The sequence below is a fragment of the Micromonospora sp. NPDC003944 genome (assembly GCF_053605225.1).
This window is the reverse complement of the sequence record NZ_JBSGIV010000023.1, coordinates 1-57671: the sequence shown is the minus strand read 5'-3', so window position 1 is coordinate 57671 and position 57671 is coordinate 1. Positions and strand designations below refer to the sequence as shown.

The window sequence follows — 57671 nt, the reverse complement described above, 5'->3', positions numbered from 1 at the left end:
TTGGGGAGTCGAGCAGGCCCAGGGCCGGCCCGACCCGGTGGTGGTGGACCTGTGCAGCGGCTCCGGCGCGATCGCCCTGGCGGTCGCCCAGGAGCTGCCGGAGGCGCGGGTGATCGCGGTGGAGCGGTCCCCGGCGGCGCTGGTCTGGCTGCGGCGCAACGCGGCCGAGCGGGCGGCTGCGGGGGACCGGCCGATCGAGGTGGTCCAGGCCGACGTGACCGCGCCGGACCTGCTGGCGGAGTTGGTGGGCCGGGTGGACGTGCTGCTCTGCAACCCGCCGTACGTGCCGGACGACGTGGTGGTCCCGCCGGAGGTGGCCGGGCACGACCCGGCGGAGGCGGTCTTCGGCGGTGCCGACGGCCTGGTGGTGATCCGACCGGTCGTCGCCCGTGCGGCCGTGCTGTTGCGCCCGGGGGGCGTGGTCGGCGTCGAGCACGACGACACCCACGGTGCTGCGGTGCCCGGCCTGCTCACCGGGGACGGCGGCTTCACCGCTGTCGCGGAGCATCTGGACCTCACCGGGCGCCCCCGCTACGCGACCGCGTCCCGACGGGCGGACGGCCAGCACGCCCCGATCGAGGCGGCGTGGCAGACTGACTCCTCGTGATGCTCTACGACTGCCGATCGCCCGCCGATCGGGACCGCGGCATCGCTGCGGCGATCGAGGCGGTCAAGAACGGCGAGCTGGTCGTTCTCCCGACGGACACGGTGTATGGGATCGGCGCTGACGCGTTCACCCCGTACGCGGTGAAGGCGCTGCTCGATGCCAAGGGCCGGGGCCGGCAGATGCCGCCTCCGGTGCTGATCGGCTCGCGGCACACCCTGGACGGGCTGGTCTTCTCGCTGCCCACCGCCGCACGGGATCTGGTGGAGGCGTTCTGGCCGGGTGCGCTGACGATCGTGGTCGAGCACTCGCCGAGCCTGCAGTGGGACCTGGGCGACAAGACCGGCACGGTGGCGGTGCGGATGCCGCTGCACCCGGTGGCCCTGGAGGTGCTGCGCGAGACCGGCCCGATGGCGGTCTCGTCGGCGAACAAGACCGGCCAGCCGGCCGCGGTCACCGCCGATGAGGCGCGTGACCAGCTCAGCTACTCGGTGCGGGCCTATCTGGAGGCCGGGCCCTGCCCGGACCCGGTGCCCAGCACGATCGTGGATCTGACCGGTGAGGTGCCGCAGCTGCTGCGGGCCGGGGCGATCCCACTGGAGAAGCTGCGCGACGTTGTTCCGGATCTCGTCGACGGCCGGGCGGTCTGAGTGCCCCCGTTCACGGTTCTGCACGTCTGCATGGGCAACACCTGCCGCTCGCCGATGGCGGAACGGCTGCTCGCCCTCGCGGTGCGGGAGCGGCTGACCCGGCGTACGGAGGACCCGGCCCAGGCCGAGGAGCTGGTGCACAGCCACAGCGCCGGCACGGGCGGCTGGCACGCGGGCGAGGAGATGAACCCGCCGGCGGCGCGGCAGGTCACCGGCCGTGGTGGGGACGTGGAGGGGTTCGCCGCGCGCAAGCTGCGCTCGGACCACATCGACGCCGCCGACCTGGTCCTGACCGCCACCGCCGACCAGCAGGAGTACGTGGTGGCGCTTCGTCCGGACGCGGCGGCCCGCACGTTCGTGCTCGGCGAGTTCGGCCGGCTGCTCGCCGCGGTGGACGCTGCCGCGCTGCCGCCCGGTGACGCCACCCCGGAGGCCGTGTACGCCCGGGGGGTGGCCCTGGTGGCGGCGGCTCACGACGCGCGGCTGGGCACCTCGGCGCTGCCCACCGATGATCTGGACGACCCCTGGGGTCGTGGCGACCAGTGCTTCAGCCGGGTCGCCGACGAGATCGAGGAGACGGTCCACCCGCTGGCCGGCGCGCTGCTGCCCTGAGCGCGGTGCGAGTTTCCTCCGGGTTTGGGGAAAACCCAGGGCTAAAGGGGCGTTCCGGGTCATTCTGAACGGGTCCTAGCGTGACCGGCTCCTGCGGGGAGAGCTGATGATCCGGGCCCAACTCGAGAAACTGCTCACCGTGGTGATCGCCGGAGTGCTGGCCGGGCTGGTGCTGGCCGCCGCCGCCCTGCCCGCGGCCCTGGTCTTCGGGATCGGCTTCAGCGCCCTGTCGACGCCGTACTCGGAGCTGCCGAACACACTCCGTACGCCGCCCACCGCGCAGCGCTCCAACCTCTACGCCAACGACGGCACCACCCTGATCACCTCCTTCTACCAGGAGGACCGGGTGGACGTGCCGCTGCGCGAGGTGGCCCCGGTGATGCGCCGCGCGATCGTGGCTGCCGAGGACGTCCGGTTCTACCAGCACAGCGGGGTCGACCTGCGCGGCGTGGTGCGCGCGTTCACCGTCAACAAGCGCGACGGCCACACCCGGCAGGGCGCCTCCACGCTGACCATGCAGTACGTCCGCAACGTGCTCAGCAACGACCCTCGACTGACCGAGGCGCAGCGGGACGCCGCCACCGAACTCACCACCGTCCGCAAGCTCCAGGAGATGCGGTACGCCCTGGCCTTGGAGCGGGAACTCGACAAGGACGAGATCCTGACGCGCTACCTCAACATCGCCTACTTCGGTGCCGGGGCGTACGGCATCGCGGCGGCCAGCAAGCGGTACTTCTCCCGGTCGCCGGCCGAGTTGACCCTGGCCCAGGCGGCACTGCTCGCCGGCCTGGTGCGTTCGCCGGACAGCGACGACCCGATCAACGGTGACGCCGACAGCGCGGTGGCCCGGCGGTCGTACGTGTTGGAGCGGCTTGTGGAGTCCGGGCAGGTGCCGGCGGACGCGGCGGCGGCGGCGCGCGCCGAACCCCTGCAACTGCGGCCCAGCGAGACCCCGAACGACTGCACCGGCGTGCCCGACGCGCACAACGACTGGGGCTTCTTCTGCGACTGGTTCACCCGCTGGTGGAGCGGTCAGTCAGCGTTCGGGGCGACCGCCGACGAGCGGCAGCGCGCGCTGCGCCGGGGTGGCTTCTCCATCGTGTCGTCGCTCGACCCGGGGGTGCAGCGGGCCACCACCGAGCAGGTGTTGCGGATCTACCCCAAGAACACGGCCGAGGCGGTGCCCACCGCGGTGGTGCAACCGGGCACCGGGCGGGTGCTTGCGATGTCGGTGAACCGCGCCTACAGCGTGGCGGACAACCCGGTCGGGCAGAAGAACCGTCCGAACACCGTCAACCAGTTGGTCGCCGGCGGCGGCGCCATCGAGGGTTACCAGGGCGGCTCCACGTTCAAGCTCTTCACCCTGCTGGCCGCGCTGGAGTCCGGCCTGCCGCTCTCCACCGACTTCGTGGCACCGACCCAGTTGCTCACCCGCTTCCCGGTGACCGGGCAGGCGAGCTGCGACGGACGGTGGTGCCCGGCGAACGCCAGCCCGTCGTCGATGGACGGCCCCCGCACCATGTGGAGCGCGTTCGGCCGCTCGGTGAACACGTACTTCGCCTGGCTCACCGAGAAGGTCGGCGCCGACCGGGTGGTCGAGATGGCCGAGCGGCTCGGCATCGTCCTACGGGCCGAGTCCGACGCCAAGCTGGCCCGCTACGGGGCGAAGGACTGGGGCCCCTTCACGCTCGGCGTTGCGGCCACCACCCCGCTGGACCTCGCCACCGCGTACGCCACGGTGGCGGCCGAGGGGACCTGGTGCGCGCCGCTGCCGGTGGTCTCGATCACCGACTCGGGGGGCCGACCTGTCGACGCCGCCAAGCCGGACTGCCGACAGGTGCTCGACGCCGACGTGGCGCGGGCGGCCACCGACGCGGCCCGCTGCCCGGTCGGCGACCAGTCCATGTACGGGCGCTGCGACGGTGCCACCGCCCCCGGGCTGCGGGCGAAGCTCGGCCGTCCGGTGGCGGGCAAGACGGGCAGCTCGGAGCGGTACGAGACGGAGACGGTGGTGGCGTTCACCCCGCAGCTGGCGGTCGCCTCGATGGCCGCGAACCCGGACGATCCCCGGGACGCGGTCGGTCAGGCGGTGCAGGCGCAGATGGTGAACGCGGTCGGCGAGGTGCTCGCGTTCGCCCTACGCGACCAACCGGTCCGCGACTTCGTCCCGCCAAGCGAACGAACAGCCTTCCAACCCCAACCCCAAGCAGGCAACTAACCCCCTCCCGACGCTGCCCCGCCCGCCCCTCGGCCCCGCCGATCTTGCACTTACTGTCGGGATAAATAGTGCAGAAGTCGACTAAACGGCAACACAAAGTGCAAGATCGGCGAGGGAGGTGGGGGGTGCCGCGCGGACCTCGTCGATCAAGGAGTTGTGGTGGGTGATTTGTCCTTGGAAACCCCTTTTGTGGGGCACCACAACTCCATGATCGGCGCGGGCAGGGCAGGGCAGGGCAGGGGCAGGGCATCGGCGTGGGCGGGGCGGGTTGTTAGTGGGGGTGTTGGGCGTTGCGGGCTATGTTGCGGGCCATTCCGCCGAAGACCACCGCGTGGAAGGGTGCCACCGACCCCCAGTAGGCGTGCCCGGCCAGGCCGCGCGGCAGGAAGACCGCGCGCTGCTGGTAACGGCTGCGGCCGCCGTCGGTCGGGAGGACCCGCATCTCCAGCCAGGCCCGGCCGGGCAGTCGCATCTCGGCGCGTAGTCGCAGCAACTCACCCGGGACGATCTCTTCGACGCGCCAGAAGTCCAGCGCCTCACCGACCTGGAGTCGGTGCGGGTCGCGTCGACCCCGTCGTAGCCCGACCCCGCCGACCAGCCGGTCCAACCAGCCGCGGATGGACCAGGCCAGCGGGAACGAGTACCAGCCGTGTTCGCCGCCGACGCCTTCGACGACCCGCCAGAGCGCTGCGGGTGGGGCGTCGACCGTTCGCTCCCGCACATCGGTGTAGACGGTGCCGCCGGACCAGTCCGGGTCGCTGGGCAGCGGCTCGGCGGGAGCGTCCGGGCCGCTCGCGGTGGACCAGCGGGTCTCCACCTGCGCGTCGCGCACCTTGGCCAGTGCCAGCGCCACCGCCTCGTCGAAGCCGGTCAGCCCGCCGGGCGGGTCCGGGACGTAGCGGGCGATGTCGTGTTCGTGGGCGACCGCTTCGTGGATCAGGCTCTCCACGAGAGGACGGGCGATCTTGTTCGGCACCGGGGTGATCAGGCCGACCCAGTGCGAGGAGAGCGACGGGGTGAGCGGGCGGACCGGCACGATGATCCGTCGCCGCAGCCCGGCCACCCGCGCGTAGCGCTGCATCATCTCGAGGAAGGTCAGCACGTCCGGCCCGCCGACGTCGAAGCCCCGGTTGACCTCGGCCGGCAGGTGGGCGCAACCGGCCAGGTAGTGCAGGACGTCGCGGACCGCGATCGGCTGGATCCGGTTGCGGACCCAACGCGGTGTGATCATGGCGGGCAAGCGCTCGGTCAGGTACCGCAGCATCTCGAACGACGCCGAGCCGGACCCGATGATCACCGCGGCGCGGAGCACCGCCGTGGGCACCTCGCTGGCCAGCAGGATCCGGCCCACCTCGGCGCGGGACCGGAGGTGCGGGGAGGGGACCTCGGCGTCGGACGCCGGCTCCGGCCCGCCCAGGTAGACGATCCGACGTACGCCGGCCGCGCGGGCCGCCGCCGCGAAGTTGGTCGCCGCCGCCCGGTCGGCCGCCTCGAAGTCGGACCGGCCCAGCGAGTGGACCATGAAGTACGCGACGTCCACGTCGGCGAACGCGTCGGCAAGCGTCTCCGGTCGGCTCAGATCCCCCTCGACGATCTCGGCCGCCGAGGCCCACGGCACGTCACGCAGCCGTACCGCCTTGCGGGCGAGGCAGCGCACGGTGTGCCCGTCAGCGAGCAGCAGCGGCGTCAGCCGCCCGCCGATGTAGCCGGTCGCTCCGGTGACGAGGCATCTCACAGGTCCCAGTGTGCGGCCCCCTAGACTCGTTCGCTGTGGAGACCGAGACGAGCACCTTCTGGGGGCCGGATTTCGCGCAGCTCAGGGCCGTTGACCCGGAGATCGCCGGGGTGGTCCTCGGTGAGTTGGACCGGTTGCGGAGCGGCCTGCAGCTCATCGCCAGCGAGAACCTGACCTCGCCGGCGGTGCTGGCGGCGCTCGGTTCGACGCTCACCAACAAGTACGCCGAGGGTTACCCGGGCCGGCGCTACTACGGCGGTTGTGCCGAGGTGGACCGGGCCGAGGAGATCGGCGTCGAGCGCGCCAAGGAGCTCTTCGGGGCGGAGCACGCCAACCTCCAGCCGCACTCCGGGGCAAGCGCCAACCTGGCCGCGTACGCCGCCCTGGTGCAGCCGGGCGACACCGTGCTGGCGATGGACCTGCCGCACGGCGGGCACCTCACCCACGGCAGCCGGGTGAACTTCTCCGGCAAGTGGTTCCACCCGGTCGGCTACCCGGTCCGGCCGGACACCGAGCTGATCGACTACGACGAGGTCCGGGACCTGGCGCGGGCGCACCGACCCAAGCTGATCATCTGTGGGGCGACCGCCTACCCGCGCCTGATCGACTTCGCGCGGTTCCGGGAGATCGCCGACGAGGTCGGCGCGTACCTGATGGTGGACGCCGCCCACTTCATCGGCCTGGTCGCCGGCCGGGCCATCCCGTCCCCGGTGCCGTACGCCGACGTCGTCTGCGCCACGACCCACAAGGTGCTGCGCGGGCCGCGTGGCGGCATGATCCTGTGCCGCGAGTCGCTGGCCCAGCGGATCGACAAGGCCGTCTTCCCGTTCACCCAGGGCGGCCCGCTGATGCACGCGGTCGCGGCCAAGGCGGTCGCGCTGCGCGAGGCCGCCCAGCCGGAGTTCCAGACGTACGCCCGGCAGGTGGTCAGCAACGCCCAGGCGCTCGCCGCCGGGCTCGCCGACGAGGGGATGCGCCCGGTCTCCGGTGGCACCGACACCCACCTCGCCCTGATCGACCTGCGGGAGCTGGGGGTGACCGGCACCGAGGCCGAGCGCCGCTGCGACGCCGCGTCAATCACCCTCAACAAGAACGCCATTCCGTACGACCCACAGCCCCCGATGGTGGCCTCCGGCATCCGGGTGGGCACCCCCAGCGTCACCACGCAGGGGATGCGCGAGGGGGAGTTGCGCCAGGTGGCCACCCTGATCGCCCGTGCGGTGCGCACCGATCCGGGGGCCCCGGGCGGGGCCGACGAGCTGACCCGGCTCGGTGCCGAGGTCTCCGAGCTGGTCGCGGCGTTCCCGGCGTACCCCCGTGGCTGAGCCCGGGGTGGTCGAGCCGGACAGTGACCGGCGGTGGCGGCTGCGGCACCTGCCGGTGCTGTTGGCCGCGTCGGCGGCGCTCGCCGTGGTCGCCGCGGTGGTGGGCGCGGTGACCGGCGGCGCGACGGCTGCGCTCGGCGCGGCGGCCGGCGTGGGCGTCACGGTGCTCAGCTACACCCTCACCACCGTGGTCCTGGCCCGGGCCGACCAGGTGAACCCGCAGTTGCTGCTGCCGCTCGGGGTGGGCCTGTACGTGCTGAAGTTCAGCGTGCTGGGTGGGGTGCTGGTGGCGGTCGCGTCGACCGGCTGGCCCGGATTGATCCCTCTCTGCCTCGGCATCGTCGCCGGGGTGGCAGTGTGGACGGCGGTGCACCTCTGGTGGCTGACCACGGTGCACGCCCGTCGGACGCACGACTGACCTGGCGGGTCGTCCCATCTTTCGGACGCGCGGCAATGTGTCGGCCTCCGGTCATTTTCCGACGGGCGGAAGGGGAGTAGCGTGCCCACAGACGACGGCGCCCACGAGAAGCCCACACAACGACGGTTGTGCGGGGGGTGAGGCACAGCCTCGTCTTCCCGGCTGATATCGTTCGCCCCGTCATGGCTGGTGACCAAACCCCCCGTCCCGCCGGTGAACCGGACGATTATCCGTCCGGCGCCGGTCAGGGTTGGACCGCGCTCAGCTACCTCGTCGGAGGCATGCTCGTGTGGGGTTTCATCGGCTGGCTGGTCGACCAGTGGCTCGATACAGGTGGCGTCGCCACCGGGATCGGCGTCGTGCTCGGCGTGACCGGGGGGATCATCCTCGTCGTCCGTCGGCTCGGCACGCCTACTTAGGAAGGGACACGGTGTTCGGACAGGCGAACGTTCTGGCAGCGGGCCAGGCGGCATTCCCACCCAGCGTGGACGACTTCTACCTGCCCGCGATCGTGCCCTGGGGCGCGGAGAACGCCCCGTGGTTCACCAAGTTCACGCTGATGATCTGGATCGCGGTCGGCTTTCTGATCATCTTCTTCCTGGCGACCTATCGGAACCCTCAGTTGGTGCCGACCAAGAAGCAGTGGTTCGCCGAGTCGATCTACGGCTTCGTGCGCAACAACATCGCGGTCGACATGATCGGTCACCAGGGCGTGCGGTTCGCCCCCTACTTCACGACGCTGTTCTGCTTCGTGCTGGTGACGAACGCGTTCGCGATCATTCCGTTCTTCCAGATCTCGCCGAACTCGCACATCGCCTTCCCGGCGATCCTCGCGGTGATCAGCTACGTGCTGTTCAACTACATCGGCATCCGGCACCACGGTTTTGGCAAATACTTCAAGCACGCCCTGATCCCGCCGGCACCGTGGTACATCCTGCCGCTGCTGATCCCGATCGAGGCGTTCTCGACCTTCATCATCCGGCCGTTCTCGCTTGCCGTCCGTCTCTTCGCGAACATGTTCGCCGGCCACATGCTCCTGCTGGTCTTCACGCTCGGCGGCTTCGCGATGCTCAACGCCAACGTCTGGCTGGCGCCGATCTCGGTGGTCTCCTGGGTGATGACAGTGGCGCTGACCCTCCTCGAGGCGCTTGTCATCGTGTTGCAGGCCTACGTCTTCACCGTGCTGAGCGCCAGCTACATCCAGGGTGCGCTCGCCGAAGAGCACTGATCCACGCACCAACCGTTGTCGTCCCGCGTGAGAGTCACGCGTGATAACCAGGAGGAACCACTAATGGATTACGTCGCCGCGGTAGAGGGCAGCACCGCCGCCATCGGCTACGGCCTCGCGGCCATCGGCCCGGGCATCGGCGTTGGCCTGGTCTTCGCCGCCTACATCCAGTCGACCGCCCGGCAGCCCGAGTCGTCGCGCATGACCCTGCCGTACGTCTGGATCGGCTTCGCCGTCATCGAGGCGCTCGCGCTGTTCGGCATCGCCTTCGGCTTCATCTGGGCCGGCTGATTCCGCCCCTTCCGACCGGGAGGTCACCCATGTTGTTCCTCCTCGCCGCCGAGGGTGGTGAGTCAGAGCACAACCCGATCATTCCGATCCCGCAGGAGATCGCGGTCGGCATCGTCGCCTTCGCCGTGCTCTGCTTCGTGCTGATGAAGTTCGTCTTCCCGCGCATGGAGCAGACCTTCCAGGCTCGGGTCGACGCGATCGAGGGCGGCATCAAGCGCGCCGAGGCCGCCCAGGCCGAGGCGAACCAGCTGCTCGAGCAGTACCGTGCCCAGCTCGCCGAGGCCCGGACCGACGCCGCCAAGATCCGTGACGACGCTCGGGCCGACGCCGAGGGCATCCGGCAGGACATCCTCGCCAAGGCGCGGGAGGAGTCCGACCGGGTCATCCAGGCGGGCAAGGACGCGCTCGCCGCCGAGCGGGCCACCATCGTGCGCGAGCTGCGCGCGGAGGTCGGCACGATCGCGGTGGACCTGGCCAGCAAGATCGTTGGCGAGTCGCTTGCCGACGAGGCGCGGCGCAAGGGCACCGTCGACCGGTTCCTGAGCGGTCTCGAGAGCACGGGGGCCCGCTGATGCAGGCCGCCAGCCGGGAGTCGTACAAGGTCGCGGCCGAGCGCCTCGACGCGTACGTCCGCGGCGCGGAGCCGTCGGCGGTGGCCTCCACCGCCGACGCCATCCTCTCCGTGGCGACCCTGCTGCGGCGTGAGCCGCGGCTGCGCCGGGCGCTCTCCGAGCCGGCCCGCTCCGGCGAGGACCGCGGCGCGCTGCTCGGCGACATGCTTGGCGGGCGGATCGGCGCGGACGCGCTCGACCTGCTCGTGACGCTGGTCTCCGGCCGCTGGTCGGCACCGTCGGAGTTGCTCGACGGCACCGAGCGGCTGGGCGTGGAGGCGCTGCTGGCCAGCGCCGACTCCGCCGGTGAGCTGGGCGAGGTCGAGGACGAGCTGTTCCGCTTCGGTCAGGTCGTCTCCGGTCAGTCGGCACTGAGCAACGCGCTCGCCGACCCGGTCGCCCCGGTCGAGCAGCGGGCCACCCTGGCCCGCGAGCTGCTCGCCGACAAGGCCCGCCCGGTCACCGTCCGCCTCGTCGAGGCAGCGCTCGGCGGGTTCGGGGGACGTTCCTTCAGCGGAGCGCTCACCCGACTGGTCGAGCTCGCCGCCGACCGGCGTGACCGGCAGGTGGCGTACGTGACCGTCGCGGCCCCGTTGAGTGACGAGGACGAGCGTCGGCTGGGTGCGAGCCTCACCGCGATATACGGTCGAGAGGTGTCCGTCAAGCAGACGGTCGACCCCGCCGTTCTCGGTGGCGTGAGCGTCCGGGTCGGTTCCGACCTGTACGACGGCACCATCCTGCGCCGCCTCAACGAGACCCGCAACGCTCTCGCGAAGCGCTGAACGGCTTCGCCGCCCAGCAATGCGGTGGTTCCGCCGCCGCACCGTTGGGGCGGCTCCGCCGCCGCAGCGCCCGGATTGACAGACGCCATTCGGACCGGTTGGTACTAGGTATCCCGGGCCCCTGAATTTTAAGGAAGCAGAGGATGGCCGAGCTGACCATCTCGACGGAGGAGATCCGCGGCGCCCTGGAGCGCTACGTCTCCTCCTACTCGTCCGACGTCTCCCGCGAGGAGGTCGGCACCGTCGCCGACACCGGCGACGGTATCGCCCACGTCGAGGGCCTGCCCTCGACCAAGACCAACGAGCTCTTGGAGTTCGAGGACGGCACGCTCGGCGTGGCACTGAACCTCGACGTCCGGGAGATCGGCGTCGTCGTGCTCGGTGACTCCGCCAAGCTGGAGGAGGGGCAGCGGGTCAAGCGCACCGACCGCGTCCTCTCGGTTCCGGTGGGCGACGCCTTCCTCGGCCGCGTGGTCAACGCGCTCGGCCAGCCGATCGACGGGCTCGGCGACATCGCCGACGAGGGCTACCGCGAGCTGGAGCTGCAGGCTCCGAACGTGATGTCCCGGCAGTCGGTGTTCGAGCCGCTGCAGACCGGCATCAAGGCCATCGACGCGATGACCCCGGTCGGTCGCGGTCAGCGGCAGCTGATCATCGGTGACCGGAAGACCGGTAAGACCACGGTCGCCCTGGACGCCATCCTCAACCAGCGGGACAACTGGCGCACCGGCGACCCGAAGAAGCAGGTCCGCTGCATCTACGTCGCCATCGGCCAGAAGGCCTCCACCATCGCCTCGATCAAGGGGCAGCTGGAGGAGGCGGGCGCGATGGAGTACACCACCATCGTCGCCTCGCCGGCGTCCGACCCGGCCGGCTTCAAGTACCTGGCCCCGTACACCGGCTCGTCCATCGGGCAGCACTGGATGTACGGCGGCAAGCACGTCCTGATCGTCTTCGACGACCTGAGCAAGCAGGCCGAGGCGTACCGCGCCGTGTCCCTGCTGCTGCGTCGCCCGCCGGGCCGTGAGGCGTACCCGGGTGACGTCTTCTACCTGCACTCCCGCCTGCTGGAGCGCTGCGCGAAGCTCTCCGACGAGTTGGGTGGCGGCTCGATGACCGGTCTGCCGATCATCGAGACGAAGGCCAACGACATCTCGGCGTTCATCCCGACCAACGTCATCTCGATCACCGACGGCCAGATCTTCCTGGAGACCGACCTGTTCAACCAGGGCGTCCGTCCGGCGATCAACGTCGGCACCTCGGTCTCCCGGGTTGGCGGCGCGGCGCAGGTGAAGCCGATGAAGAAGGTCGCCGGCTCGCTGCGGCTCAATCTGGCCCAGTACCGCGAGCTGGAGGCGTTCGCCGCCTTCGCCTCCGACCTGGACCGGGCCTCCCGGGCCCAGCTGGACCGCGGTTCGCGCCTGGTCGAGCTGCTCAAGCAGCCGAACTACTCCCCGTACCCGGTGCAGGAGCAGGTCGTCTCGGTCTGGGCCGGCACCGAGGGCAAGCTGGACGACATCCCGGTGGGTGAGGTTCGGCGCTTCGAGTCGGAGTTCCTCCAGTACCTGCGTCACAAGCACCAGGGTGTGCTGGCCGGCATCGCCGACAACCAGTGGAACGACGAGATCATCGGCTCCCTGGACAGCGCCATCGCCGAGTTCAAGCAGGTCTTCCTCGGCAAGGAGGACGAGCGCAAGATCAACGACGCGCCGGCCGCTCCGCTCGAGGGCGACGAGAACCGCGAGACGGTGACCCGCTTCCGCGACGGCGCGACCGACCGCCCGGCCGAGAGCTGATCCCATGGCGGCCCAGGTACGCGTTCTTCGTCAACGAATCCGCTCGGCGAAGTCGATGAAGAAGATCACCAAGGCGATGGAGCTCGTGGCGACGAGCCGGATCGCCAAGGCCCAGGCCCGGGTGCAGGCGTCCCTGCCGTACGCCCAGGCCATCACCGGCGTGCTCACGGCGCTGGCGTCCAACGCGCGGATCGACCACCCGCTGCTCACCCCGCGCGAGCGGGTGCGGCGGGCGGGCGTCCTGTTGGTCACCAGCGACCGTGGCCTGGCCGGCGGCTACAGCTCCAACGCGATCAGGATGGCCGAGTCGCTCATCGCGCGGCTCAAGGCGGACGGCAAGGAGCCGGTGCTCTACGTCATCGGGCGTAAGGGCGTCGGGTTCTACCGGTTCCGGGACCGGCCGATCGAGGCGAACTGGACCGGCTTCAGCGAGCAGCCGTCGTTCGAGGACGCCCGTACCGTCGGTGAGACGCTGATCAAGGCGTTCACCGCGGGTGCGGACGACGTCGACGGCGGCGCCGGAGCGGACGGGGTGCTCGGCGTCGACGAGTTGCACATCGTCTACACCGAGTTCAAGTCGCTGATGACGCAGAACCCGGTCACCAAGGTCATCGGTCCGATGCAGGTCGAGGACCGGCCGCGCTCCGAGGGGCTGCTGCCGGCGTACGAGTTCGAGCCGGAGGCGGAGGCGCTGCTCGACGCGCTCCTGCCGAGGTACATCAACACGCGGATCTACGCGGCATTGATCGAGTCGGCGGCGAGTGAGTCGGCGGCACGGCGGCGGGCGATGAAGAGCGCCACCGACAACGCCGAAGAGATGATCGAGAAGTACACGCGTGAGATGAACTCGGCCCGCCAGGCCGGCATCACCCAGGAGATCAGCGAGATCGTCGGCGGCGCCAACGCGCTGGCCGCGTCGGGAAGTGAAGTGTGATGACTGTATCGACTGCGGCTGGTGGACCAGCCGAGACCAAGACGGCCACGGGTCGCGTGGTCCGGGTCATCGGCCCGGTCGTCGACGCCGAGTTCCCGCGCGACGCCATGCCGGCCCTGTTCAACGCCCTGAACGTCACCGTGAGCCTGTCCGGCGGTGACAAGACGCTGACCCTGGAGGTCGCCCAGCACCTGGGTGACAACCTGGTCCGCGCCATCTCGATGCAGCCGACGGACGGTCTCGTCCGCGGCGCGGAGGTACGTGACTCCGGCTCGCCGATCACCGTCCCGGTGGGCGACGCGGTCAAGGGTCACGTGTTCAACGCGATCGGCGAGGTGCTCAACCTCAAAGAGGGCGAGACGCTGACCCCGGACGACCACTGGGGTATCCACCGCAAGGCCCCGGCCTTCGCGGACCTGGAGCCGAAGACCGAGATGCTGGAGACCGGCATCAAGGTCATCGACCTGCTCGCCCCGTACGTCAAGGGCGGCAAGATCGGCCTGTTCGGTGGCGCGGGCGTGGGCAAGACGGTGCTCATCCAGGAGATGATCACCCGGGTTGCCCGTAACTTCGGTGGTACCTCGGTCTTCGCCGGCGTGGGTGAGCGCACCCGTGAGGGCAACGACCTCATCGCCGAGATGACCGAGTCCGGCGTCATCGACAAGACCGCGCTGGTCTACGGCCAGATGGACGAGCCGCCGGGCACCCGGCTGCGGGTGGCGCTCTCCGCGCTGACCATGGCGGAGTACTTCCGCGACGTGAAGAAGCAGGAGGTGCTGCTCTTCATCGACAACATCTTCCGCTTCACCCAGGCCGGCTCGGAGGTCTCCACCCTGCTCGGGCGTATGCCGAGCGCGGTGGGCTACCAGCCGACCCTGGCCGACGAGATGGGCGAGCTCCAGGAGCGGATCACCTCCGTCCGGGGCCAGGCCATCACCTCCATGCAGGCGATCTACGTGCCGGCGGACGACTACACCGACCCCGCTCCGGCCACCACGTTCGCCCACCTGGACGCGACCACCAACCTGGAGCGGTCGATCTCCGACAAGGGCATCTACCCGGCGGTGGACCCGCTGGCGTCCTCGTCCCGGATCCTCGCCCCGGAGTTCGTCGGCCCCGACCACTTCCAGGTCGCCACCGAGGTGAAGCGGATCCTGCAGCGCTACAAGGACCTGCAGGACATCATCGCCATCCTCGGCATCGAGGAGCTCTCCGAGGAAGACAAGATCACCGTGGCCCGGGCCCGGCGGATCGAGCGCTTCCTCTCGCAGAACACCTACGCGGCGGAGCAGTTCACCGGCGTGCCGGGCTCGACGGTTCCGATCAAGGAGACCATCGAGGCGTTCCGTAAGATCAGCGAGGGTGAGTACGATCACTTCCCCGAGCAGGCGTTCTTCATGTGCGGCGGTCTCGAGGACCTGGAGCGCAAGGCTGAGGAGCTGATGAAGGCCTGATCCTGCCCTCATCCGATCTGTAGCAAAAAGACTGCCCCGGCCATGCCGGGGCAGTCTTTTGTTCATGTTCGCGCCTTACCATCGTCGCGGTCCGTTACTCGTGGTCGTCTCTCCTGAGACTCCCGAGCTACGGTCGATCCGCGCGCTCACCTGAACGAGCGTTGATCTTTGCAACCTTTCGACGACGTGCGCCCGTCTTTCTCGTCGTGGGCGTAACGAACGGAGATGCTCGTGGGTAAGGCCGGCAAGAGTGGCCGCAAGCCGTCCATCTGGCGGGGTGTGCCGCGGTGGGCCAGGATCTGCACGGTGTTCGGCACCGTGCTGACCGTGCTCAGCGGCGGCGTGCTGGTCAGCGCCGAGGTGCTGATGGCCCGCTACGAGGGGTCCGTCGGCAAGGCCGACCTCTTCGGCGACCAGGCGGCGGGTGCCCAGGCGAAGAAGAGCGAGATCAAGGGGCCGCTCAACATCCTGCTCGTCGGCATCGACCCCCGTACGCCGACGGCCGCGCCACTTGCCGACTCGATCATGGTGCTGCACGTGCCGGCGTCGATGGACCGGGCCTACCTGTTCTCGTTGCCTCGTGACCTCTACGTGCACATCCCAGAGTTCAAGAAGGCCAACTTCCCGGGCGAGACCACGAAGATCAATGCCGCGATGTCGTTCGGCAGCAAGGTGCCGGGGGCCAACCCCGACGCGGCGCGGGGCTTCGAGTTGCTGGCCAGCACCGTGCAGAAGGTCACCGGCATCAAGCGATTCGACGCCGGGGCGATCATCAACTTCACCGGTTTCCAGAAGATCGTGGACGCCATGGGTGGGGTCGACATGTACATCGAGCGGGACGTGAAGTCCGAGCACAAGCAGCCGGACGGCAAGCCGCGGCCGGGCAACACCCGCGGCGAGGGCTACGTCGGCCCGCAGGCGGTCTACAAGAAGGGCAACCGGCACCTGAGTGGGTGGCAGGCGCTGGACTACGTCCGGCAGCGCTACCCGAAGAACGGCGTACCGGATTCCGACTACGGTCGGCAGCGCCACCAGCAGCAGTTCGTCAAGGCCATGGTCGGCCAGGCGTTCAGCGCCGACGTGGTGTCCAACCCGATCAAGCTGGACAAGGTGCTCCGCGCCGCCGGCCAGTCACTGATCTTCAACGGGCGGGGCAACAGTGTGGTCGACTTCGGGCTCGCCCTGAAGGACATCCGCCCCAACACCATCGAGATGATCAAACTGCCCGGTGGTGGCGTCTTCGAGGGCAAGAGGTACCTGGGCGAACAGTTCCAGGAGGGGGTCCCGGACTTCTTCACCGCCCTGCACAACGAGCAACTCGACCCGTTCCTGCTCGAGCACCCGGAATTCGTGAACAAGGCCAAGTAGCCCGGCCGGCGTTGTCGCCACCCGCGTTGGGCGCGCCGTATCGTCAGGCTAGACTTTCGGCAATCCGTAGCCGCAGCAAGGAGACAGCGTGGCACAGCAGCTTCACGTCGAGCTCGTCGCCGTCGAGGAGAAGGTCTGGTCCGGTGACGCCGAGATGGTCGTCGCCCGGACGACCGAGGGCGAGCTCGGTGTCCTGCCGGGGCACGCGCCGCTTCTCGGCCAGCTCGCCGAGCCCGGTCAGGTGCGCATCAAGCTCGCTGGCGGCGAGCAGGTCGCCTACGAGGTGGCCGGCGGCTTCCTCTCGGTGAGCGCCGACGGTGTCACCGTGCTTGCCGAGAGCGCAACCCCGGTCTCCGCGCAGAGCCGCTGAGCCACACCGGGGATGGAGATCGTCGAAGGATTCGGGATCGGCGTCGTCGTCATCCTCGGCGCGCTTCTGATCCTCTTCGTCCGGCGAGCTCTGGTCACCCGTAGCGGTGGCATCATCCGGCTCAGCGTCCGGGTCTCCACCATGCTCGACGGGCGGGGCTGGTCGCCCGGCTTCGGCCGGTTCGCCGGCGACGAACTGCGCTGGTACCGGATGTTCAGCTTCGCGATCCGGCCCAAGCGGGTGCTCTCCCGTAAAGGGCTGGCAGTGGAACGCCGCAGGTTGCCCGAAGGTCAGGAACGGTTCTCCATGCCGGCCGACTGGGTGATCCTCCGCTGTACCAGTCACCACGCACCGGTGGAGATCGCCATGGCGCGATCGACCGTTACCGGCTTCCTCTCCTGGCTCGAGGCCGCCCCTCCGGGGGCGGTCTCGCCGCGTGTGGCCTCCCAGGACTGGCCCGCTGCCTGACCGGCTCGTCCGGGGTTGCTCTTGCTTTCCGTGGTCGGTTCTTGGGTTCCGTGGTGGCTCTGGGGTCCGTGGTGGCTCTGGGGTCCGTGGTCGCTCTGGGGTCCGTGGTCGCTCTGGGGTCCGTGGTTGCTCTTGTGGGTTTCCGGGGGAGCCCGCCCGGCTCCGGGCGGTCAGGCTTGATCCCTGCGCCGGGCGGGCTCCCCCGGAAACCCTGACGTTGCCGCTGTGCGTCGGTCCGGCATGGTCTCTGATCATCTGCCGTTACCTGTGCAGTCGGGTCTTGCCTTCCTGGCGGACGGAGCGGCGGGGCAGCGTGGTCTGCTCGCGGGGCAGCGTGATCGACTTCGGGTTTACGGGAGTCGGGGTGTCTTGATGGTCAGGATGGGCCGACTTCAAGGAACCCAAGTTGATCTCGGCCAGGCCAGGCCAGGCCAGGCCAGGCGGCTGGCCCCGCCCCCCCGTCCCGTCCCGACCCGTCCCGTCCCGGACCATCCTGCCCGCTTGTCGGGGCCGTGTGGTCTGGCCGGGTCTGTCGGGCCCTCGACCGTCAGCAGAGGCCCTCGGTCTTGCGGGGGGCCGCTGTACGGACGAGTCAGCCGTGGCTACGCGTGGTGGCGGGCAGAGTGGGAACCCAGACCTCGACGTGGTGCGGAGCGCCGACGTTCAGCGCTTGCCGCCCGGCACCCATAGCACGTCTCCTGCCGGATTTGCCGTTCTTGACAGGATAAAGAGCAGATCGGAGAGCCGGTTGAGATACTTTGCCGGGAGCGTGCTGGTTCGTTCCGGATCGTGGCTGACCAGCGCCCACGCTGCCCGTTCGGCCCGCCGGGCGACGGTTCGCGCCACGTGCAGCAGTGCCGCGCCAGCGGTGCCGCCCGGGAGGATGAAGGAGTCGAGCTTGCTCAGGCGTGCGTTGTACTCGTCGCACCAGCCCTCCAGGCGCTCGACGTACTCCTCCGTCACCCGCAGCGGCGGGTACTTCGGCTCCGGCTCGACCGGGGTGGACAGGTCGGCGCCGACGTCGAACAGGTCGTTCTGCACCGACCCCAGCACGCCGCGAAGTTCCTCGTTGAGGTTTCCCAGCGCGAGCGCCACGCCGATCGCCGCGTTGCACTCGTCGACATCCGCGTACGCGGCGATCCGTGGATCGGTCTTCGGCACCTGCTCGTTGTTGCTCAGCCTGGTCATGCCGGCGTCGCCGGCCTTGGTGTAGATGCGCGTGAGGTGGACGGCCATGACGCACAGCCTACGGATTCCCGACCTGACGATCCCGGCGCGGCCGGACAGCAGCCCCGGTTGGCCGGTGGTGGTGGGCCCCGGCGACGCCGGCGATCCGGCGGTCAACGACGTCGACGTCATCCGGGTCCGCGGTGACGCCAGACTGGCGGGCACCGTGCACGTGGTCGGTGCCAAGAACTCGGCGTTGAAGTTGATGGCCGCCGCCTTGCTCGCGCCCGGCCGCAGTGTGATTACCAACGTTCCCCGGATCACCGACATCGCCATCATGGGGGAGGTGCTGCGCCGGCTGGGCTGCGACGTCCAGTTCGACGCGGACGACCCGGTCGACCCGATGGTCGCTCGTGGCGGCGTGGCCCGGTCCCGGTCGGTGACGATCGACGTACCCGAGCAGCCGGGCGCGGAGGCCGACTACGACCTGGTCCGACGGTTGCGGGCCTCGATCTGCGTGCTCGGCCCGCTGCTGGCCCGTCGGGGGTACGTGCGGGTGGCCCATCCCGGCGGCGATGCGATCGGGTCGCGGGGGTTGGACATGCACATCTCCGGGCTGACCCGGATGGGCGCGGAGATCTCCGGTGAGCACGGTTTCGTCATCGCGTCCGCCCCGCACGGGCTGCGCGGCGCGGACATCGTGCTGGACTTCCCGAGCGTCGGCGCGACCGAGAACCTGGTGATGGCGGCCGTGCTGGCCCAGGGGACCACGATGATCGACAACGCGGCGCGGGAGCCGGAGATCGTCGACATCTGCACGATGCTCAGCCAGATGGGCGCGCGGATCTCCGGCGCGGGCACGTCCACGTTGCGGATCACCGGCGTGCCCGGCCTGCGTCCGGTACGCCACGCCACGGTGGGGGACCGGATCGTCGCCGGCACCTGGGCTTTCGGCGCGGCGATGACCAGGGGCGACGTGACGGTGACCGGTCTGGACCCGGCGTACCTGGAGGTCGCGCTGGACAAGGTGGTCGCGGCCGGCGGCCTGGTGGAGACCCGCGGGGACGGCTTCCGGGTACGGATGGACGAGCGGCCCCGGGCGGTGGACGTGGTGACGTTGCCGTACCCCGGCTTCGCCACCGACCTGCTGCCGATGGCGATCGGGCTGGCCGCAGTCAGCGACGGCGCCTCGCTGATCACCGAGAACATCTTCGACGGCCGGTTCATGTTCGCCAACGAGATGATGCGGCTCGGCGCGGACATCAAGACCGATGGGCACCACGCGGTGGTCCGTGGACGGGATCGGCTCTCCGGCGCCCCGGTGCAGGCGACCGACATCCGCGCCGGCGCGGGGCTGATCATCGCCGGTCTCTGCGCGCAGGGGGTCACCGAGGTGTCGCACGTGCACCACGTGGATCGGGGTTACCCGGACTTCGTGGCCGACCTTCGTGCGCTCGGGGTGGCGGTCGAGCGGGGCACCACGCCCGAGGAACCGGCACTGGAGATCTGAACCCCGACCGCCGCTTAGTCATCGTTCAGGCTCGCCGACTAGGGTGCAGACAGGCACTCAATCGCAGCGAGGGAGAAGCAGATGGCGGGTCGACTCGCGGTCGTCGGGGCCGGGTTGATGGGTTCCGGCATCGCCCAGGTGGCGGCGCAGGCGGGCTGGCAGGTGACGCTGCGCGACCTGGACGACGCGGCCACCACCCGTGGGCTCGGCGGCATCCGGAAGTCGTTGGAGAAGTTCGCCGAGAAGGGCAAGATCGAGGCGTCCGAGGTCGAGGCGACGCTGGCCCGGATCACCCCCACCACCGACCTGGAGGCGGCGGCGGACGCGGACATCGTGGTCGAGGCGGTCTTCGAGCGGCTGGAGATCAAGCACGAGGTGTTCCGCGCCCTGGACAAGATCTGCAAGTCGGACGCGGTGCTCGCCACCAACACCTCGGCCATTCCGGTCACCCAGATCGCCGCGGTGACCGAGCGGCCCGAGGCGGTCGTCGGCACCCACTTCTTCTCTCCGGTGCCGATGATGCAGCTCTGCGAGCTGGTGCGCGGCTACAAGACAAGCGATGCGGCGCTCGACACCGCGCGGGCCTTCGCCGAGGAGATCGGCAAGACGGTGGTGGTCGTCAACCGGGACATCGCCGGCTTCGTCACCACCCGGTTGATCTCCGCACTGGTGATGGAGGCCGTCAAGCTGGTCGAGTCCGGCGTGGTGTCCGCCGAGGACCTGGACACGGCCTGCCGGCTGGGCTTCGGGCACGCGATGGGCCCGCTTGCCACCACCGACCTGACCGGCGTGGACGTGCTGCTGCACGCCTCGAAGAACATCTACACCGACACGGCCGACGAGAAGTTCTTCCCGCCGGAGCTGCTCCAGCGGATGGTCACGGCGGGCGACCTGGGCCGCAAGACCGGCAAGGGTTTCTACACCTACTGAGACGGGCAGCCGTAGGGGCCGCTCGCGGGCCCCTACGGTCCACTCAGCCTGGCGCGGCCAGCGCCGCCGCGACGAATCAGCCTGGCGCGGCCAGCGCCGCCGCGACGAATCAGCCTGGCGCGGCCAGCGCCACCGCGACGAAGTCCAACGCGCTCGGGATGATCCCGCCCCAGTACCGGAAGTCGTGCCGGCCGTCGGCGTACTCCGTGTGGGCGGCCGGCTCTGGCAGGGCCCGCTCCAACGCCTGCACGTCGTCGAGGAGGTCGTCCTGCCGGCCGCACCACAGGCCCAGCGGAGTGCCGCGTAGCCGGTCGACACCGGCGAAGACGGCGTCGCCGGGCGCGACGGCGGGGGAGAAGGCCGCCACCGTCCGGAGCAGCCCCGGCCAGGTCTCGGCGAGCAACAGCGCGCCGAAGCCGCCCATCGACCAGCCCCAGGCCGCCAGCCGGGTGGCGTCGAAGCCCCGTTCGGCGCACCAGACCGGCAGCTCCTCCCGCACCATTCGCTGCGGGTCGTCCCGGCCGGAAGGTCGCCAGGAGAGGCGGTCGCCTGTCGCTCCGGCGAGCACGAACGGTGGCGCGCCCCGACGTACCGCGTCGGTCAGGAAGCGCCCGAGGCCGAGCCCGGGGAAGTCCCGTGCGGTGGTGGACGCGCCGTGCAGCACCAGGCAGACCGGCAGACCGCGACCGTCGCCGTGCCCGTCCGGGACGGCGGTGTAGAAGTCGACCGGGCGGCCACGCGCGGTGGACGGGCGGCTGACCAGTCGTTCGTCGCCGGCCGGCGCGTCCGGGGGTGACGGCCGTGCCGAGGAGCGGCGCATCAGGTCGCGGGCCGTCCAGCCGGCGCCGACCGCAAGCGCCGTTGCCCCTGCTCCGGCGAGCAGGAGCCCGCGCCGGGTCGGTCGAGCGGCCATCGTCGAAGTCTTGCAGCCCGCGCCGGATTCGGGGACCCCGGAACGGCTCAGCCGTCGCGCTTGGTGGTCCAGCGGAAGGTGGTCAGGCAGAGCACCAGGCCGATCACGCACCACAGGGCCAGCACGACGGCCACCCGACCCAGCTCGAACGAGCCGTCCGGCTCCTGGGCGCCGAAGCTCTCCGGCAGGAAGACCGAGCGCAGCCCCTGGCACATCCACTTGAGCGGGAACAGCGCCGCCACCTGCTGCATCCAGGTGGGCAGGTCGGTGAAGACGAAGAACACCCCGGAGATGAACTGGAGCACCAGGGAGACCGGGGTGACCACCGCCGAGCCGCTGCGGGCGGTGCGGGCCAGCGACGAGATCGCGATGCCGCACAGGGTGCAGGCGGTCACGCCGAGCACGGAGACCCAGCCGAAGGTGAGCCACTTCCCGGCGGTGCCCGGTAGGTCGAGGTCGAACAGCGCCACCGCGAACGCCAGCAGCAGCGCCGTCTCGGCGATGCCGATCACCACCACCATGATCACCTTGCCGGCGAACCAGACCCACTTCGGCATCGGCGTGCCCCGGTAGCGCTTGAGCACGCCCCGGTCCCGTTCGATCGGGATCCAGATGCCCAGGTTCTGGAAGCTCACCGTCAGCAGGCCGGTCGCGATCATGCCGGTGATGAAGTACTGGGTGAACTTGACCCCGCCGCCGATCGTGCCGTCGAAGATCGACGCGAAGATCAGGATCATGATGATGGGGAAGCCCATCGTGAAGACCACCGACTCCCGGCTGCGCAGGAACTGGGTGATCTCCAGTCGCCCCTGGCGCAGGGCGAGCGCGCCGGCACCCGGCCGTCGGCCGCGGGTCGCGGTGACCGGCGTCGCCGGCTTCGTCGTGGTCGTCATCGCGCCTGTCCGATCATGGTGAGGTAGACGTCCTCCAGGGTCGGCCGGGTCACCGTGAGCCCCGGGACCTCGCCGCCGTAGCGCGCGGCCAGGTCGGCTACGAAGGCCGTCGGCGTCGCGCTCTGCGCGCTGTCGAGCGTCCCTTCCGGGGTACGCCAGGAGACCGTCGCAAGGGCCTCCTGCCGATTGCCCAGCCGGTTGGGCGCGGCGACCTCGACGAGTCGGCCACCGGCGATCACGCCGACGCGGTCGGCGAGGGCCTCGGCCTCGTCCAGGTAGTGGGTGGTGAGCACGATCGTGGTGCCGGCTGCGGCGAGATCGCGGATCAGCTCCCAGAACTCACGGCGGGCCTCCGGGTCGAAACCTGTGGTCGGCTCGTCGAGGAAGAGCAGCTCGGGGCGACCGACGATGCCCAGGGCCACGTCCAGGCGGCGTTTCTGGCCACCGGAGAGGGTGTGCGTCCGGGCCTTCGCCTTGTCGGCCAGCCCGACCCGCTCGATCACCTTCGCCGGGTCGTCGGCGTCCGGGTAGAAGCCGGAGAAGTGCCGGATCACCTCTGCCACGGTCAGCTCGTCGAACTCGCCGGTGCCCTGGAGGACGATGCCGACCCGGGAACGCCAGTCGGCGTCGGGGTTGGCCGGGTCCGCGCCGAGCACGGAGACCTCGCCGGCATCCCGGTGCCGGTAACCCTCCAGGATCTCCACCGTTGTGGTCTTGCCGGCGCCGTTCGGGCCGAGCAACGCGAACACCTCGCCACGGTGGACGTCGAGATCCACGCCCGCCACGGCCACGTTGTCGCCGTACGCCTTGCGCAGCCCTCGGACCGAGATGGCCAGCTCGTCATCCATGCCGTCAAGTGTGCGTCCTGGCGGCGACGGGCGGGTGCCCGGGGTGTGGCGGTCCGCGCCACCGCGGGCGCTTGACACCCGGACGTCCCCGACATGGACCTGTGTGGTTTTCCACAGCTCCTTTTACTGAACGGTAACTTAGACTCCGGCCATGGACGAGACGCCATACCGGGGGCGACTGCCCGAGCGGGACCGCCCGTGGGTGATGCGCACCTACGCCGGCCACTCGTCGGCCGCGGCGACGAACGCGCTCTTCCGCCGCAACCTGGCGAAGGGGCAGACCGGCCTGTCGGTCGCCTTCGACCTGCCCACCCAGACCGGGTACGACCCGGACCACGACCTCGCCTCCGGCGAGGTCGGACGGGTCGGCGTGCCGGTGGCGCACCTCGGCGACATGCGGGCGCTCTTCGACGGTCTTCCGCTCGCCGACACGAACACCTCGATGACCATCAACGCCCCGGCGATGTGGCTGCTCGCACTGTACGGCACGGTCGGGCTGGAGCAGGGCGCCGACCTGGCCCGCTGCGCCGGCACCACCCAGAACGACATCATCAAGGAGTACCTGTCCCGGGGCACCTACATCTTCCCGCCGGCGGCGTCGCTGCGGCTGACCGCCGACGTGGTGGCGTACACGCTGCGGGAGATGCCCCGGTGGAACCCGGTCAACATCTGCTCGTACCACCTCCAGGAGGCCGGCGCCACGCCCGTGCAGGAGGTCGGCTTCGCGCTCGCCACCGCCGTCGCCGTGCTCGACGCCGTGCGGGACTCCGGCCAGGTGCCGGCCGAGCGGATGGGCGACGTGGTCCAACGGATCTCGTTCTTCGTCAACGCCGGGGTGCGTTTCGTCGAGGAGATCGCCAAGATGCGCGCGTTCGGCGTGCTCTGGGACGAGATCACCCGCGATCGGTACGGGGTCACCGAGCCCAGGCAACGACGGTTCCGCTACGGCGTACAGGTCAACTCGCTCGGCCTCACCGAGGCGCAGCCGGAGAACAACATCCAGCGCATCGTGCTGGAGATGCTCGGCGTGACGATGTCCCGCGACGCCCGCGCCCGCGCGGTCCAGCTGCCCGCCTGGAACGAGGCGCTCGGCCTGCCCCGCCCGTGGGACCAGCAGTGGTCACTGCGGATGCAGCAGGTCCTGGCGTACGAGTCTGACCTGCTCGAATATCCCGACCTCTTCGCCGGCTCGCACGTGATGACCGCGCTCGTCGACGAGGTCGTCACCGGCGCGCGGGTCGAGTTGGACACGGTGCTGAAGCTGGGTGGCGTCGTCGCCGCCGTGGAGACCGGCTATCTCAAGAGCGCGCTCGTCGCGTCGCTCGCCGAGCGCCGTCGGCGGATGGAGTCCGGTGCCGACGTGGTGGTCGGGGTCAACCGGCACACCGAGACCGAGCCCTCCCCGCTGACCGCCGCCGGTGCGGGGGCGGTCGAGCAGGTCGATCCCGCGGTCGAGGCGGCCGCCGTGGAGGGCGTACGCCGGTGGCGGGCCAACCGCGACGCGGCCGTCGTCGACGCGGCGCTGAGCCGGCTCCGCGCGGACGCCGCGACCACCACCAACCTGATGCCGGCGACCCTGGAGTGCGTGCGGGTCGGGGTGACCACCGGCGAGTGGGCCGGCGCGTTGCGCCAGGTCTTCGGCGAGTACCGGGCGCCGACCGGCCTGGCCGGTGCCACCGGCAGCGGCGGCGAGCCGGGCCTCGCGGCGGTCCGCGAGCGGGTCGTCGCCACCGCACGGGAGTTGGGCAGTGGCCGGTTGCGGCTGCTTGTCGGCAAACCCGGCCTGGATGGGCACTCCAACGGCGCGGAGCAGATCGCGGTACGCGCCCGCGACGCCGGCTTCGAGGTCGTCTACCAGGGCATCCGGTTGACCGCGGGGCAGATCGTCGCCGCCGCCGTGGAGGAGGACGTCGATCTGGTCGGGCTCTCCGTGCTCTCCGGGTCGCACCTGGCCGCCGTGCCCGCGGTGCTCGACGGGCTGCGCGCCGCCGGCCGGGCGGACCTGCCCGTGGTGGTGGGCGGCATCATCCCGGCCGGTGACGCGGACATCCTCCGGGCGGCGGGGGTCGCCCGGGTCTTCACCCCGAGGGACTTCGCCCTCACCGACATCATCGACGATCTGGTGACGGTCATCCGTCGCGCCAACGACCTGCCCTGACCAGGCGCCCGCCAGGTGGTCAGCGGCCGGCGTAGGTCATGCAGTCGGCCATGTCGTTGTCCGGGCCGACCCTGATCGAGGAGGCATGGCACTCCAACTGCTCGTTGTGCCGGCAGTCGGCGCGCTGGCAGGCGCCCACCTGCGCGATCAGGCTCTCCACGCCGCCCCGGACGGGCGACTCGACGAAGGTGTGGCAGTGGGCGTGATCCATGCTGCCGATGGTGATCGCGAACGCGTGGCAGTCACCCGACCGGTTGTACGCGCACGCGGCGACCACACACTCCTGGACTCGGGGCATCTCCAACGCTGCGGTCATGCCGACCTCCTCTAGGCTCTTGCCCCGATATTAGGCTTTCGTCGGCCCGCAGAACCTGGGTATGGCGGTCCTGCGGGCGGATGCGGATCAAGCGTCAGACGCGGAAGCCGGCGGCGCGGGCTGCCTCTCGTTCCCGGCGTCGCTCGGAACGACGGCGGACGAACCAGAACGTGAAGAACGCCAGGCCGACAAGGAAGACCAGCACCAGCACCGGCAGGAGGACCGCCACCAGCGAGACCACCACGCTCGTGGCGTCCTCGGCGGTGCTGGCGACCGGGGCGCCGATACCTGCGGTGGTCGCGTTGATCACGGGGCGGGCCGCGGACTTGAGCAGGTGCACGCCCAACGCCAGCAGTACGCCGGTGACCACCGGCACCCACTGGTGGGACGAGAAGAAGCTCCCCGGGTCGCTGACCGTCACCGTCTCCGACGAGGAGCCGGCGCCGAAGGCCAGGCCACCGGCGGTGGGCCGGACCACGGTCTGCACCACGTCGTTGACGTGGTCGACCACCGGCACCTTGTCGGCGACCATCTCCACCGCCAGCAGAACGGCCATGATGGCGATGACCCAGCCGTTGCCGAGCCAGGTCCAGCCGCTGGGCAAGTCGATCAGGTCGGTGTAGCGGCCGAGCAGGCCGAGGACGAGCAGGGGTATGTAGGCGTTCAGCCCCGCCGAGGCGGCGAGACCGGTGCCGGTGAGGAGTTCGAACACGGTCTCAGCATCGCATCGACGCGCCAGTGCCGCTCACTGGCGACATGTGGGTGCTCGGCTACCCTCGTCGGGTGCGGTTGGTCATAGCGAAGTGCTCGGTGGACTACGTCGGACGGCTCTCGGCTCACCTGCCGCCGGCCACCCGGTTGCTGATGGTGAAGGCGGACGGGTCGGTGTCCATCCATGCCGACGACCGGGCGTACAAGCCGTTGAACTGGATGAGCCCGCCGTGTCGGCTGGAGGAGGCCCCCGGTGTGTGGCGGGTCGTCAACAAGGCCGGCGAGGAGTTGCGGATCACCCTGGAGGAGGTCTTCCAGGACACCTCGTACGAGTTGGGCGTGGACCCGGGCCTGCGCAAGGACGGGGTGGAGGCGCACCTACAGGAGTTGCTGGCCGCCAACCCGGGTGTCCTGGGTGAGGGGTTCACGCTGGTCCGCCGCGAGTACATGACGGCGATCGGCCCGGTCGACCTGCTGTGCCGCGACGCCACCTCGGGCGCGGTCGCCGTCGAGGTCAAGCGGCGTGGCGACATCGACGGGGTGGAGCAGCTGACCCGCTATCTCGAGTTGATGAACCGCGACCCGCTGCTCAGCCCGGTCGTCGGGGTCTTCGCCGCTCAGGAGATCAAGCCGCAGGCCCGGGTGCTCGCCACCGACCGGGGCATCCGGTGTGTGGTGGTGGACTACGACATGCTGCGGGGCATCGTGAAGGACGAGCTGACCCTCTTCTGACCGGTGCCCTACCCTGCGCGGACCGCGATCAGCGACTTCGGCAGGCCGAACACCCGCTCCACTAGCATTGTCGAGTCGGGGAAGTAGTGGCGCATCTGTGAGCGGTCCAACAACTCGGTCCAGAGCACCTGGTGGATCGCGGCGTCGTGGCTGCGGGTGGGCTTGTGCCCCAACGGCCAGCGTCGGGCGAGCGCGGTGCGCAGGCGTACCGGTAGGAACTGCATTCCCGGGGCGATCCAGTGTGGCTCGATGGGGAAGTAGCGGTAGGGCGTCTGCACCCAGTGCCGGTCGGCGAGAGAGCGGGCGGCAGCGGCGAAGCGCAGGCGGCGTTCGTGCCCGCCGACGTGCTCGAGGACCGAGTTGGAGAACACCAGGTCGAAGCTGCCCTTGGTGAGGTGCGGGGGCAGGTCGCATGCGTCGGCCTGCTCGACGTGGGCCCAGTCCGGGACGACGGTGGGCGGCTTCTCCAGGTTGACGACCGTCACCCGGGCCGGGCGGACACTGGCGCGGTGCCAGGTGCCGAGCCGGCCGCCGAGGTCGACCACGTGCATGTCGCTGATGTCGGGGAAGGTGCGCGCCAGCCAGTCCGAGCGGTGCCGGCGCCGTCGGGCGCTCCACGACTGGTCGCTGTCGACGAGGCGGTAACGCAATCGATTGGGGCCCATTTAACGCAATGTACCGCCGCGATCACGACGTACAAACATGCGGATGTACCGATCATTGTTGATGATCGGTGATCCGACAGTCACCTCCCGTACATGACCTTGATGGCCTTGACGAGCCGAGCCACGTCGGTGGGGGTGCGGTCGAAGGTCATCGACGGCAGCAGCGACCGCGCACGACGGCGGGTGACCGCCTTGGCCCGACCGAACTCACGCAGGCCGTCCTCGCCGTGGATGCGCCCGAAGCCGGAGTCGCCGACGCCACCGAACGGCAGGGTGGACATGCCGGCGAAGGTAAGCGTGGAGTTGATCGAGGCCATCCCGGAGCGCAACCGCCGGGCGATGGCCACCGCGCGTCGCCGGCCGAAGACCGAACCACCGAGGCCGTACGACAGGGCGTTGGCGCGGGTGACGGCCTCGTCGGCGTCGCGGACCCGGCTGATGGTCAGCGTGGGGCCGAAGGTCTCCTCACGGACGGCGGCGGACTCCTCCGGGACGTCCACGAGCACGGTGGGGTGGACGTAGGGCGGTTGTACGGCGTCCGGGCCGCCGAGCACGGCGCGCCCGCCGGAGGTGATCGCGGCGTCGATGTGCCGGCGGATCACGTCGATCTGCTTGGGCATGGTGATCGGGCCGATGTCGGTGCCCTCCGGCCCGACCGTCAACTGGCCGGCGCGGGCGACCACCTTGTCGACGAAGGCGTCGAAGACGGCGTCGACGGCGTAGACCCGCTCGATGCCGATGCAGGTCTGGCCCGCGTTGGTCATGCCGCCCCAGACGCACGCCTCGGCGGCCGCGTCCAGGTCGGCGTCGCTGTCGACGATCATGGCGTCCTTGCCGCCGCCCTCGATGAGCACCGGCGTCAACGTCTCGGCGCAGGCGGCCATGACCGTGCGGGCGGTGGCGGTGGAGCCGGTGAAGGCGAGCTTGTCGACGCCGGAGCGGCACAGCGCTGCGCCCACGTCGCCAAGCCCGTGCACGGCGGTGAACACCGGCTGCTCGGGCACCACCTCGGCGAAGCTGTCCACCAGCCACTGGCCGGCGGCGGGCGTGTATTCGCTCGGCTTCAGCACCACCGCGTTGCCGGCGGCGAGGGCGTACGCGGCGGAGCCGATCGGCGTGAAGACCGGATAGTTCCACGGCCCGATGACGCCGACCACCCCGTGCGGCTGGTATTCGAGGTGCCCGGAGAACTCGGCCAGGATGAGCCGGGACCGCACCCGGCGTGGGCCGAGCACGCGACCGGCGTTGCGGGCGGCCCAGTCGATGTGCTCGATCGCGGTGACGATCTCCACGATGGCGTCGGCGACCGGTTTGCCGCCCTCGACGTGCACCAACTCGGCCAACTGCTCGATGCGCTTGGCGAGCAGGGCACGCCACCGCAGCATCCGTTCGCGGCGGCCGGTGAAGCCGAGGCCGGCCCACCACTCGCCGGCGGCGCGGGCGCGGTCGACGGCCTGTCGTACGTCGGCGTCGGTGGCGACCGGGAGGCGGCCGGCCTTAGCGCCGGTGGCGGGGCTGGTGGAGACCAACTGGCCCGCCTCGATGACCGGAACGCCCGGGACATGCACTGCCGTCATGGCGGAAGTCTAGACCCGAGGATTACTCGCCGGTAGGGTCCCGATTCCCGGCCGTGGGACCGGCGTCGCACCGACCCGACCGATCGTTGATCAGTGCAGGTCAGCGCGTTGGTGATGAAGATGGCCCGCCGAATCGTCGAACGGCAGATGGCCGGGAGGTGACGAGAGGCTGACCGGCCGGTCGGTATTGACGATTACCGTCTGATGGCAAGCTGACGCGCGGAGTGACGGTGTGGGGTGGAGGGCTGACTGTCCATGGAGGAACATCCAGAACTGATGCCGCTGTTGACGGTCGCGGGTGGACCGATGCGCGGAGCGAGCTTTCGCATGGGGTTCGAGCCACAGGTGATCGGCCGCGCGCCGACCAATCAGGTGGTCATCAACGACCCGCACCTGAGCCGTCGCCACGCCGAGGTGTGGCTGGCGCCGGAGGGCCCGTCCCTGCGCGACCTGGGCTCCACGAACGGCACCTGGCTCAACGACCGGCGGATCACCGAGGTGGAACGACTCTCCGACGGTGACGTGATCCGGCTGGGCCGTACCGAGCTGCGCCTGTTCGACCCCGGGGTGGCGCTCACCGATCCGGTGGGGCTGAGCTTCGGCCCGTCCCGGCGCGACGTCCGGCCGACCCTGCCGCTGCCGCTGGCCGCGCCGCCGGGCACGCGTCGCTGAAGCTGGCGGTCGGCCACACCGGGCAGCCCCGCCGGGTGGCGGTCCGACACCTGGACCAGCGGGACCCCGCGTGGCAGCATGCCGCGGATGGAGACCGAGCGGCGCACCGTGACGGCGAACGGCATCACCCAGGCGGTCCGGGTGGCTGGCCCACCGGACGGCACGCCGGTGCTGCTGATCCACGGCAACTGCTCGTCCGCGCTGTTCTGGGAGCCGCTGGTCCGGCGGCTGCCACCGACGCTGCGGGTGGTCGCCCCCGACCTGCGGGGGTACGGCGACTCCGCGACCGCCCCGGTGGACGCCACCCGTGGCCTGCGGGACTTCGCCGACGACGTGGCAGCCCTGCTCGACGACCCGACCCTCTTCGACGCCGGCGTACGCCCGGTGGTGGTCGGGCACTCCCTCGGTGGCGGGGTGGCGATGCGCCTGCTCGTCGACCACCCGCACCGGGTGGGGGCGTTGCTGCTCGCCGCGCCGGTCTCCCCGTACGGCTTCGGCGGCACCCGCGACCTGACCGGCACGCCGACCACAAGCGACTTCGCCGGCACCGGCGCCGGCACGGCGAACCCGGACTTCGTCGCCCGCCTCGCGGCCGGCGACCGGAGTGCGGACGCGCCCGCCAGCCCGCGGGCCGTGCTGCGGGCCACCTACGTGGCCGATCCCGCCGCGCTCGGTGCGGACGAGGACCTGCTGCTGGACACCGTTCTCTCCACCGCCACCGGCGACGACAACTACCCGGGCACGGCGGTGCCCTCGGAGAACTGGCCGGGCACCGCGCCGGGGGAGCGCGGGGTGCTCAACGCGCTCGCGCCGACCTGGTTCCGGATCGCCGACGAGCTGGTGGCCGTCGCCGAGAAACCGCCGGTCACCTGGGTGCGCGGCGACGCCGACGTGATCGTCTCGGACACCTCGCTGTTCGACCTGGCGTACCTGGGTTCGCTGGACCTGGTGCCCGGCTGGCCCGGCGCGGACGCCTGCCCACCGCAGCCGATGGTCGGCCAGACCCGGGCGGTGCTCAACAGGTACGCGGCGGCCGGCGGCTCGTACCACGAGGTGGTGCTGCCCGCCTGCGGGCACAGCCCGCACCTGGAGCGTCCGGCGGAGTTCGTCGCGGAGCTGTTGGCCCTGACCAGCGTGGCGACCGCCTAGCCGCGCGGCTGCGCCGTCGGTGACATAGGCCACGGCGTCTCGACAACCAAGCGTCACGTGGCAGACTCGCGCGCATAACCTTAGCGGCCGTTCAGTGGCCGCGCGGAGTCTCTGGGGAGGCCGGTCGTGGCGCGCGAGTTCAGCACCGTCGGGGTGGTGGGGCTGGGCACCATGGGTGCCGGCATCGTCGAGGTCTTCGCCCGCAACGGCATCGACGTGGTGGCCGTGGAGATCTCCGCGCCGGCGCTGGAGCGCGGCCGGGCCACCCTGAAGGGCTCCACCGACCGCGCGGTCGCCAAGGGCAAGCTCGCCGAGGCGGACCGCGACGCCCTGCACGAGCGGGTGCACTTCGCGGTCGGGCTGGACGCGCTGCACTCGGTCGACCTGGTCATCGAGGCGGTGCCGGAACACCTGGACCTCAAACAGCGGATCTTCGCGGAGTTGGACCGGGTCTGCCGACCGGAGACGATCCTGGCCACCAACACCTCGTCGTTGAGCGTCACCGAGATCTCGGTGGCCACCAGCCGGCCCAACCAGGTGATCGGCATCCACTTCTTCAACCCGGCGCCGGTGATGAAGCTGGTCGAGGTGGTCCGCACGGTCGTCACCGCACCCGAGGTGGTCGCCGACGTCGAGGCGCTCTGCGCCCGGCTCGGCAAGGTCGACGTCACCATCAACGACCGGGCCGGCTTCATCGCCAACGCGCTGCTCTTCGGCTACCTCAACCACGCGGTCGGCATGTTCGAGTCGCACTACGCGACCCGGGAGGACATCGACGCCGCGATGAAGCTCGGCTGCGGCCTGCCGATGGGCCCGCTGGCGTTGATGGACCTGATCGGCCTGGACACCGCGTACGAGATCCTGGACACCATGTACCGGCGCGGCGGGCGGGACCGCCGGCACGCCCCGGTGCCGCTGCTCAAGCAGATGGTCACGGCGGGGCTGCTCGGCCGGAAGTCGGGCCGGGGGTTCTACACCTACGAGCGGCCCGGCTCCCCGGTGGTCGTACCGGATGAGGCGACGCCGCTGACCACGGAGTCGGCGCTCGCCGACGGCGCGCGCGCCACCTACGCCGAGGTCGGCATCGGGAGCGCGAGGAGTGAGCTTGCGCGCCCCGCAGGCGTGACCAAGGTCGGCATTGTCGGCTCCGGGACGATGGCCACCGGGATCATCGAGGTCTTCGCGAAGGCCGGCTACGAGGTCGTCTCGGTGACCCGTGGCATGGAGAAGTCCGCGAAGGTCTGCGAGGCGGTGAAGACCTCGCTGAACAAGGGCGTGGTGCGCGGTACGCTCGCCGAGGCCGACCGGGACGCCGCACTGGGCCGGATCAGCTGGTCCGCCACGCTCGACCACCTCGCCGACGTCGACCTGGTGGTCGAGGCGGTCGTCGAGGAGCTGAGCGTCAAGAAGGCCCTCTTCGCGAGCCTCGACGAGATCTGCAAGCCGGGCGTGGTGCTGGCCACCACCACCTCGTCGCTGCCGGTGATCGACGTGGCGATGGCCACCCAGCGGCCGGCAGACGTGGTGGGGCTGCACTTCTTCAACCCGGCGCCGGTCATGCCGCTTGTCGAGGTCGTCCGGACCATCCGCACCTCCCCGGAGGCCACCGCGACCGCCCGCGCCGTCTGCGCCGCGCTCGGCAAGACCGGCGTGGTCTGCGGTGACCGGTCCGGTTTCATCGTCAACGCGCTGCTCTTCCCGTACCTGAACGACGCGGTGAAGATGCTCGAGGCCAGCTACTCGACGACCGACGACATCGACCACGCCATGAAGCTGGGCTGCGGCTACCCGATGGGCCCGTTCGAGCTGCTCGACGTCGTCGGGTTGGACGTCTCCCTGGCCATCCAACGCGAGCTGTACCTGGAACTGCGCGAGCCGGGCTTCGCGCCCGCGCCGCTGCTGGAGCACCTGGTCACCGCCGGCTACCTGGGCCGCAAGACCCGCCGCGGGTTCCGCGACCACTCGCACCGCTGACCGGTTCGGCGCGGGCCGCCGACCCTCGGCCTGCCCGACCGCCAGCGGCGGTCCCACCCGCCGGACGTACGCTTGGTGACTGTGAGCCCCCGTCGCAACCGCCCTCGCCGGGACGACAACGCCAACCTGGACTCCGATCGGGTCCGGCAGGGTGTCGCCTCGGTGCAGCAGTGGACCGACGGTGCCTGGCAGGTACGCGGCATCGGCGCCGGCGCGTCGGTCAAGACGTACCGTTGCCCCGGCTGTGACCAGGAGATCCGACCCGGGGTGGCGCATCTGGTGGCCTGGCCGGCGGACGGCCTGGGTGACCTGACCGACCGGCGACACTGGCACAGCGGCTGCTGGCGGGCCCGGGACCGGCGCGGCCCGGCGGTGCAGCGCGGGCGGGGCACTCCGCGCTACTGAGCTACCGCCCGCGCGGCGACTGAGCGACCTGGGTCACCCTGTTCGTGCCTGGGCGGGCGGCGGCGGCGACTTCGCGACAGACTTGGGCGGTGAGCACAGCGATCCGCGCGTCGTCGATCCTGCCCGGCCGCCGGGAGGACATCGAGCTGCACACCGCAGACGGTCTACGGCTGGTCGGTGAGCTGGCCCTGCCGGCCGACCGGCCGCCGGTGGCCACCCTGGTCTGTCTGCACCCGCTGCCCACCCACGGCGGAATGATGGACAGCCACGTGTTCCGCAAGGCGGCCTGGCGGCTGCCCGCGCTTGCCGACCTGGCGGTGCTGCGGTTCAACACCCGGGGCACCAGCAGTGTGCGCGGCACCAGCGAGGGGGCCTTCGACGGCGCGGTGGGTGAGCGGTACGACGTGGCCGCCGCCATCGAGTACGCGGAGTTCGCCGAGCTGCCCAACATCTGGCTCGTCGGCTGGTCGTTCGGCACCGACCTGGCGCTGAAGTACGGCTGCGACCCGACGATCGCCGGGGCGATCCTGCTCTCCCCACCGCTGCGCTTCTCCGCCCCCGAGGACCTGGCCACCTGGGCCAGCTCGGGTCGCCCGTTGGTGGCGCTGGTGCCGGAGTTCGACGACTACCTGCGCCCGACCGAGGCGGGGGAGCGGTTCGCCGCGGTGCCGCAGGCCGAGGTGGTCGGGGTGCCCGGCGCCAAGCACCTCTGGGTGGGCGACGCGGAGACGGTGCTCGACGAGATCGTCCGGCGGGTCAACCCGGCCGTCGAGGTGCCACTGCCGACGACCTGGGACGGCCCGATGGAGGCCGGCGACGTCAGCGCGTACGCCGACCGGACGGTGGCCGCCTTCGCCGACACGCCCGTGCCCGGCCCGGCCGACTGACGGCCCCCTTCCGGCACCGGGCCGGTCGACGCTCAGCCACGTTCCTGGCGGGGCAGCACCACCTCGCGCAGGATCAGTTGCAGCGCGGCCACCGTGGGGATGGCGATCAGCGCGCCCACCACGCCCAGCAGCGACACCCCGAGCAGCGCGGCCAGCAGGGCGGCCACCTCGTTGACCTCCACCGAGCGCCGCATCACCTTCGGGTAGATGAGGTAGTTCTCCACCTGCTGGTAGACGAGGAAGAAGACCGCGCAGGCGATGCCTGTGGGCAGGTCGGCGGCGAAGCCGACAAGGCTCACGATGACCGCGCCCAGGGTGGCGCCGATCTGCGGGATCAGGTCGGTCACCGCGACCACCACGGCGAGCGCGAACGGGTACGGCAGGTCCACGATCAGCGCGAAGACGAAGGTGGTCGCGCCGGCCAGCACCGCGATGCTCAACGCGCCGACCATGTACGCGCCCACCTTGGCCAGGATCTCGTCACCGATCAGCTGCATCCGCTGCCGCCGGGACCGGGGCACCAACGAGTAGCCCAGTGAGCGCAGCCTGTCGAAGTAGGCCAGGAAGTAGATCGTCAACACCAGCACGGTAAGCGTCCGGAACACCGTGCCGAAGATCAGTTGTGCGCCGCCGAGCACCCCGCCGAGCGCCCGCCCGACGGTCTCCGCGTTGGCCGCGCCCTGCACCCGCTCCACCACGTCGTACCGCTCCACCAGGTCGTTGACCGTCGGGTTGCGGCGCAGCTCGTCGAGCAGGCTCGGGATCTGGTCGATGAACTGCCCCGACTGGGTGACGATCGGGGGGACCAGCGCCACCACGCCGCCGCAGAGCAGCAGCACCACTGTCAACGCGACCGCCGCCACCGCCAGGCCGTGGGGCACGCCCCAGCGGCGCAGTCGGGCCACCGCCGGGTTGAGGCCGACCGCGAGGAAGAGCGCGATCACCACCAGCACGAGGATGCCGCCGGCGTTGCGAATCCCCAGATAGAGGGTGTACGCCAGCAGCACGCCGAGCGCGCCGGTGAAGCCGATCAGGAAGCTGCTGCGGCGCAGTGGCCGCCCCGGTGTGCCGAACTTCCCGGACGGGACCGCCGGTGGTTCGTCCGGGTCGATCCCCGGAGCGGGAACCGGCACCGGCGGCGGCGTCTCGGCCGGGGCCGGCGTCCTTGGCGGCTGTGGGTTCTCCGCTGGCGGGGGGCCGGGGGTCGCCGTCGGCTCGTCGCCGGACGGATCGTGCTGTGGCACCAGGGACCTCCCGGCTCTTCATCAGTGGGATCGGCTGCTGGCGGGGCAGCGCTCTGTTGTGATCATCTTCAAGCGCGTCAGCAGCCTAGCCACCTCATGGTCGCCATCGACCACGAGACCGTCAATCTGGTGCGCCACATGACCCACCCAACCACCGCCGGCGCTTCGGGCCGACCAGACCTCGCAGATCTTGGACACTTTCCGTTCGGCGCTGACGGTAAGTGTCCAAGATCTGGTGGTGCCGCCGCTTCCTCGCGGTGAAGGCTGTTCGGATGCTGCCCGCCGATGACGCCGACGCACTCGACTGGCTCGCCTTCGAGCAGGCGGGCGTGCTGACCACCGCGCAGGTCACCGGGCTGCTCAGCGAGGGGGCGGTGCGGGGCCGGATCCGTACCGGCCGGTGGCGGTCGATCTGCCGGGGAGTCCTGCTGACCGGGAATGGCCGCCTCACCCGCGACCAGCAACTCTGGGTCGCGGTGCTGGCAGCCGGACCGGGGGCGGTGCTGGCCGGGGTGACCGCCGCCGCCGAAGCCGGGGTACGAGGGCTGCGCCGCGAACCACTGCACGTGCTGGTGCCGGCCGCCCGTCGTGCCGCGCGGACCACACTGCGTCGCCTGCCGATCGACATGCCCGCGGTGCTGGTGCATCGCACGACGGTGCTGCCCGAGTCGCACCGCCAACTCGCCCGTCCGCCGCGTACGACTACGGCGCGGGCCCTGGTGGACGCGGCGGGGTGGGCGGCCGGCGTGGACGAGGCGCAGGCGGTGCTGGCCGCCGGTTGCCAGCAGCGCCGGGTCCAGCCCGAGGAGGTGCGGACGGTGCTCGACGTGCTGCCCCGGGCGCCGCGTCGGCACCTGATCGGGCAGACCGTCGGCGACATCGCGGGCGGCGCACAGGCACTCTCTGAGATCGACTTCCTGCGGCTGTGCCGCCGGCACCGGCTGCCCGTCCCCGATCTTCAGGAACACCGGGTCGATGCGGCGGGTCGGAACCGCTGGCTGGACGCGTACTGGCGGGAGTGGCGGGTGCAGGTGGAGATCGACGGCGCGCACCACATGGACGCCAAGCAGTGGGCGGCGGACATGCGTCGGCAGAACGACGTCTGGACCAGCGGCGACCGGATCCTGCGCTTTCCGGCATGGCTGGTACGCGCCCGCCCGGACGAGGTCGCCGACACCGTCCGCCGTGCTCTCGTAGCGGCCGGCTGGACCCCCAACCCGACCCATAAGTGAATCTTGGACACTTTCCGTCACCCGTTGACGGAAAGTGTCCAAGATCTGGAGGCTGGGGCCGGCTCGCGTACCCGGTCAGTCTTTCTCGATGGTGACCTTGCTGGGCTTGGCGCTGCGCTCATCGGTGGTCGGCTTCGTGGGTCGCTTGCCGTTCTCGCCGGTGCTAGTGATCTTGGTGGGCTTGGCGCCCCGGCCACCCTCGCCCGGAACGGCGGCCACTGTCGGCTCGCCGTCCACCCCGGCGCTCGCCGTACCACCATCCACCGTGGTCACCGGCTCGGCCACCGGCCGCGTCGCCGACTGCCCGGACTCCTCGGCGCTCGCGTTCACCGGCTGCCTGGCATCCGTGGGCTCCGCCTTCAGCCCGGTGCCCGTGCCCGACCCGGAGGCCGCGCCTGCGGTGACACTCACGCCGTCGTCCCCACCACCGGGCGCGTCTCCGCTCGCCCCGTCCGCGTCGGCCGGCGCGGTCGGGCCGTCGATCGGGCCGGCGACGCTCTGCAACCGCAGATCGGACATCTGCCGCTGGAGTTCGTCGGACTCCTGCCGGGCCTTCCAGGTCTCCTGCCGCAGGTCGGCGAGTTGCTGCTGCGCCTGGGCGATGTCAAGCATCACCTGGGCCAACTGCTGCCGGCCCGCCGCCGCCTCCTGCTGGGTCGCCGCCAGGTGCTGCTGGGTGGTGGCCAGGTGCTGCTGCGTGGTGGCCGCGTACTCCTCGAACTGCCGCCGGGACGCCGCAACGTGCTCGTCGGCCTTGCGGCGCTTGTCGCCCGCCTCGGTCTCGGCCCGGCTCAGCAGCTCCGCGGCCTCTGCCTCGGACCGCTGGCGCAGAGCCGCAGCGTCCTGCTCGGCCGCCTGGAGGACACCAGCCGCGCCCTGCTCGATCTCGTTCTTGCGAGCGGTGTACTCGGTCTCCAGCTCCCGCTTGCGGCCGGTGTACTCGGTCTCCAGCTCGTCGCGGCGGCTGGTGAACCCGCTCTCCAGCTCCTGCTGACGGCCGGTGAACCCGGTCTCCAACTCGTGCTGACGCGAGGTGTGCTGCTTGTCCAGCTCGTCGCGACGCTTGGTGAACTCCTGCTCGGCGGTGGACCGAAGCTGCGCCAGCTCCCGGTCGGCCGCCTCCCGACGGGAGTTGACCTCCTGCTCCACCCCGGCCCGCCACGCGCCCAGCTCCTGCTGGGTCTGCGCCCGGGTGTGCTGCACGTACGCCTCGGTCTCGGTGCGCATCCGCTGCACGTACGCCTCGGTCTCGGCGCGACTGCGCTTCGCCGCTTCGGTGGCCTGCGTGGTCAGCCGCTCGGCCTCCTGCTGCGCCTTGGCCCGGGTGGCCCGCCCGGCCATCGACGCGTCGTCGATGATCTGCTTGGCGTCCTGCTGCGCCTTGGCGTGGGTGGCCCGACCGGCCTCGGTCGCGGTGTCGGTGAGCCGCTTGGCCTCCTGGAGGGCCTTGGCGTGCACCTCCTTCGCGGCGTCACGCAGCTCGCCGGCCTCCTGCCGGGCGTTGGCAAGCGTCTCGCGGGCCGTCTCGCGCAGCTTGGTGGCCTCCTGCTGGGCCCGGGTGTGGATCTCCTTGGCGGAGTCCCGTAGCTGGGTGGCCTCCTGCTGGGCCTTCGCCAGCGCGTCCTGCGCCGCCTTGCGCAACTGCGCCGACTCGTCCTTGGCCGACCGAAGGGTCGCGTCCGCTTCGGCCCGCCGGGCGGCGCTGTGCCGCTCCTCCTCCGCGCGTCGGGCGGCGAGGGCGATCTCGAAGTCCTTCAGTGCCCGCGCGGCCTGCTCGCGGGCCTCCTCGATGATGTGCTCGGCCGCGGCACGACGGGCCTCGATCTCCCCGTTCGCGTCGGAGAGGATCTGCTCGGCCTGCTCCTCGGCCAGGGTGAGGATCGACTCGACCCGTGGGCCGAGATGCCGGAACGACGCCCGGTCGACCACGTTCATCTGCTTGCGCACCTGGGTCAGGTCGCGCTGGAGAACCTCGACCTGGCCGGCGAGTTTGTGGATCTGTGTGTACGCCTGTTCCCGTTCCGAGGCGAGGGTCGCGATCTCGTGCTCAGCACGCGCGACATAACGGTCGACCTGTTTCTTCTCGTACCCCCGCAGAGCGGACTCGAAGCTGGGCTCCGTCGTCACGTCCCCGCCGAGAGCGAACAGTTCCTCGCCGTGCGACATGCCCCCATCCTCACACGCAACGGGCCCTGCTGGGGCGATACGGACGGGCCTTGTGGGAGCTACTTCACTCTGTTGCGGCCCGGGGATACCACGGGCTGGGAAACGCACACGGCGCGAGGTGGCACCGGTTACCCGGTGTCACCTCGCGCCGTCGATGCCCCGACCTGACGCCTCGCGTCAGCCGGCGGTCTCCGCGGGCACCCGCTCCTGACCACCGTCGGTCTTCTTCGCTGCTTCCGGCTTGGCGGCCGGAGCGGCCTGCGCCGGCATGCCCGGAACGATGCCGGCGAGCCCGGAGAGCATCTGACCCAGCTGCGAGGTGACCGCGTCCTTCTGCCGGGTGAGGTCCTCGACCTCGCGGCGGGCGGCCTGCGTGGTCAGCTCGGCCTCGGTGCGAGCCTCGGTGAGCAGGCGCTGCGACTCGGCCTTCGCCTCGTTGAGGGTCTTCTCCGAGTGCGCCTTGGCCTTGTCGACCGTCTCGGCGGCGTTGCGCTCCGACTCGACCCGCCGCGCCTCGGCGCGCTGCTCGATCTCCTTGGCCCGCTCCTGCGCGGCGCGGGCGCGCTGCTCGGCCTCGCTGACCAACTTCTGGGTCTGCGCGACCTGGGCGGCGTGGCGCTCGGACTCCTCGCGCTCGGCCTTCTCCCGCCGCTCGGCCAGCTGGAGCTCCAGGGCCTGCAGGTCCTTGTCGCGCTTGTCCCGCGCGTCGGTGAGCAGCTTGGTCGCCTCGGCGCGCTTCTCCTCAGCCTCGCGGGCGGCCTTCGCCCGCTGCTGGGTGATCTCCCGCTCGGCGGTGGCGCGGAGGGTGGCGACCTCGCGCTCGACAGTCGACTTCAGCTCGGCCACCTCGTGCGCGGTGACGGTACGCAGCTGCTTGGTTTCCCGGTCGGCGTCGGCGCGCAGCGTGTCGGCCTCGCGGCGGGCCTGCACCCGGACCTCGGCGGCCTCGCGCTCGGCGGCCGTACGCAGGTTGCCCGCCTCGCGCTCGGCACTCGCCTTCATGGCCGCTGCCTCGGCGCGGGCCTTGTCGGTGATCTCACGGGCCTCGAGGCGGGCGGCGGAGAGGATGCCCTCCGACTCGCGCTTGGCCTCGTTACGGTGGTCGTTGGCCTGCTCCTCGGCGAGCCGGAGGATCTGCTCGACGCGGGTGCCGAGCCCGGAGAGGGTGGGCCGGCTGTTCTCTTCGAGCTGCTTGTTCGTGTCGGTGAGCTTCTGCTCCAGCGCACTCATGCGCTGCTCGGCCTGGCGGAGCCGACGCTGGGCGTCGTTCATCCGCTGCTCGGCCTCGGCACGGGCCTGCTCGGACTGGGTCAGCGCGGCGGTCATCCGGCCGAGGAAGTCGTCGACCTGATGGGTGTTGTATCCGCGCAGGCCAACGGTGAAATCTGGCTGCGAGTTCGCGTTATCGAAGAACGCGAGAGGGGAGGACTGCTGCTGGGGCATTGGGACATACTGGCAGACGCCCCAGGGTGCTTCGCAAGAGCGGGGCGAAGCTTTCGTGCCCGCTTTACATGGTCAACTTCCACGGTCGGCGAGGTTGGACCAATCGGCGATCTTGGCAGGTCCCGGCCGGTCGGGCGCCACGCTGCGTGACACGGAAAAGGGCCCCGGGGTTACCCCGAGGCCCTTTGTTCGATGCAGGTGGGTTATCCGCTAATGGGGGCGGAAGAACAATGGCCGATCATCGCAATGGTCATCCGGCGTTCCACCGTCCGGCCGGTGCCCGCCCCGGCGCTGCGGAGGCCGGGGCGCCGGTCAGTGACCCCGGAACCGGTTGATCGCGTGCTCGTGCCGGGCCCGCAACTCGCCGTCGCGCACGCCCAGCCCGTCGCTCGGTGCGAGGCAGCGCACGCCGACCTTGCCCTGGTGGGCGTTGCGGTGCACCTCGTACGCGGCCTGACCGGTCTGCTCCAACGGGTAGGTGCGGGACACCGTCGGGTGCACCTTGCCGAGCGCGACCAGGCGGTTGGCCTGCCACGCCTCGTGGTAGTTGGCGAAGTGGCTACCGACGATCCGCTTGAGGTGCATCCACAGGTAGCGGTTGTCGTACTGGTGCTGGAAGCCGCTCGTGGAGGCGCAGGTGACGATGGTGCCGCCGCGGCGGGCCACGTAGACGCTGGCGCCGAACGTCTCCCGGCCCGGGTGTTCGAACACGATGTCCGGGTCCTCGCCGCTGGTCAGCTCGCGGATCCGCTCGCCGAAGCGCCGCCACTCGTCCGGGTCCTGGGTCTCCTCGTCCTTCCAGAAGCGGAAGCCCTCGGCGGCCCGGTCGATGACCAGCTCCGCACCCATCTTGCGGCACAGCTCGGCCTTCTCCGGTGAGGACACCACGCACACCGGGATCGCGCCGCCGTTGAGCGCCATCTGGGTGGCGTACCCGCCGAGGCCGCCGGACGCGCCCCAGATCAGCACCACGTCGCCCTGCTTCATGGTGGCGCCGTGGTGCGAGACCAACTGCCGGTACGCGGTCGAGTTGACGAGCCCGGGGCTGGCCGCCTCCTCCCAGCTCAGGTGTCGCGGCTTGGGCATCAGCTGGTTGGCCTTGACCACGCACAGCTCGGCCAGCCCGCCGAAGTTGGTCTCGAAGCCCCAGATCCGCTGCTGCGGGTCGAGCATGGTGTCGTCGTGCCCGGCCGCGTCCTCCAACTCGACGGAGAGGCAGTGCGCGACCACCTCGTCGCCGGGCGCCCAGCGGGTCACCCCGGGGCCGGTGCGCAGCACCACGCCCGCCGCGTCCGAACCGACCACGTGGTACGGCAGGTCGTGCCGGCGGGTCAGCTCGGAGACCCGGCCGTAGCGCTCCAGGAACTTGAAGGTGCTCACCGGCTCGAAGATGCTCGTCCACACGGTGTTGTAGTTGATCGCGCTGGCCATCACCGCGACGAGCGCCTCGCCCGGCGCCAGCTCCGGCGTCGGCACCTCCTGCACGTGCAGCGCCTTGCGCGGGTCCTTGTCCCGGGTGGCCATGCCGTCGAACATCCGGGTCTCCTCGGCGCGTACCACCACGCCCCGGTAGCTCTCCGGTACGGGCAGCCCGGCGACGCCGGCGAGTTCGCGGTCCGGGTCGTTCGATTCCTCCGCCGCCATGATCGCTTCGAGGATGTCCTGCACGGTGACCTCCGGTTCGTCCGCACCCGCACGGGCCCGGGTGCTGCCATCGTCGGCGCCGGTGGGCACGACCCGCCATGTCGGCATTCGACACATCCGGCACCGGTCGCGCTCCTGTGGGGCCGGACGTTACTGAACGGTAGCTAGGCCGGGAAGTCCTCTGTGAAAAACTGCATCCGCCGATGCGTGAAGGTGTCCGGCCACCCCGCCAACCGCGCACTGACGTGCGCGCACGCCGCACCGGAAGGCCCGCCCACCTGGTTGATCAAGAGCCTTCGGTCACCTGAGAGGCGCAGGTTGACGCAAACCTCTTGATCAACCAGATGGGCGGGGTGGAGTTCAGTGGGGGGTGGGGGCGGGCTGTACCAACTCGACCAGGACGCCGCCGGCGTCCTTCGGGTGGACGAAGTTGATGCGGCTGTCCGCGGTGCCGCGTCGGGGAGTGTCGTAGAGCAGCCGCACGCCGCGCTCGCGCAGCGCCGCGCAGGCCGCGTCGATGTCCACCACGGTGTACGCGACCTGCTGCACGCCCGGCCCGTTGCGGTCCAGGAACTTCGCGATCGTCGACTCCGGGGTGAGCGGGGCGAGCAGCTGCACGCAGCCGCCCTCGGTGGTCGGCCCGACGGACAGCATCGCTTCCCGGACGCCCTGCTCGGCGTTGGTCTCGACGTGCACGCAGCGCATCCCGAAGGTCCGCTGGTAGAAGTCGATCGCGGCGTCCAGGTCGGCTACGGCTATCCCGATGTGGTCAATCTTGCGAAGTCCGATGTCTGTGACGTAGTCCGCACCGGGCTCGGCGGGGGAGTTCTCTGCCATGGCGCTAGTCTGGCCGAACCATCGTTCAGGCGTACAGCTCGGCACCCCCTCGGAGGCAGGCATGGCTTCGGTGATCGTCAGCGGCGCGCGGACCCCCGTGGGCCGGCTGCTGGGCAACCTCAAGGACCTCCCGGCCACGAAGCTCGGCGGGATCGCCATCAAGGCCGCGCTGGAGCGTGCCGGCGTCAGCCCGGACCAGGTCCAGTACGTGATCATGGGGCAGGTGTTGCAGGCCGGCACCGGGCAGATCCCGGCTCGGCAGGCGGCGGTCGAGGCCGGTGTGCCGATGTCGGTGCCGGCGCTGACCATCAACAAGGTCTGCCTCTCCGGCCTGGACGCGATCGCGCTGGCCGACCAGCTGATCCGGGCCGGCGAGTTCGACATCGTGGTGGCCGGCGGCATGGAGTCGATGACGAACGCCCCGCACCTGCTGATAGGGCAGCGCACCGGCTACAAGTACGGTGACGTGGTGGTCAAGGACCACATGGCCCACGACGGGCTCAGCGACGCCTGGGACTGCTGCTCGATGGGCGAGTCGACCGAGCGGCTCGGCGCCAGGCACGGCATCACTCGCGAGGAGCAGGACGCCTTCGCCGCCGCCAGCCACCAGCGCGCCGCCGCCGCACAGAAGAACGGCCACTTCGCCGACGAGATCGCCCCGGTGGTCATCCCGCAGCGCAAGGGTGACCCGCTGGTGATCACCGAGGACGAGGGCATCCGCCCGGACACCACTGTCGAGTCGCTTGCCAAGCTCCGCCCCGCCTTCGCCAAGGACGGCACCATCACCGCCGGCAGCTCCTCGTCGATCTCCGACGGTGCCGCCGCGGTGCTGGTGATGAGCAAGGCCAAGGCGAAGGAGCTGGGGCTGACCTGGCTGGCCGAGATCGGAGCGCACGGCAACGTGGCGGGTCCGGACAACTCCCTGCACTCGCAGCCGTCCAACGCGATCAACCACGCCCTGAAGAAGGGTGGTCTGAGCGTGGCGGACCTGGACCTCATCGAGATCAACGAGGCGTTCGCGCAGGTCGGGGTGCAGTCCACCCGGGACCTGGGGGTCAGCCCGGACAAGGTCAACGTCAACGGCGGCGCGATCGCGCTGGGCCACCCGATCGGCATGTCCGGCGCACGTCTCGTCCTCACCCTCGCCCTGGAGCTGAAGCGGCGTGGCGGCGGTACCGGCGCGGCGGCGCTCTGCGGCGGCGGTGGCCAGGGCGACGCGCTGATCATCCACGTGCCGGGCAAGGCCGAGACGAACCGGTGAGCGAGGCGGCCGAGAGCGTCCCGGCAGCGGGCACCCCTTCGGTGCGCCGCAGTCGGGACGTACCGCTGCTCGTCGAGCGGGCCCGCGCGGGCGACGCCCGCGCGGTGGCCCGCCTGATCACGCTCGTGGAGAACGGTGACGCGCTGTTGCCGGCGATCGCCGCGGCGCTGGCGTCCTACGCCGGGCAGGCCCAGGTGGTCGGGCTGACCGGTTCACCGGGGGTGGGCAAGTCGACCACCACCAACGAGCTGGTCCGGGCGCTGCGGGCGCGCGGGCACCGGGTGGGCGTGCTGGCGGTCGATCCGTCCAGCCCGTTCACCGGCGGGGCGATCCTCGGCGACCGGGTGCGGATGCAGGACCACGCCACCGACCCGGGCGTCTACATCCGGTCGATGTCCAGCCGGGGGCACCTGGGCGGGTTGGCCGCGGCCACGCCGCAGGCGGTCCGGGTGCTTGAGGGCGCCGGCTGCGACGTGGTGCTCGTGGAGACCGTCGGCGTCGGGCAGGCCGAAGTGGAGGTCGCCTCGCTCGCCGACACGACGCTGGTGCTGCTCGCGCCCGGGATGGGCGACGCGATCCAGGCGGTCAAGGCCGGCATCCTGGAGATCGCCGACGTGTTCGTGGTCAACAAGGCGGACCGGGACGGCGTCGACGCCACTGTGCGTGACATCCAGGGCATGATCGCGCTCGGTGAGCGCGGGCCGGGCCAGTGGCGACCGCAGGTGGTGAGGTCGATCGCCGCACGCGGCGAGGGCATCGACGACATCGCCGCAGCCATCGACAAGCACCGGGGCTGGCTGGTCGAGCACGGCGAGCTGCGTCGCCGCCAGGAGGCGCGGGCCGCCGCCGAGATCGAGGCGATCGCGCTCGGCTCCCTCCGCGCCCGGATCGGCTCACTTCGCGACGGTACGGAGTTGGCCACGCTCGCGACCAAGGTCGCCGAGGGCGCGACCGACCCGTACACGGCGGCGGAGGAGCTGCTCGTCCAGCTCGCTCGCTGACCCGGCGCTCCCGGCCGGTATCCATGGCGGACGGTCGAGTCGGACTGTCCGGTGCGGAGGAGTGTCGCCGCCGGAGCCCGCCTCCCGCCCGCAAGCGAAGGTCACTCCGGTTTTAGTAGGCTCGCGGCGCGTGGCGGGACGTCAGGCTGTCACGCGGCGGGCTGACGGGATGGTCCGTCCACAATGCGTCGGACCAGGGGAGATGTGATCATGACGGACGCGGTGGAGAACGCCGGAGCAGTGCAGCCCGCGACGGGTGCGGCCCGGGGTGTCACGTCGGTTTCCGACGAGGTCGTGGAGAAGATCGCCGGGGCGGCCGCTCGTGCGGTGCCCGGTGTCGCCGACCTCGGCGGTGACGTGGCCCGGTTCTTCAACAGCGTGCTGGACAAGGTCGGTCTGGACGAGGTCGGCGACGCTCGCCGGGGCGTCTCGGCCGACGTGAAGGGCAGCTCGGCCGTCATCAACGTGGTCCTGGTGATCGACGCCGGGCACGTCGTGGCCGACGTGACCGAGGCGGTGCGGACCGCGGTGATCGAGGCGGTGGAGAGGTACGGCCTGACGGTCACCCAGGTCAACGTCACGGTGGACGACATCGAGCTGAACCAGCCGGGGCCGGCCGCCGTCTGAGGCGGCGGCCCTCCGCCGCTCACGTTACCCGCCGGTACGACGTGACTTAGCGATCGTTCAGGTGAGGGCTCTACACTCGGTGTGCTGTCGAGGACCCGAGGAGGAGCCCTGCTCATGGACGCCGACGAGATCGACGCCGGACGGGCGCGCTGGCAGGCCCGGTACGACGCCGCGCGCAAGCGGGACGCGGACTTCACCACTCTCTCCGGGGTGCCGGTCGAGCCGGTGTACGGGCCGCCGGAGGGCGTCACCTATCCGGGCTTCGAACGGATCGGCTGGCCGGGCGAGTATCCGTACACCCGGGGTCTGCATCCGACCGGCTACCGCGGACGGACCTGGACGATCCGGCAGTTCGCCGGCTTCGGCAACGCCCAGCAGACGAACGAGCGCTACAAGATGATCCTCGGCGCCGGAGGTGGCGGCCTCTCGGTGGCGTTCGACATGCCGACGCTGATGGGCCGCGACTCGGACGACCCGCAGGCGCTCGGCGAGGTCGGCCACTGCGGGGTCGCCATCGACACCGCCGCCGACATGGAGGTGCTCTTCGACGGCATCGACCTGGCCGGCGTCACCACCTCGATGACCATCTCCGGCCCGGCCGTGCCGGTGTTCTGCATGTACCTGGTCGCCGCCGAGCGGCAGGGCGCCGACCTGTCCACACTTGACGGCACCCTGCAGACCGACATCTTCAAGGAGTACATCGCGCAGAAGGAGTGGCTCTTCGACCCGGAGCCGCACCTGCGCCTGATCGGCGACCTGATGGAATACTGCGCCGCCGAGATCCCGCGCTACAAGCCGCTGTCGGTCTCCGGCTACCACATCCGGGAGGCGGGGTCGACCGCCGCGCAGGAGCTGGCGTACACCCTGGCGGACGGTTTCGGCTACGTCGAGTTGGGTCTCTCGCGCGGGCTGGACGTGAACGTCTTCGCGCCGGGGCTGAGCTTCTTCTTCGACTCGCACCTCGACTTCTTCGAGGAGATCGCGAAGTTCCGGGCCGCCCGCCGGATCTGGGCCCGCTGGCTGCGCGACGTCTACGGCGCGACCAGCGAGAAGGCCCTGTGGCTGCGGTTCCACACCCAGACCGCCGGGGTGTCGCTGACCGCGCAGCAGCCGGTCAACAACGTCGTACGCACCGCCGTCGAGGCTCTCGCGGCGGTGCTCGGCGGCACGAACTCGCTGCACACCAACGCGTTGGACGAGACCCTGGCGCTGCCCACCGACGAGTCGGCCGAGATCGCCCTGCGTACCCAGCAGGTGCTGATGGAGGAGACCGGAGTGGTCAACGTGGCCGACCCGCTCGGCGGCTCCTGGTACGTCGAGGCGCTGACCGACAAGATCGAGGCCGAGGCGGAGGAGATCTTCGCCAGGATTCGCCAGCTCGGCGGTGACGGGCCGCACCAGATCGGCCCGATGACCTCGGGCATCCTGCGCGGTATCGAGGACGGCTGGTTCACCGGGCACATCGCCGAGTCGGCCTTCGTCTACCAGCAGGCCCTCGAGAAGGGCGACAAGAAGATCGTCGGGGTCAACTGCCACACCGGCACGGTCGCCAAGGAGCTGGAGATCCTGCGCATCTCGCACGAGGTCGAGCTGGAGCAGCGCCGGGTGCTAGCCGAGCGCAAGAGCGCGAGGGACGAGGAGGCGGTGCGCGCCGCGGTCACCCGGATGATCGAGGCGAGCCGCACCGACGAGAACATGATCCCCGCCATGCTCGACGCGGTCCGCGCCGAGGCGACCCTGGGCGAGATCTGCGACGCCCTACGCGCCGAATGGGGCACCTACCGAGAACCAGCCCGCTTCTAACCCGTGCCCTGATCCCCACCCCACCCCCACCCCCGTCGATCTTGCAGTTTCTGCGGTGCCATAAGGCATAAATGCGGCATAGCGGCGACAGAAAGTGCAAGATCGCGAGGGTTGGGGGCGGGGGGTGAGAGTTGCAACGTCGGGGTTGCGGGTGACCGGAGAATCCCGCCTCACGTGCGAGACTAGGTAACCATGAGCGACCCACGGATCACCTCGTCGATCTTCACCCGCGGCGCGGTCGACCTCAGCACGCTGCGTGGCCCCGCACCAGCCAGTACCCGCCCCGGCACGCCCCCGCAGGGCGGCCCGTCCAACGGCGCCCCCGGCACACCCGCCGCCGGCGGTGACACCGCCATCGTGGACGTCACCGAGGCGACCATCCAGTCCGACGTGCTCGAACGCTCGATGGCCATGCCCGTCGTCGTGTTCTTCGGCGCGGCCGGCTTCCCGGAGAGCGACGAGTTCGCCCCGGTTCTGGAACGGCTGAACGCCGAGGGTGCCGGCAGCTGGGTGCTGGCCCGCGTCGACGTTCAGGAAAATCCCCGAATCGCCCAGATGTTCCGCGTCCAGGGCATTCCCATGGTCTACGCGGTCGTCGGCGGCCAACCTGTCGACGCCTTCTCCGGCGTGGTGCCCGAGGCGCAGTTGCGGCAGTGGATCCAGGCCGTCCTCAAGGCCGGCGGCGTGACCGTCGCCGAGCCGGAGGACCCCCGCCTCGATGAGGCGGACGACGCGCTGATGAGCGGCGATCTGGACGCCGCCGAGCAGGCGTACCGGAAGATCCTCGCCGACGCCCCGGCGGACGCCGCGGCCACGGCGGGGCTGGCCCAGGTCGGGGTGGCCCGCCGGGTGGCCGGCGCCGACCCGTCCACCGCGCTGGCCGCCGCCGAGAGCGCCCCGGACGATGTCGCCGCCCAACTGCTGGCCGCCGACATCGAGGTGCTCAGCGGCCTGGCCGAGCAGGCGTACGCCCGGCTTGTCGGTCTGGTCCGGCGCACCGCAGGTGAGGACCGCGAGACGGTACGCCAGCACCTGGTCTCGCTCTTCTCCATCGCCGGCCCGGACGATCCGGCCGTCGCCTCGGCGCGTCGGGCCCTGGCCAGCGCCCTGTTCTGAGTTCGTAGCACGCCAGCGCGGGCCGGCGTTCCGGCCGGCCCGCCCGACCACCGAGGACGGGAGCTCATGATGCGCCGGATCGCCGTCCTCGACGCGCCGACAAATCTTGGTCTACGGCCGCCGACGCCCACGTCGGTCCCGGGTTGCGCCAAGGCGCCCGGGGCGCTGCGTGACCACGACCTGCTGGCCCGGCTCCGGGCCCGCGACGCCGGCTGCGTGACTCCCGCCCGCTACGACCCGGGCGACTGGCGGCCCGGTGACGGGGTGTGCCACGCCCGGGAGATCGCCGACTACTCGCTGGCCCTCGCCGAACGCATCGGCTCGATCATCGACCGGGGTGAGTTCCCGGTGGTGCTTGGTGGCGACTGCTCCGTGCTGCTCGGCTCGGCGCTGGCCATGCACCGCCTCGGCGAGGCCGTCGGCGGGCGGATCGGGCTGGTCTTCGTCGACGGGCACTCCGACTTCCGGCACCCCGGCAACGCCTCCTACGTCGGCGCCGCCGCCGGTGAGGACCTGGCCCTGGTCACCGGGCGAGGGCAGGCCGACCTGGCCGCGCTCGAAGGTCGTCGACCCTACTTCCGTGACATCGACGTGGTGGTGCTCGGCATCCGTGCCCAGGACGAGTACCGGCTCGACCTCCAGGCCGCCGGGATCACCACCCGGCCGGTGCCGGCGCTGCGTGCCGAAGGCGCTGCCCGGACCGCCCAGTGGGCGCACGAGCAACTCGCCGACTGCGCCGGCTACTGGGTGCACATCGACGTGGACGTGCTCGACCCCGCGGTGATGCCCGCCGTGGACGCCCCCGACCCGGGCGGAATCGCCTTCGCCGAGCTGGAGATCCTGCTCGCCGGCCTGGTCGACACCCCGCACTGCCTCGGCGTGGAGTTGACCGTCTTCGACCCCGACTACGACCCGGACGGCTCGTACGCGGCCGAGATAGTCAACACGGTGGTCGCCGGCCTGGCGCCGGTGACCGCCCCGGAAGCCGTGCCGCCCCGCCTGTTGTCGGTCCGGCCGATGCCCTCCCCGCGACGCGCCGCCCCCACCGATGGTGGGCAACGGTCCGGTGCGGCGGAGGGGCTTGACCGTGCGGGGCGGCCCGGTGGGGTGGAGGGGTTTGCGGAGCGGCCGGACAGGCCTGACGCCGTAGGCCCTGCCGGCCCCGGTCGTGGAGTGGCTGATGCCGGCCGGGACGACTCGGTCGCGGCGGAGCAGTCGGGCACTCCTGAACCGGCGCACGCCGAGTTGTCGGGGGTGGCGGCGGTCCCGGTCGCGCCTGAGCGCGAGCCGGTCGGCCCGCCCGCCTCGGCCGGGCCTGGCCTGCTTCGGCGCGTCTCGCCGGCCGTCCCGGACACGTCGGGCCAGATCCTTGAGAACGGCGCAGATCTACACAAAGCTGACACCGCCTGACCCGACCATCGGCTCGCCCTGGCCCGCCGGCCGCTGCCGCTGGTCCTAGCGGGCTGCCGGCCGGCGGACGTCTGCGGGGCGAGGTCAGGTGGCGGGAAGGGCGCGAAGAAAGCGCTCGGCGATCGGGACGGCCGAGGCCGTGCTGGCCCCGCCCTTCTCCACGAAGACGGCGAACGCCACGTCGCCCCGCCAACCGACGAACCAGGCGTGGGTGTGGGCCGGGTTGTCGTCGTACTCGGCGGTGCCGGTCTTGCCGTAGACCTCGCCCGGCACGTCCTTGAGCGCGCTGCCGGTGCCGGCGGTGACCACCTCGCGCATCATCGTGCGCAGCGCCGCGACGGATTCCGGCTTGAGCTGCTCGCCGGCCGGGGCCGGCTTGGCCGGCGCCGGGTCGATCAGCAGCTTCGGCTGCTCGAAGCGGCCGCGGGCGACGGCGGCGGTGGCGGCGGCCATGGCGAGCGGGCTGACCAGCGTGGTGCCCTGCCCGAACGACGCGGCGGCCTGCTCGGCCAGGCTGCCGCCGGTCGAGACCTTGCCGGTGAAGGCGTCCGTGCCGATGTCCCACTGACCCTCCAGGCCCAGCGAGCGGCCGGCGGCGGCCAGCCCGTCAGCCCCGAGCTTCGGCGCCAGGGCGGCGAACGCCGTGTTGCAGGACTTGGCGAAGTCGGTGCGGAACGGGACCGAGCCGAGCTCGAAGTTGTCCGAGTTCTTGAAGGACCGGCCGTCCACGGTGAAGGTCTTCTTGCAGTCCACCGGCCCGTCCAGGGTGACCGCGCCCCGATCCAGTAGGCCCAGCGTGCTGACCATCTTGAACGTGGAGCCGGGCGGCACCTGGGCGTTGAACGCCAGGTTCTCCCCGGCCGGGCCGGGGCCGTTCGCCGCGGCGAGCACGGCGCCGTCGCTGATCCGGACCGCCACCACTGCCGATCGGCGCGGTTCGGCGCGCAGGGCCCCGTCGGCAGCGTTCTGCACGGCCACGTCCAGTGTGGTCTTGAGCGCCTGCCCGGGCTGCGGCTCCCGGCGGAACAACTCGGTGCCGGTGGGTTCGAGTTTGCCGCCCTCGGCCGGACGCTCGACCACCACCGTCAACCCGGGCCCGCCACGCAGCCGTTCGTCGTAGCGGCCCTGCAGCCCGCCGTGCCCGACCTTGTCGCCGACGACGTACCGGTCGGGGTGGGCGGCCAGGTCGTCGGCCTGCGCCGGGTCGACGGTGCCGAGCAGCGCGCGGGCGAACTCGCGGGTGGGGGCCAGGTCGACCTTGTCGGAGATGAACTTGGTGCCGGGCAGGTCGTAGATGCGGGGCTTGATCTGCCGGTATGCCTCCTCGCGCAGCGACACCACCTCGACGAACGCGCCCGGGTCGGCCTTGGCCACCCGCTCGGGCAGGTCGGCCAGGTCGACAGCGGGGACCAGCGCCGGACGGATGGCCTTGAACGCCGCGTCGAGGTCCTTGACGAGCTTCTTCATGTCGGTGACCCCGTCGGGCTGCACGCCCACCCGGATCACCGGGCGCGGGGTCACCAACAGCTTCCCGGCGTTGTCGAGCACCCCGGCGCGGGCACCGGCGTCGCGGCGCAGCGCCAACCGGTCACCCTTGGTGAGTTGCTCGTGCACCACCTTCGGCTCCCAGATGACCTGCCACTGGTCGTCGTCGCCGTGGGCGAGCCGCACCTCCCGGTCGTACGCCCAACGGGTCTGACCGGGCAGAGCCCACTCCACCTGGACGGTCGTTGTCGCGATGTCCTTCGTGATCTTCGGCTCACCGCGACGCGTCAGCGTGGGCGGGGTGGCCGCCAGCTCGCCGGAGAGGTCCTTGATCTCGCGCGCCACGTCGGCCGAGGGCAGTTTCGTGCCGAGCGGGTCGATCAGACCGACCGCCTGGAGGTCACCGCTGCGCCAGCCCGCGAGGAAGGCGTCGACGGTGCGCTCCGGCCCGTCGTCACCCGAGCAACCGACCAGGACACCCACCGTGAGCAGCGCCGTGGTGACGGCGGCGGCCAACCGGCGGGCGGGGTTCGGCCGGTGGGGCCGGGGGTACGACAAGGGCATGAAGCTGGTCCTTCCGATCTCGGACTGCCCTCGCACGGTAGTACGCGAGCGCCGTCCCCAACGTCCCCCAGGTGCTCGGTCGCGCTCAAAGACGGGCCGCGCCCGTGTGATGAACATCGCGTGGCGGGGTATCCCGCAGCCGGCCAACCTCGGACCCGCAACGGGTGAAAGGACAAAGTCCCGATCCGGACGTCCGGCCAGTGGTCCGCCGACGAAGGCGCAGAACGGCAGGGCCTAGGCTGGGCGGCAGAGTGACCCACAACGCGGTGGGTCGAGGGGAGTGGCACCGATGGACCGGCGTCCGGCGATTAAACCGGAACCCGACCTCCGGCAGGATGACTCCGGCCGGGACGACGACAGCTTCGATTCGGCGACCGACGGGGACGGCTACGGCCGGCTCGACACGGGAGTCACCGGGCTGACCGGGTCGAGCATCGACACCATCTACGATCTGGGCCTGCCGACCGAGGCGTTGGCCGACGACGTGGAGGACGCCGAGCTCGACGAACCAGTTCCCAACGCGGAGCGCCTGGTGGCTCAGGCCGTCGCGCTCGCGGGGGACGACCATGACGCGGCGACACTTGTCGGCCGTTTCTGGCGGTTCGCACCGGACGAGGAGCTGGTCGGCTTCACGGCGGAGGAGATGCTCGACGCGGCCCGGGCTCACCGGGATCTCGCCCAGCAGCGGGTGCCGGGCGAGTTGAAGCTGCGGATTCACGAACCGCACGCGGACCAGCACCACACGGTCGTCGAGATCGTCACGGACGACATGCCGTTCCTGGTCGACTCGGTGACGGCGCTGCTCAACTCGTACCACCTCGACGTGCACCTGCTGGTGCACCCGTTGGTGGTGGTGCGGCGGGAGCCGCTCGGCCGGCTCACCGAGGTCTCCGCGGACGTGGAGCCGGACGACGCGATCTCCGGCGACATCATCGAGAGCTGGATGCGGATCGAGATCGACCCGGTCCGGGACGCGGCCGAGCGGGACCGGCTGCGCCGCGAGTTGCAGCGGGTGCTCACCGACGTGCGGGAGGCGGTGGAGGACTGGCCGAAGATGCGGCAGCGTGCCCTCGCGCTCGCCGACGAGTTGGCGTCCGCCCGCACCTCCGACGACCGCCCTCCGGTGCCGGAGAAGGACATCACCGACTCGGTGGAGCTGCTGCGGTGGCTCGCCCACGACCACTTCACCTTCCTCGGTTACCGCGAGTACCGGTTGGTGGACGCCGATGGCGACGCCGCCGACCCGGTCGACGGGAAGGCGCTGGAGGCGGTGCTCGGCACCGGGCTGGGCATCCTGCGCTCCGACTCGCCGGAGGCGCGGTCGCTCTCCTCGATGACGCCCGAGGCGCACGAGAAGGTGTTGGAGAAGCGCCTGCTCATCATCACCAAGGCCAACTCCCGGGCCACCGTGCACCGCTCGGCGTACCTGGACTACATCGGCTTCAAGATCTTCAACTCCGCCGGTGACGTGATCGGTGAGCGGCGCTTCCTGGGCCTGTTCTCGACTGCCGCCTACCGGACCAGCGTCCGCGAGCTGCCGGTGGTCCGCCGCAAGGTGGCCGAGGTGCTGGACCGCTCCGGCCTGAGCCAGCGCAGCCACTCGGGCAAGGACCTCATCCAGATCCTGGAGACCTACCCGCGCGACGAGCTGTTCCAGATCAAGACCGACGACCTGTACCACGCGGTGATCGGCGTGCTGCGGATGGCGGGCCGCCGACAGCTGCGGGTCTTCCTTCGCCGGGACGCGTACGGGCGGTTCATCTCCTGCCTGATCTACCTGCCCCGGGACCGGTTCACCACGCAGAACCGGCTGCGCATGCAGGACATCCTGCTGCGTGAGCTGAACGGCGTCGGCGTGGACTACACCACCCGGGTCACCGAGTCGATGCTGGCTCGGGTGCACTTCATCGTCCGTACCGACCCGACGCGGCCGCCCGGCGACATCGACGCCGACCTGCTGGCCGAGGAGTTGGCCGACGCCACCCGGCTCTGGGACGACGACTACCGGTTGGTGCTGGAGCGCAAGCTCGGCGACGAGCAGGCCAAGCACCTGTTCACCAGGTACGCCGACGCGTTCCCGGAGGGCTACAAGGACGGGCACACGCCGTACGAGGCGATGAAGGACCTGGCGAAGCTGGAGCTGCTGGAGGAGCCCGGCCAGCTGGAGATGCACCTGTTCCGCAAGCAGTTGGCACCCCGACCGGGCACCCGGGTGCCGGGCGCGGACCTGGCCGAGGCGATGGACGTCCGGTTCAAGGTCTACCGGTACGGCGAGCCGATGATGCTCTCCGCCGTGCTGCCGGTGCTGCACTCGCTCGGCGTACGCGTGGTCGACGAGCACCCGTACGAGGTGGACCGGATCGACGGTCGGGTCTACCTGTACGACTTCGGCCTCATGCTGCCCGAGGGGCACCACGAGCTGGCCGAGGTGCGCCCGCACGTGGAGAACGCCTTCGCGGCGGCCTGGCGTGGCGAGGCCGAGGTGGACCGGTTCAACGAGCTGGTGCTGCGCGGCGGGTTGACCTGGCGGCAGGTGGTGGTGCTGCGGGCGTACGCGAAGTACCTGCGGCAGGCCGGCACGGTCTTCTCGCAGGACTACATGGAGCAGACCTTCATCGCGTACCCGAAGCTCGCCGCGTTGCTTGTGGAGCTCTTCGAGACCCGGTTCGCGCCGGGCGAGTTGGGCACCGAGCAGCGGCAGCAGCGCAGCGGTGAGCTGGTGGAGACGATCCGGGGCGCGCTCGACGACGTGGCGAGCCTGGACCAGGACCGGATCCTGCGCTCGTACCTGACGCTGATCGAGGCGACCCTGCGGACGAGCTTCTACCAGAAGCGCGCCGACGGGCGGCCGAAGGCGTACGTGGCGTTCAAGCTCGACCCGCAGGCCATTCCGGACCTGCCCGCGCCGCGTCCGAAGTTCGAGATCTTCGTCTACTCGCCCCGGTTCGAGGGTGTGCACCTGCGGTTCGGGCCGGTGGCTCGGGGCGGGTTGCGCTGGTCCGACCGTCGGGAGGACTTCCGTACCGAGGTGCTGGGCCTGGTCAAGGCGCAGATGGTGAAGAACACCGTGATCGTGCCGGTCGGTGCCAAGGGCGGCTTCGTGTTGAAGCAGAAGCCGGGTGACCGGGACGAGGCGGTCGCCTGCTACCAGGAGTTCGTCGGCGCGATGCTCGACGTCACCGACAACATCGTCAGCGGGCAGATCGTGCCGCCCGAGGACGTGGTCCGGCACGACGCCGACGACCCGTATCTGGTGGTGGCCGCCGACAAGGGCACCGCGACGTTCTCCGACATCGCCAACGAGATCTCCAAGGCGCACAACTTCTGGATGGGCGACGCGTTCGCGTCCGGCGGATCCGCCGGCTACGACCACAAGAAGATGGGCATCACCGCCCGGGGCGCCTGGGAGTCGGTCAAGCGGCACTTCCGGGAGCTGGGCCTGGACACCCAGACCCAGGACTTCACGGTGGTCGGCGTCGGTGACATGTCCGGCGACGTGTTCGGCAACGGGATGCTGCTCTCCGAGCACATCCGGCTGGTGGCCGCCTTCGACCACCGGCACATCTTCCTCGACCCGGAGCCGGACGCCGCCACCTCGTACGCGGAGCGTCGGCGGCTGTTCGACCTGCCCCGTTCCTCCTGGGAGGACTACAACGCGGAGCTGATCTCGGCAGGTGGCGGCATCTTCGCGCGTACCGCGAAGTCGATCCCGATCACGCCGCAGGTCCGGGCGGCGATCGGCCTGGACGACGACGTCACGCAGATGTCGCCGCAGGACCTGATGAAGGCGATCGTCACCGCCCCGGTGGACCTGTTCTGGAACGGCGGTATCGGCACCTACGTCAAGGCGTCCACGCAGACCAACGCCGAGGTGGGTGACAAGTCCAACGACGCGATCCGGGTGGACGGCCGCAGCCTGCGCTGCCGGGTCGCGGGCGAGGGCGGCAACCTGGGCTGGACCCAGCTCGGCCGCATCGAGTACGCGTTGACAGGTGGCCGGATCTACACGGACTTCATCGACAACGCGGCCGGGGTGGACACCTCCGACCACGAGGTGAACATCAAGATCCTGCTCAACACCGCCGTGGCCGACGGCGAGTTGACCACTGCCGAGCGGGACGAGCTGCTGGCCACCATGACCGACGAGGTCGCGGAGCTGGTGCTGCGGGACAACTACGACCAGGCTCGGGCGATCAACAACGCCCAGGCCCAGGCCGCCTCGCTGCTCCCCGTGCACCGCCGGATGATCAACGAGCTGGAGCGTTCGGGCGGGTTGGACCGCGCGCTGGAGGCGCTGCCGCCGGACGAGGAGCTGGCGGTCCGCAGCGAGTCCGGCCTGACCGCGCCGGAGTTCGCGGTGCTGCTCGCGTACGTGAAGATCGTCCTGGAACGGGAGATCCTCACCGAGGGGTTGGCCGACGAGGAGTGGACGACCGACGTCCTGGTCAACTACTTCCCGACGCCCATGCGTGAACGGTTCGCCGACCGGATGGGCCGGCACCGGCTGCGCCGGGACATCGTCACCACCGTGCTCGTCAACGAGGCGATCAACCGGGGTGGCATCTCGTTCATCTTCCGGGTGGTCGAGGAGACGGCGGCGAGCGCGGCGGACGTGATCCGGGCGTACGTGGTGGTCAGCGAGGTATTCGGCCTGCGCGACCTGTGGGACGCGGTCGAGGCGCTCGACAACCGGGTGGCGCCGGAGTTGCAGACAAGCGTCTACCTGGACACTCGCCGGCTGCTCGACCGGGCGGTGCGGTGGCTGGTCTCCAACCGGCGCTCGCCGATCGACGTGCCGGCCGAGATCGCCCGGCTGCGCGACGGCGTCCACCGGCTGCTGCCGGGGCTCGAGGAGCTGTTCTACGGCAACGAGCGCCAGGGCATCGTCGCCCACATGGACTCGATGACCGAGCGTGGGCTGCCCCGCGAGCTGGCGGAGCGGGCGACCCGGCTGATGTACAGCTTCGGCCTGATGGACGTGGTGGAGACCGCGAACGCCAGCGGGCGGGACGTCAGCGAGGTGGCCTCGGTCTACTTCGTGCTGTCCGACCTGTTCCGGGTGGACTCGCTGCTGTCGAAGATCTCGCTGCTGCCCCGGGAGGACCGCTGGCAGACACTGGCCCGGATGGCGCTGCGGTACGACCTGTACGCCGCGCTGGCCGCGCTCACCGCAGAGGTGCTCGACTCCACCCCCGGCGACCTGCCACCGCACGAACGGGTGCAGCAGTGGGAGCAGTCGAACGCCACCTCCATCCACCGTGCGCGGCGGGCGATGGGGGAGTTCGACGAGTCGCGGGCGGATCTCGCCGCGCTGTCCGTGCTGCTGCGTCAGATCCGCACCCTGGTGCGGACCTCCGCAGCCGCCTGAGTCAGCTACGCAGGACGCGGTCCGGCCGGTCGGCGGTCGTGCGGGTGGGGCAGCCGAGTCGAGGCGTACGGGCGGGTGCCGCACGGCGTCGGCAACCGG

General features: G+C 70.9%; 48 protein-coding genes and 1 pseudogene (1 of these 49 running past the window's edge). 34 read left to right on the top strand and 15 right to left on the bottom strand.

The annotated features are described in order from the left end of the window. The 4 genes from prmC to ACWER9_RS14130 form a co-directional block, all read left to right on the top strand. Positions 1-607 carry the 3' portion of a peptide chain release factor N(5)-glutamine methyltransferase gene (prmC, locus tag ACWER9_RS14145; RefSeq protein WP_452302233.1) on the top strand. 341 nt of this gene lie to the left of the window's left edge, so 607 of the gene's 948 nt are visible here — the last part of the coding sequence; its start codon lies off the left edge, out of view; its stop codon occupies positions 605-607. Next, positions 607-1254, top strand: a complete 648-nt coding sequence (locus ACWER9_RS14140) for an L-threonylcarbamoyladenylate synthase (RefSeq protein ID WP_091406475.1) — start codon at positions 607-609, stop codon at positions 1252-1254. Before prmC ends, ACWER9_RS14140 begins: the two co-directional genes overlap by 1 nt. Beyond that, a complete protein-coding gene (locus tag ACWER9_RS14135) occupies positions 1255-1866 on the top strand; it encodes an arsenate reductase/protein-tyrosine-phosphatase family protein (RefSeq protein ID WP_452302232.1) in 612 nt (203 codons plus the stop codon). Positions 1867-1972: 106 nt separating this feature from the next. Next, a complete protein-coding gene (locus ACWER9_RS14130; protein WP_452302231.1) occupies positions 1973-4084 on the top strand; it encodes a transglycosylase domain-containing protein in 2112 nt (703 codons plus the stop codon). Positions 4085-4355: 271 nt separating this feature from the next. Here the strand turns inward: ACWER9_RS14130 and ACWER9_RS14125 are convergent, their stop codons facing one another. Further along, positions 4356-5819: an SDR family oxidoreductase gene (locus ACWER9_RS14125; protein ID WP_452302230.1), complete on the bottom strand. Its 1464-nt coding sequence runs from the start codon at positions 5817-5819 to the stop codon at positions 4356-4358. Positions 5820-5854: 35 nt separating this feature from the next. Between ACWER9_RS14125 and ACWER9_RS14120 the strand changes: the two genes are divergently transcribed. The 13 genes from ACWER9_RS14120 (at position 5855) to ACWER9_RS14060 (ending at position 16864) form a co-directional block, all read left to right on the top strand. Beyond that, on the top strand, positions 5855-7144 hold the full coding sequence (locus ACWER9_RS14120) for a serine hydroxymethyltransferase (protein WP_452302229.1): 1290 nt from the start codon (positions 5855-5857) through the stop codon (positions 7142-7144). Further along, on the top strand, positions 7137-7562 hold the full coding sequence (locus ACWER9_RS14115; protein WP_452302228.1) for a hypothetical protein: 426 nt from the start codon (positions 7137-7139) through the stop codon (positions 7560-7562). Before ACWER9_RS14120 ends, ACWER9_RS14115 begins: the two co-directional genes overlap by 8 nt. A gap of 182 nt (positions 7563-7744) precedes the next feature. Continuing rightward, positions 7745-7981, top strand: coding sequence for an AtpZ/AtpI family protein (locus tag ACWER9_RS14110; protein WP_452302227.1), 237 nt, complete (start codon positions 7745-7747; stop codon positions 7979-7981). An 11-nt stretch (positions 7982-7992) separates the two neighbouring features. Beyond that, positions 7993-8790 carry a F0F1 ATP synthase subunit A gene (gene atpB / locus ACWER9_RS14105; RefSeq protein WP_452302226.1) on the top strand — a complete coding sequence of 266 codons (798 nt, stop codon included), beginning with the start codon at positions 7993-7995 and terminating at the stop codon, positions 8788-8790. A 63-nt stretch (positions 8791-8853) separates the two neighbouring features. Then, positions 8854-9081, top strand: a complete 228-nt coding sequence (locus tag ACWER9_RS14100) for an ATP synthase F0 subunit C (protein WP_074314047.1) — start codon at positions 8854-8856, stop codon at positions 9079-9081. Between the two features lie 32 nt (positions 9082-9113). Beyond that, positions 9114-9653, top strand: a complete 540-nt coding sequence (locus tag ACWER9_RS14095; protein ID WP_452302258.1) for a F0F1 ATP synthase subunit B — start codon at positions 9114-9116, stop codon at positions 9651-9653. Next, complete coding sequence (locus ACWER9_RS14090) at positions 9653-10474, top strand: F0F1 ATP synthase subunit delta (RefSeq protein WP_452302225.1); 822 nt, start codon at positions 9653-9655, stop codon at positions 10472-10474. Before ACWER9_RS14095 ends, ACWER9_RS14090 begins: the two co-directional genes overlap by 1 nt. 143 nt (positions 10475-10617) lie before the next feature. After that, positions 10618-12270: a F0F1 ATP synthase subunit alpha gene (gene atpA / locus ACWER9_RS14085; protein WP_452302224.1), complete on the top strand. Its 1653-nt coding sequence runs from the start codon at positions 10618-10620 to the stop codon at positions 12268-12270. A 4-nt stretch (positions 12271-12274) separates the two neighbouring features. Then, positions 12275-13204: a F0F1 ATP synthase subunit gamma gene (locus tag ACWER9_RS14080; protein WP_452302223.1), complete on the top strand. Its 930-nt coding sequence runs from the start codon at positions 12275-12277 to the stop codon at positions 13202-13204. Then, positions 13204-14658 carry a F0F1 ATP synthase subunit beta gene (gene atpD, locus ACWER9_RS14075; RefSeq protein ID WP_452302222.1) on the top strand — a complete coding sequence of 485 codons (1455 nt, stop codon included), beginning with the start codon at positions 13204-13206 and terminating at the stop codon, positions 14656-14658. The genes ACWER9_RS14080 and atpD overlap by 1 nt, the downstream gene beginning before the upstream one ends. A 225-nt stretch (positions 14659-14883) precedes the next feature. Beyond that, positions 14884-16026 (top strand): LCP family protein, encoded by a 1143-nt coding sequence (locus ACWER9_RS14070; RefSeq protein ID WP_452302221.1) that lies wholly within the window; start codon positions 14884-14886, stop codon positions 16024-16026. An 88-nt stretch (positions 16027-16114) separates the two neighbouring features. Further along, positions 16115-16396, top strand: a complete 282-nt coding sequence (locus ACWER9_RS14065; RefSeq protein ID WP_030333186.1) for a F0F1 ATP synthase subunit epsilon — start codon at positions 16115-16117, stop codon at positions 16394-16396. 12 nt (positions 16397-16408) lie between these two features. After that, positions 16409-16864 (top strand): DUF2550 domain-containing protein, encoded by a 456-nt coding sequence (locus tag ACWER9_RS14060; protein ID WP_452302220.1) that lies wholly within the window; start codon positions 16409-16411, stop codon positions 16862-16864. Between the two features lie 663 nt (positions 16865-17527). Here ACWER9_RS14060 and ACWER9_RS14055 read toward each other — a convergent pair. Beyond that, complete coding sequence (locus ACWER9_RS14055; protein WP_452302219.1) at positions 17528-18100, bottom strand: cob(I)yrinic acid a,c-diamide adenosyltransferase; 573 nt, start codon at positions 18098-18100, stop codon at positions 17528-17530. On the opposite strand from ACWER9_RS14055, the gene murA reads away from it, so the two are divergent. Both murA and ACWER9_RS14045 read left to right on the top strand, forming a co-directional pair. Continuing rightward, positions 18099-19541 (top strand): UDP-N-acetylglucosamine 1-carboxyvinyltransferase, encoded by a 1443-nt coding sequence (murA, locus tag ACWER9_RS14050; protein WP_452302218.1) that lies wholly within the window; start codon positions 18099-18101, stop codon positions 19539-19541. The genes ACWER9_RS14055 and murA overlap by 2 nt on opposite strands. A gap of 81 nt (positions 19542-19622) precedes the next feature. After that, positions 19623-20471 (top strand): 3-hydroxyacyl-CoA dehydrogenase family protein, encoded by an 849-nt coding sequence (locus tag ACWER9_RS14045; protein WP_452302217.1) that lies wholly within the window; start codon positions 19623-19625, stop codon positions 20469-20471. 109 nt (positions 20472-20580) lie between these two features. Here ACWER9_RS14045 and ACWER9_RS14040 read toward each other — a convergent pair whose 3' ends face one another. The 3 genes from ACWER9_RS14040 to ACWER9_RS14030 are packed head-to-tail and all read right to left on the bottom strand — an operon-like array spanning position 20581 to position 23125. Beyond that, positions 20581-21384 carry an alpha/beta hydrolase gene (locus ACWER9_RS14040; RefSeq protein WP_452302216.1) on the bottom strand — a complete coding sequence of 268 codons (804 nt, stop codon included), beginning with the start codon at positions 21382-21384 and terminating at the stop codon, positions 20581-20583. A 47-nt stretch (positions 21385-21431) separates the two neighbouring features. After that, positions 21432-22277, bottom strand: coding sequence for an ABC transporter permease (locus tag ACWER9_RS14035; RefSeq protein WP_452302215.1), 846 nt, complete (start codon positions 22275-22277; stop codon positions 21432-21434). Further along, on the bottom strand, positions 22274-23125 hold the full coding sequence (locus tag ACWER9_RS14030) for an ABC transporter ATP-binding protein (RefSeq protein WP_452302214.1): 852 nt from the start codon (positions 23123-23125) through the stop codon (positions 22274-22276). The genes ACWER9_RS14035 and ACWER9_RS14030 overlap by 4 nt, the downstream gene beginning before the upstream one ends. 151 nt (positions 23126-23276) lie before the next feature. On the opposite strand from ACWER9_RS14030, the gene ACWER9_RS14025 reads away from it, so the two are divergent. After that, the gene (locus tag ACWER9_RS14025; RefSeq protein ID WP_452302213.1) at positions 23277-25283 is read left to right on the top strand and encodes a protein meaA; all 2007 of its coding nucleotides are present in this window, start codon (positions 23277-23279) and stop codon (positions 25281-25283) included. Between the two features lie 19 nt (positions 25284-25302). Here ACWER9_RS14025 and ACWER9_RS14020 read toward each other — a convergent pair whose 3' ends face one another. Next, the gene (locus ACWER9_RS14020; protein ID WP_452302212.1) at positions 25303-25599 is read right to left on the bottom strand and encodes a DUF1540 domain-containing protein; all 297 of its coding nucleotides are present in this window, start codon (positions 25597-25599) and stop codon (positions 25303-25305) included. A gap of 94 nt (positions 25600-25693) precedes the next feature. Next, the gene (locus tag ACWER9_RS14015; RefSeq protein ID WP_452302211.1) at positions 25694-26311 is read right to left on the bottom strand and encodes a DUF4126 domain-containing protein; all 618 of its coding nucleotides are present in this window, start codon (positions 26309-26311) and stop codon (positions 25694-25696) included. 71 nt (positions 26312-26382) lie between these two features. Here ACWER9_RS14015 and nucS point away from each other — a divergent pair, with 71 nt between their 5' ends. Next, a complete protein-coding gene (gene nucS, locus ACWER9_RS14010) occupies positions 26383-27042 on the top strand; it encodes an endonuclease NucS (RefSeq protein ID WP_452302210.1) in 660 nt (219 codons plus the stop codon). A gap of 8 nt (positions 27043-27050) precedes the next feature. Here the strand turns inward: nucS and ACWER9_RS14005 are convergent, their stop codons facing one another. Beyond that, positions 27051-27707 (bottom strand): methyltransferase domain-containing protein, encoded by a 657-nt coding sequence (locus tag ACWER9_RS14005; protein ID WP_452302209.1) that lies wholly within the window; start codon positions 27705-27707, stop codon positions 27051-27053. Between the two features lie 80 nt (positions 27708-27787). Next, positions 27788-29284, bottom strand: coding sequence for an aldehyde dehydrogenase family protein (locus ACWER9_RS14000; RefSeq protein WP_452302208.1), 1497 nt, complete (start codon positions 29282-29284; stop codon positions 27788-27790). A 255-nt stretch (positions 29285-29539) separates the two neighbouring features. Here ACWER9_RS14000 and ACWER9_RS13995 point away from each other — a divergent pair, with 255 nt between their 5' ends. The 5 genes from ACWER9_RS13995 (at position 29540) to ACWER9_RS13975 (ending at position 34371) form a co-directional block, all read left to right on the top strand. Next, complete coding sequence (locus ACWER9_RS13995) at positions 29540-29956, top strand: FHA domain-containing protein (protein ID WP_452302207.1); 417 nt, start codon at positions 29540-29542, stop codon at positions 29954-29956. An 87-nt stretch (positions 29957-30043) separates the two neighbouring features. Further along, positions 30044-31105, top strand: coding sequence for an alpha/beta fold hydrolase (locus tag ACWER9_RS13990; protein WP_452302206.1), 1062 nt, complete (start codon positions 30044-30046; stop codon positions 31103-31105). A 126-nt stretch (positions 31106-31231) separates the two neighbouring features. Then, a complete protein-coding gene (locus ACWER9_RS13985; protein WP_452302205.1) occupies positions 31232-33079 on the top strand; it encodes a 3-hydroxyacyl-CoA dehydrogenase family protein in 1848 nt (615 codons plus the stop codon). An 81-nt stretch (positions 33080-33160) separates the two neighbouring features. Beyond that, a complete protein-coding gene (locus tag ACWER9_RS13980) occupies positions 33161-33484 on the top strand; it encodes a hypothetical protein (RefSeq protein WP_452302204.1) in 324 nt (107 codons plus the stop codon). An 89-nt stretch (positions 33485-33573) separates the two neighbouring features. Then, positions 33574-34371 (top strand): alpha/beta hydrolase, encoded by a 798-nt coding sequence (locus ACWER9_RS13975; RefSeq protein WP_452302203.1) that lies wholly within the window; start codon positions 33574-33576, stop codon positions 34369-34371. A 32-nt stretch (positions 34372-34403) separates the two neighbouring features. Here the strand turns inward: ACWER9_RS13975 and ACWER9_RS13970 are convergent, their stop codons facing one another. Further along, positions 34404-35615 carry an AI-2E family transporter gene (locus ACWER9_RS13970; RefSeq protein WP_452302202.1) on the bottom strand — a complete coding sequence of 404 codons (1212 nt, stop codon included), beginning with the start codon at positions 35613-35615 and terminating at the stop codon, positions 34404-34406. 221 nt (positions 35616-35836) lie between these two features. Here ACWER9_RS13970 and ACWER9_RS13965 point away from each other — a divergent pair, with 221 nt between their 5' ends. Further along, positions 35837-36847 carry an endonuclease domain-containing protein gene (locus tag ACWER9_RS13965; protein ID WP_452302201.1) on the top strand — a complete coding sequence of 337 codons (1011 nt, stop codon included), beginning with the start codon at positions 35837-35839 and terminating at the stop codon, positions 36845-36847. Positions 36848-36922: 75 nt separating this feature from the next. Here ACWER9_RS13965 and ACWER9_RS13960 read toward each other — a convergent pair whose 3' ends face one another. The 4 genes from ACWER9_RS13960 to mce form a co-directional block, all read right to left on the bottom strand. Continuing rightward, entirely contained in the window at positions 36923-39013 is a 2091-nt protein-coding gene (locus tag ACWER9_RS13960) for a hypothetical protein (RefSeq protein WP_452302200.1), read from the bottom strand. Between the two features lie 177 nt (positions 39014-39190). Continuing rightward, entirely contained in the window at positions 39191-40456 is a 1266-nt protein-coding gene (locus ACWER9_RS13955; protein WP_124857649.1) for a DivIVA domain-containing protein, read from the bottom strand. Positions 40457-40768: 312 nt separating this feature from the next. Further along, the gene (gene ccrA / locus ACWER9_RS13950) at positions 40769-42124 is read right to left on the bottom strand and encodes a crotonyl-CoA carboxylase/reductase (RefSeq protein WP_452302257.1); all 1356 of its coding nucleotides are present in this window, start codon (positions 42122-42124) and stop codon (positions 40769-40771) included. Between the two features lie 336 nt (positions 42125-42460). Then, complete coding sequence (mce, locus tag ACWER9_RS13945) at positions 42461-42937, bottom strand: methylmalonyl-CoA epimerase (RefSeq protein ID WP_452302199.1); 477 nt, start codon at positions 42935-42937, stop codon at positions 42461-42463. 61 nt (positions 42938-42998) lie between these two features. On the opposite strand from mce, the gene ACWER9_RS13940 reads away from it, so the two are divergent. From ACWER9_RS13940 to ACWER9_RS13915, 6 genes and pseudogenes are all read left to right on the top strand, one after another. Continuing rightward, positions 42999-44198 (top strand): acetyl-CoA C-acetyltransferase, encoded by a 1200-nt coding sequence (locus ACWER9_RS13940; protein WP_452302198.1) that lies wholly within the window; start codon positions 42999-43001, stop codon positions 44196-44198. Continuing rightward, positions 44195-45199: a methylmalonyl Co-A mutase-associated GTPase MeaB gene (gene meaB / locus ACWER9_RS13935; protein WP_452302197.1), complete on the top strand. Its 1005-nt coding sequence runs from the start codon at positions 44195-44197 to the stop codon at positions 45197-45199. Before ACWER9_RS13940 ends, meaB begins: the two co-directional genes overlap by 4 nt. A gap of 210 nt (positions 45200-45409) precedes the next feature. Further along, positions 45410-45826, top strand: a complete 417-nt coding sequence (locus tag ACWER9_RS13930; protein WP_452302196.1) for an Asp23/Gls24 family envelope stress response protein — start codon at positions 45410-45412, stop codon at positions 45824-45826. A 114-nt stretch (positions 45827-45940) separates the two neighbouring features. Next, positions 45941-47629 (top strand): acyl-CoA mutase large subunit family protein, encoded by a 1689-nt coding sequence (locus ACWER9_RS13925; protein WP_452302195.1) that lies wholly within the window; start codon positions 45941-45943, stop codon positions 47627-47629. Between the two features lie 192 nt (positions 47630-47821). Continuing rightward, positions 47822-48745 carry a tetratricopeptide repeat protein gene (locus ACWER9_RS13920; RefSeq protein ID WP_452302194.1) on the top strand — a complete coding sequence of 308 codons (924 nt, stop codon included), beginning with the start codon at positions 47822-47824 and terminating at the stop codon, positions 48743-48745. A 66-nt stretch (positions 48746-48811) separates the two neighbouring features. Beyond that, positions 48812-49981: pseudogene (locus ACWER9_RS13915) on the top strand (arginase family protein); the annotation flags it as partial. A 258-nt stretch (positions 49982-50239) separates the two neighbouring features. Here ACWER9_RS13915 and ACWER9_RS13910 read toward each other — a convergent pair. Then, positions 50240-52204 carry a penicillin-binding transpeptidase domain-containing protein gene (locus ACWER9_RS13910; protein ID WP_452302193.1) on the bottom strand — a complete coding sequence of 655 codons (1965 nt, stop codon included), beginning with the start codon at positions 52202-52204 and terminating at the stop codon, positions 50240-50242. 289 nt (positions 52205-52493) lie between these two features. Between ACWER9_RS13910 and ACWER9_RS13905 the strand changes: the two genes are divergently transcribed. After that, positions 52494-57572 carry an NAD-glutamate dehydrogenase gene (locus tag ACWER9_RS13905; protein WP_452302192.1) on the top strand — a complete coding sequence of 1693 codons (5079 nt, stop codon included), beginning with the start codon at positions 52494-52496 and terminating at the stop codon, positions 57570-57572. Positions 57573-57671: the final 99 nt, after the last annotated feature.

What these genes read in the sequence shown, in the direction of transcription:
- ACWER9_RS14140 (WP_091406475.1), top strand. Translation starts at nt 607, where the DNA reads ATGCTCTACGACTGCCGATCGCCCGCCGATCGGGACCGCGGCATCGCT.
- ACWER9_RS14130 (WP_452302231.1), top strand. Translation starts at nt 1,973, where the DNA reads ATGATCCGGGCCCAACTCGAGAAACTGCTCACCGTGGTGATCGCCGGA.
- ACWER9_RS14110 (WP_452302227.1), top strand. Translation starts at nt 7,745, where the DNA reads ATGGCTGGTGACCAAACCCCCCGTCCCGCCGGTGAACCGGACGATTAT.
- ACWER9_RS14100 (WP_074314047.1), top strand. Translation starts at nt 8,854, where the DNA reads ATGGATTACGTCGCCGCGGTAGAGGGCAGCACCGCCGCCATCGGCTAC.
- ACWER9_RS14090 (WP_452302225.1), top strand. Translation starts at nt 9,653, where the DNA reads ATGCAGGCCGCCAGCCGGGAGTCGTACAAGGTCGCGGCCGAGCGCCTC.
- atpA (WP_452302224.1), top strand. Translation starts at nt 10,618, where the DNA reads ATGGCCGAGCTGACCATCTCGACGGAGGAGATCCGCGGCGCCCTGGAG.
- ACWER9_RS14080 (WP_452302223.1), top strand. Translation starts at nt 12,275, where the DNA reads ATGGCGGCCCAGGTACGCGTTCTTCGTCAACGAATCCGCTCGGCGAAG.
- atpD (WP_452302222.1), top strand. Translation starts at nt 13,204, where the DNA reads ATGACTGTATCGACTGCGGCTGGTGGACCAGCCGAGACCAAGACGGCC.
- ACWER9_RS14070 (WP_452302221.1), top strand. Translation starts at nt 14,884, where the DNA reads ATGCTCGTGGGTAAGGCCGGCAAGAGTGGCCGCAAGCCGTCCATCTGG.
- ACWER9_RS14060 (WP_452302220.1), top strand. Translation starts at nt 16,409, where the DNA reads ATGGAGATCGTCGAAGGATTCGGGATCGGCGTCGTCGTCATCCTCGGC.
- murA (WP_452302218.1), top strand. Translation starts at nt 18,099, where the DNA reads ATGACGCACAGCCTACGGATTCCCGACCTGACGATCCCGGCGCGGCCG.
- ACWER9_RS14055 (WP_452302219.1), bottom strand. Translation starts at nt 18,100, where the DNA reads ATGGCCGTCCACCTCACGCGCATCTACACCAAGGCCGGCGACGCCGGC.
- ACWER9_RS14045 (WP_452302217.1), top strand. Translation starts at nt 19,623, where the DNA reads ATGGCGGGTCGACTCGCGGTCGTCGGGGCCGGGTTGATGGGTTCCGGC.
- ACWER9_RS14040 (WP_452302216.1), bottom strand. Translation starts at nt 21,384, where the DNA reads ATGGCCGCTCGACCGACCCGGCGCGGGCTCCTGCTCGCCGGAGCAGGG.
- ACWER9_RS14035 (WP_452302215.1), bottom strand. Translation starts at nt 22,277, where the DNA reads ATGACGACCACGACGAAGCCGGCGACGCCGGTCACCGCGACCCGCGGC.
- ACWER9_RS14030 (WP_452302214.1), bottom strand. Translation starts at nt 23,125, where the DNA reads ATGGATGACGAGCTGGCCATCTCGGTCCGAGGGCTGCGCAAGGCGTAC.
- ACWER9_RS14025 (WP_452302213.1), top strand. Translation starts at nt 23,277, where the DNA reads ATGGACGAGACGCCATACCGGGGGCGACTGCCCGAGCGGGACCGCCCG.
- ACWER9_RS14020 (WP_452302212.1), bottom strand. Translation starts at nt 25,599, where the DNA reads ATGACCGCAGCGTTGGAGATGCCCCGAGTCCAGGAGTGTGTGGTCGCC.
- ACWER9_RS14005 (WP_452302209.1), bottom strand. Translation starts at nt 27,707, where the DNA reads ATGGGCCCCAATCGATTGCGTTACCGCCTCGTCGACAGCGACCAGTCG.
- ACWER9_RS14000 (WP_452302208.1), bottom strand. Translation starts at nt 29,284, where the DNA reads ATGACGGCAGTGCATGTCCCGGGCGTTCCGGTCATCGAGGCGGGCCAG.
- ACWER9_RS13995 (WP_452302207.1), top strand. Translation starts at nt 29,540, where the DNA reads ATGGAGGAACATCCAGAACTGATGCCGCTGTTGACGGTCGCGGGTGGA.
- ACWER9_RS13990 (WP_452302206.1), top strand. Translation starts at nt 30,044, where the DNA reads ATGGAGACCGAGCGGCGCACCGTGACGGCGAACGGCATCACCCAGGCG.
- ACWER9_RS13960 (WP_452302200.1), bottom strand. Translation starts at nt 39,013, where the DNA reads ATGTCGCACGGCGAGGAACTGTTCGCTCTCGGCGGGGACGTGACGACG.
- ACWER9_RS13955 (WP_124857649.1), bottom strand. Translation starts at nt 40,456, where the DNA reads ATGCCCCAGCAGCAGTCCTCCCCTCTCGCGTTCTTCGATAACGCGAAC.
- mce (WP_452302199.1), bottom strand. Translation starts at nt 42,937, where the DNA reads ATGGCAGAGAACTCCCCCGCCGAGCCCGGTGCGGACTACGTCACAGAC.
- ACWER9_RS13940 (WP_452302198.1), top strand. Translation starts at nt 42,999, where the DNA reads ATGGCTTCGGTGATCGTCAGCGGCGCGCGGACCCCCGTGGGCCGGCTG.
- ACWER9_RS13930 (WP_452302196.1), top strand. Translation starts at nt 45,410, where the DNA reads ATGACGGACGCGGTGGAGAACGCCGGAGCAGTGCAGCCCGCGACGGGT.
- ACWER9_RS13925 (WP_452302195.1), top strand. Translation starts at nt 45,941, where the DNA reads ATGGACGCCGACGAGATCGACGCCGGACGGGCGCGCTGGCAGGCCCGG.
- ACWER9_RS13920 (WP_452302194.1), top strand. Translation starts at nt 47,822, where the DNA reads ATGAGCGACCCACGGATCACCTCGTCGATCTTCACCCGCGGCGCGGTC.
- ACWER9_RS13910 (WP_452302193.1), bottom strand. Translation starts at nt 52,204, where the DNA reads ATGCCCTTGTCGTACCCCCGGCCCCACCGGCCGAACCCCGCCCGCCGG.
- ACWER9_RS13905 (WP_452302192.1), top strand. Translation starts at nt 52,494, where the DNA reads ATGGACCGGCGTCCGGCGATTAAACCGGAACCCGACCTCCGGCAGGAT.